The sequence below is a fragment of the Enterobacter sp. 18A13 genome (assembly GCF_007035975.1).
GTDB lineage: Bacteria > Pseudomonadota > Gammaproteobacteria > Enterobacterales > Enterobacteriaceae > Enterobacter > Enterobacter vonholyi.
Genome location: NZ_AP019634.1, coordinates 1,204,152 through 1,261,822, shown reverse-complemented (window position 1 = coordinate 1,261,822; position 57,671 = coordinate 1,204,152). Strand labels below are relative to the sequence as shown.

The window sequence follows — 57,671 nt, the reverse complement described above, 5'->3', positions numbered from 1 at the left end:
GCGGCGGGATCTCGGTGCGTTGTTCCACCTTCAGTGCCTGCGAGCCGGAAAAATAGCGTGCAGACTGCTGACGTGCCGGACGGGAAAAGGTCTGCCAGCGTTGGGGAATAAACAGAGAGGACGGCTTGCGGGTATCGAACGGGATAGCACCTACCATCACCGGATGAGCGATACCGCTGGCTTTCGCATTCAGGAAGGCCTGGGCTAATTTTTGCTGGAAGCGACCCGCCGGATCGTCACCGCCAACTGCGGGTTCACTGAAGCGGGCAAAGCAGCCGGACGTAGTAAAGCTGCGGTAAGGCGACATAAAGAAAAAACGGTCTGATTCCAGCGTGGTTGCGGCGTGCTGAACTTCCTCAGCCAGGGACGTATCCATATCATCCTCCTTAAAATGATAAAAGAAGCAATAATGATTATCATTTATATTTTCGTCGGCTAACCTAATCCCACATCGCTCCGCTGTCAACCGTCGGGCAAATAACTTGTGCGACAAAAGCTTGCATCCAGATGCTGCAACCATGAAAATGAGAAGCATTATCCTCAACAAAAACAGGATCCCGCGCTGTGAAATTCCCTGCCATTTTCCGTAATCCCCTGCTTTTATTGGCACTTTTTGTTTTAGGACTTACCTCAGCCGCTGCCGCCGACTGGCCGCGTCAGGTGACTGACAGCCGCGGCGTTCACACGCTAGAGAGCAAACCGACGCGCATTGTCTCTACCAGCGTGACCTTAACCGGCTCCCTGCTGGCGATTGACGCCCCGGTCGTCGCCAGCGGCGCGACCACGCCGAACAACCGCGTTGCCGATGCGCAGGGCTTTTTGCGCCAGTGGGGCGATATTGCGAAACAGCGTCAGGTTGCGCGGATGTATATTGGCGAACCGAGCGCTGAAGCGGTCGCCGCACAAATGCCGGATCTGATTTTGATCAGCGCCACCGGCGGTGATTCCGCGCTGGCACTGTACGATCAGCTCTCCGCCATTGCGCCGACGCTTATCATCAACTACGACGACAAGAGCTGGCAGGCACTGCTGACGCAACTGGGCACCATCACCGGGCAGGAAAAACAGGCCGAAGAGCGCATTGCCGCGTTTGATAAACAGCTCGCGCAGGTGAAACAGCAGATGAAGCTGCCGCCGGAGCCGGTGAACGCCATCGTCTACACCGCCGCCGCGCACAGCGCCAACCTGTGGACCGCAGAATCGGCGCAGGGCAAGCTGCTGCAACAGCTGGGCTTTACGCTGGCGGACCTGCCCGCCGGTTTGCAGACCTCAACAAGCCAGGGCAAGCGGCACGATATTATCCAGCTGGGCGGTGAAAACCTGGCAACGGGACTGAACGGCGAAGGGCTGTTCGTGTTTGCCGGCGACCAGAAAGATGTGGATGCGATTTACGCCAACCCGCTGCTTGCGCATCTGCCGTCGGTGAAAAACAAACGGGTTTGGGCATTGGGAACCGAGACGTTCCGCCTGGATTATTACAGCGCGATGCTGGTGTTAGACAGATTGAATACATTGTTTAAGTAGGCATTTTCCCACCCTCTCCCTGTGGGAGAGGGCCAGGGTGAGAGCATCAGGCCACACCGTCGTTCAACACAACCTCCTGCCTGAACCGCCGCAATTTCACCAACGCCACTAACAAAATCACGCCAACCATCGCTAACGCAAACCCGCTGCTGCTCGCCGACGCCGCCGGGGTCATTATCGCCCCCAGCCCGCCGAGGATCGCCGCGCCAATCGCATCGCCCGTGACGTTCTGCGCCGTCCACAGGCCGTTGATGCGCCCGAGCATCCCTTCCGGCGTCTGGGTCTGGATCAGGGTGTACTGCAGCAGCGAACTGATGGCGCTCAGCCAGCCGAAAATCACCAGGCACAACACCCCGAGCGCCCACGCCGGCATCAGGCTAAAGAAGCCGATGGCGATAAACGACGCCAGAGTGGCAAGCAGCATAATCAGCCCCGGACGCGCGCTCTGCGCCAGGTTGCCGCTGGTCAGCGCCCCGCACGCCGCGCCGAGCGGAATAGCCGCGTAGAGAATGCCAATCTCCGAGGCGCTCATCTGCCACTCTCCCGCTAATGCCGGATACAGCACGCGCACGGCGCTCGCCATGGTCAGCAGGCCGCCGAGCAGCGCAATGCCGCCAATCAGCGGGTTGCTGAACAGGAAACGAATCGCGGCCATCAGCGATTTCAGGGGATGCTCGCGCGGCTGCGGCGGAGGCGGCAGCCGCGGCAGGCGCAGCAGCGTCAGCGTGGTGATAAAGGTCCCTGCCGCCGCCAGCCCGTAGTTCCACGCCACGTTGCCGGTCGCCAGCAGCAGGCCGCCCACCATCGGTGAAATCACCGAGCCGAGGCGCACGGTGAGCATGGTGATCGCCCCCGCCTGCATCAGATTTTCTCGCCCGACCAGCGCGGGCGTGGCCGCCAGCAGCGCCGTCACGCCCAGCGAGGCGAAAAAGCCGTCCCACAGCCCCAGGGCATAAATGGCGATCAGCGACGGCTCAGGCAGCATGGCGTTCAGACACAGCCCGATAAAGCCCACGCCGCAGGTGCCGCGCGCCAGCAGGATCAGCTTCTTGCGCTCGTAGCGGTCCGCCAGCACGCCGCCAACCATCAGGCCGATAAACATCGCCCCGCCGGTTAAGGTAACCGATAACCCCACCAGCCAGCTGGAGTGCGTCATGGTCTGGATCTGGACCGGCACGGCCACGCCGAGCAGGCCGAGGGATAAAATGGAGATAAAGCGAGCGATAAACACGGCGCGATAGGCCGGGTGCGTTTTGAGCAGGCTGAGGTTAAGCAGCCAGGATTTTTGATTCATGACAAAGCCTTGAGTGTAATTCTACCCATTCCATGGGTGCACATGCTAACATAGCCAAATAAGATAGATAACGATAATCACTATCATTATCAAATCATGGATGTTGCTATGTCGTTTTCCTCTTCTTCGGTGCGCGCCATTGCCGTGCCCGTTTTATTGCTGCTGTTGATCCTTGCGACTGCACTCAGCCTGCTGGTCGGCGCGAAGCCGCTTCCCGCGTCCGTCATCGTTGATGCACTTACTGGCACCTGCCAAAGCGCTGACTGCACTATCGTGCTCGACGCCCGGCTGCCCCGCACCCTTGCCGGGCTGCTGGCCGGTGGCGCGCTCGGCCTTGCCGGTTCCCTGATGCAAACCCTCACCCGCAATCCGCTGGCGGACCCCGGCATTCTCGGCGTTAACTCTGGCGCCAGCTTTGCCATCGTCCTCGGCGCGGCGCTGTTTGGGTTTACTTCTCCCTCTGAACAGCTGGCGATGGCTTTCTGCGGCGCGCTGGCCGCCTCGCTGCTAGTGGCGTTTACCGGCAGCCAGGGCGGCGGCCAGCTGAGTCCGGTACGCCTGACGCTGGCGGGCGTGGCGCTCGCGGCGGTGCTGGAAGGCTTATCTAACGGCATCGCCCTGCTCAACCCGGACGTCTACGATCAGCTGCGCTTCTGGCAGGCCGGCTCGCTGGATATCCGCACCATTGAAACCCTGAAAGTGGTGGCGTTCCCGGTCATTATTGCTGCCGCCGTGGCGCTGTTTTTAAGCCGGGCGCTGAACAGCCTGAGCCTCGGCAGCGACACCGCTACCGCTCTAGGCAACCGCGTCGCGCGCACGCAGCTGATTGGCCTGCTGGCCATCACCGTCCTGTGCGGCAGCGCGACCGCCGTGGTCGGCCCGATTGCCTTTATCGGCCTGATGATGCCGCACATGTCGCGCTGGCTGATGGGGACGGATCACCGCTGGTCGCTGCCGGTCACGCTGCTGGCGACGCCTGCGCTGCTGCTGTTTGCCGACGTGCTGGGTCGCCTGCTGGTGCCGGGCGAACTGCGCGTCTCGGTGGTCAGCGCCTTTATCGGCGCGCCGGTGCTGATCTTCCTGGTACGACGTAGACGCGGAGGTGGCGCATGATGGCCCCGTCCCGTCGTTTACTCACCAGCGTCTCGCTGCTAAGTATCCTCATTCTGCTGCTGGCGGTCTGGAGCCTGCGCAGCGGCGCGGTGACGCTCGATTTTTCTCAGGTGCTTAACGCCCTGCTCGGCAGCGCGCCGCGCAATATCACCATGGTTGTCACCGAATGGCGCCTGCCGCGCGTGGCGATGGCGATTCTCGTAGGTGCGGCGCTCGGCGTCAGCGGTGCGATATTCCAGTCGCTGATGCGCAACCCGCTCGGTAGCCCGGACGTGATGGGACTCAACACCGGGGCCTGGAGCGGCGTGCTGGTAGCGATGGTGCTGTTCGGTCAGCACCTGACGGCCATTACCTTTACGGCAATGGCGGGCGGCATTCTGACGTCGCTGGTTATCTGGCTATTGGCCTGGCGCAACGGCATCGACACCTTCCGGCTGATTATTATCGGTATCGGCGTACGTGCGATGCTGATGGCCTTCAATACCTGGCTGCTGCTGCAGGCCTCGCTGGAAACGGCGCTTTCCGCCGGGCTGTGGTACGCAGGTTCCCTTAACGGCCTGACGTGGGGCAAAACCTGGCCCGCCGCGCCGCTGATTGTGCTGATGTTTATCGGCGCGCTGCTGCTGGTTCGCCGCATGCGGCTGCTGGAAATGGGCGACGACAGCGCCTGCGCGCTGGGCGTGAGTGTCGAGCGCTCGCGCCTGATGCTGATGCTGGTCGCCGTACTGCTGACCGCAGCCTCTACGGCGATCGCCGGGCCAATCTCGTTTATCGCCCTCGTGGCACCGCATATCGCGCGACGTCTTAGCGGGACGGCGCGCTGGGGATTAACCCAGGCGGCGCTGTGCGGCGCGCTGCTGCTGCTGGCCGCCGATCTCTGTGCCCAGCAGCTGTTTATGCCTTATCAGCTGCCGGTGGGCGTAGTGACCGTCAGCCTCGGCGGGATTTACCTCATCGTCTTGCTCGTTCAGGAGTCACGCAAGAAATGACAGACACAACCACCCGCTTGCGCGGCGAACATCTCACCCTCGGCTACGGCAAAAAAATCATTGCCCGAGACTTAACCGTTGCCATTCCGGACGGCCACTTCACCGCGATTATCGGCCCGAACGGCTGCGGCAAATCGACCCTGCTGCGCACGCTGAGCCGACTGATGACGCCCGTGGAGGGCAGCGTATTCCTCGACGGGGAGCAGATCCAGCGCTTCGCCAGCAAAGAGGTGGCACGCCGCATCGGGCTGCTGGCCCAAAACGCCACCACGCCGGGGGACATCACGGTGCAGGAGCTGGTCTCTCGCGGGCGCTACCCGCACCAGCCGCTGTTTACCCGCTGGCGTAAAGAGGACGACGAGGCGGTGAACCGCGCGATGCAGGCGACGGGGATCGCCGATCTCGCCCGGCAGAGCGTGGACACCCTCTCCGGCGGCCAGCGTCAGCGAGCGTGGATTGCGATGGTGCTGGCGCAGGAGACGTCGATCATGCTGCTGGACGAGCCGACAACGTGGCTGGACATCAGCCATCAGATTGACCTGCTGGAGCTGCTGAGCGAGCTGAACCGCACGCAGGGGTACACCCTGGCGGCGGTACTGCACGATTTAAACCAGGCATGCCGCTACGCCACGCACCTGATTGCCTTGCGGGACGGTGAGATTGTGGCCCAGGGTGCGCCGAAAGAGATTGTCACGCCGGAGCTTATAGAGCGGATCTACGGCATGCGCTGCATGATAATCGACGATCCGGTGGCGGGTACGCCGCTGGTGGTGCCGTTAGGTCGGCGGTAATAGCCGAGTGGCGGCTACGCCTTACCCGGCCTACATTTAGCTCCCGTAGGCCCGGTAAGCGCAGCGCCACCGGGGATTTGCACTATCCTAAAATTTCCTTCAGTACCGGCCCAATCTTTTCAAACGCCTGTGGTGAAATGATATCCACGTGGGCGCAGTCCTGGCTGTAGACCTCCAGCTCGCCCACCCACGGCACCCAGGCCGTATGCGGATCCATCGTTCGCGTACGTTCGGCAACAAACAGCGTCGCTTTACCGTCAAAGCGTGAACTGTGCGCCGTGGTGAGCAACCGCACCGCATCGGCGTAGTTGCCCTCAATGGCGTTAAACAGCTCGCTGGAGCCCTGCCCCTGCTGGGCGGCGATAAACGCATGACGCTCGCGTTCGATCTCCGCCAGCACCGCCGGGTCGAGACCGTTAGCCTCTTTTTCCGCCCAGTTCTGGGTTTCCGGCGGCCAGGTATCCAGCAGGCCGAGGAACGACACCTCTTCACCCTGCTCGCGCAGGCGGGCCGCAATACCCTGCGCCAGCGTGCCGCCGAGGGAATAACCGAACAGGTAATACGGCCCCTGCGGCTGCTGCTTACGCAACGTGTTCAGATGATGTTCGATCACCCCATTGAGATCCGCGCACTGCTGCATCGGGCCGTCCGGGCGCGGCGACTGAATGCCGACGATTGACCAGCGCGGGCTGAGATAGCGCGCCAGGACGCTAAACTGCCAGGCGAAGCCGGACGCCGGATGGAAGCAGAACAGCGTCGGGCCATCGCTCTCACGCAGCGGCAGAAGCGTTTCAAACCCCAGACGCTGCGCCTGCTCGTCGCTCATCGCCGAATCCAACAGCGCGCTAAGCTTGCTCACCGTGGAGGCGACCATAATTTGCCCCGGCGTCACCTTGCGGTTGAACGTGCGGCTAAGCTTCGCCGCTAGACGCATGGCCAGCAGCGAGTGGCCGCCGAGGGCAAAGAAATCCGCCTCGATGTCATTGATCTCGCAGCCCAGCAGCGCGGTAAAAGCCCGCGCGACGGCGATTTCGGTTTCGCTTTCCGGCGCCCGCCCGGAGGTATTGCGGGTCAGTTCCGGCAGCGGCAGCGCCTTGCGGTCAAGCTTGCCGTTGGCGCTCAGCGGCAGCGCGCTGATTTGCAGCAGCACAACCGGCACCATATGCGGCGGCAACTGGGCTTTGAGTGATTCCAGCAGCGCGTCACGATCCAGCGGTAAACCGGATCCAGAAACCACGTACCCCACCAGCTGACGGGCATCGCCACCCGTTGCAGCCGCCTGGTTGAAGACGCAGGCGTGCGCCACGGACTGGGCCACGTCCGGCAGCGACAGCATCGCCCGGTCGATTTCGCCCAGCTCAATGCGCTGACCGCGAATTTTTAGCTGATCGTCGCTGCGGCCGAGATATTCCACCGCGCCGTTATCCAGCCAGCGGGCAACGTCGCCGGTGCGGTACATGCGCTCGCCGGGAGCGAACGGGTCAGCAATAAAGCGGCTGGCGGTGAGGTCCGGACGGCCCAGATACCCCTGCGCCAGCTGAATACCGGTGAGATAAAGATCCCCCGCCACGCCGAACGGCACCGGGCGCATCATGGCATCCAGAATGCGCAGGCCCGTGTTCCACACCGGGAAGCCGATCGGCACGCTGTTGCCTGCAACTGCCGCCAGCTCAGGGCCATACGCCGGATACCAGCTGACGTCTACCGCCGCTTCCGTCGGGCCATAGAGGTTGTGCAGCGGCACGTGGGTCAGCTGTTCCCACTCGCGGCACAGTTCCGTCGGCAGCGCTTCGCCGCTACAGAACACCTGCTTAAGCGTTTTGCAGCAGTCGACGTTTTCCGGCGTCAGTGAGGCAACAAACGCCGCCAGCATCGACGGCACGAAGTGGGTGGTGGTCACGCCGTAGTGGGCGAAGAAGCTCTGCATCGCCTGCGGATCGCGGTGCGCGTCCGGCTCGGCCATCACCAGCTTCGCCCCGGCGATAAACGGCCACCAGAACTCCCACACCGACACGTCAAAGCTGCACGGCGTTTTCTGCGCCACCACGTCGCTCGCGTTCAGAGGGTAGCGATCCTGCATCCACTTCAGGCGGTTGACGATAGCGGTATGGCCGACCATGACCCCTTTCGGACGCCCGGTCGAACCGGAGGTAAAGATGATATACGCCGTCTGCTCCGGCTTCGCCAGCCGCAGCGGCTCAGCACCCGCGGTCGGTAATAGCGTGTTGTAACTAAACGTCTCGACGGAGAGATCGCTAAAGCGCGGAAGCTGTTCGTCAGTGGTAATGAGCAGCGACGGCTTCGCGTCCTCGAGCATCATCCGCAGGCGATCGTCCGGGTAGCCGGTGTCGAGCGGCAGCCACGCGGCGCCCGCCTCCACAATGCCGTGCAGTGCTAACGTCAGGAATACCGAACGCGGCAGGGCCACCGCCACGCTGTCGCCCGGCTTCACGCCGCGCTCGCGCAGCTGGTTTGCCAGCGCAACGACCTGCTCGCGCATCTGGCTATAGTTCAGCTCATTATGCGCATCCGCCAGCGCCGGGGCGTCCGGCGTTTTGCTCGCTTGTTCCGCCACCAGATCCGCGAGCGTGGTGGACGGCAGCGCCAGTCCGGTATCGTTGATGCGCGCAAGCTGCGCGTATTCCTGTTCAGAAACGGTTTCCACTTCACCACAGCGCAGGTCCGGGTTGGCCGCAAACTGAATCAGCATCGCGTTCAGGCGAGCGACGTGACGCTTCAGCGTCGCTTCATCGTAACGCTGCTTATTGGCGAGGATCTCAATGCTTAATCCGCCCTGCTCGTCCGGGAACAACGCCAGCTCCAGATCGTTCACCGGTCCGGTCGCCAGCGTGTGGGTGATGGCCTCCACGCCGTCGATATCAAGCTGATAATCAAACACCTTAACGTTCAGCACGGGACCAAACAGCGCTTCATCGCCCGCCGCTTTCCCGCTGTCTCGCACGATCTGCTCGGCGTCGTAGCGCTGGTGGCGGCGCATTTTTTTCAGCTGGTTCGCCAGGCGCAGCGCCAGCGCGGGCAGGCTCTCCTGCGCATTGATATTAACCGCCAGCGGCAGGACGTTAAGCACTGGGCCGGTCGCGGTCAGCGCGGCAGACCCCATGCGGCGCATAAAGATAAACCCGGCAGCGTAGTCCAGGCGTCCGGTAAGACGGCCCAGCCACAGCGCCACCAGCGCAAGCGCCAGTTCAGTACGCTGCGTCTGCACTGCCGACTGCGCAAACTGGCTAAAGGCGCGACCGTCGGCGTCAACCTTCAGGCGAAGAATATCGGTCGTGGCGGCGCGGCCCGGCAGCGGCGCGGAAGAGAGCGAGACCGGCGAAGGCAGCTGTTTGCGCTGCTCGGCCCAGAACGCGCCGTCGCGCCGGTACGCCTCGCTGTCGCGATAGCGCTGGTACTCGTCCACCACCTCTGCAAATGGGGTAAACGGGGATTCCGGCGTGGGTTCGCCCTTTTTCCACGCGGCATAAATTGCGGCGATCTGGCGGGTAATGGCCGGGAAGCTGAAGCCATCCACTACCAGATGATGATAGCGCTGATACCAGTACCAGTGGTTTTCACCGACCTGAATCAGCTGGTGAAACGCCAGCGGCTGGCCGCTGTCGACGCGCAGGTTCTGGTTAAGATCGGATTCCATGAGCGCCACGGCGGCGGCGTGGGAATCAACGCGAACAACGGGCGGTTCCGGCAGAATGAAGGTGTCATCCACCCACTGCCACACCTCACCGTTTTCTTCCGCAAAGCGCATGCGCAGGGTATCGGCCTGCATCATGCCTGCGGCAATGGCTTTTGCCAGCAGTGGCGCATCAATATCGCCTTTCAGCTCGGTGTAGTGCGCCACGCTCCAGGCGTTTGGCAGCGTGGACAGCTGTTCCGCCATCCAGATACCCGGCTGGGCAGCGACGAGAGGAAGACGGTTCATGCGTTCTCCCCCGCAAAGTGAGACGGCTCAAGCGTTTGCCAGTGTTCCGCCAGCCACTGCTGGCACGCCTCCTGAAACTGTGCTTCGCACACCACGCGCCACCCTGCCGGCAGTTCGCACTGCTGCGGCCACAGGCTGTACTGCCCCTGGTCATTTTGCAAAATAGCGAACTGTCCCTGCGGATTATCGAAAGGATTGCTGAATTCCATACAGACTCCGTTAGTGAATAAGCGGCTGCCAGAGGGTCATCAGCCCCTGCGTCAGCCCACCGCGCCAGCAAAGCGCGTCATGTCCGCCGTCAACCTGACGCCAGATAACCGGTTGGTGCGTCTGCATCGCGGCGTAAATCGCCTGATTCGCGCGGAAGATGAGCGGCTCGTTGCGCCCGGCTTCAAGAATGATGCGTAGCCCGCGAGGGGTTATTTCACCGGCTTTAAGTTGTTCGATTAACAGCCCTTCCTGCTGCCCGCCGCGGTGCGGCCACCAGTAGGAGCCGGACTGGCTGAGCACGCAGCCAAAACGCTGCGGCCAGTTGAGGCCTGCATAAAGAGACGCGAGCCCGCCAAAGCTTTGCCCTGCGACCACCGTACGGTCGGCGCGGTCGCTGAACGGCGCGCGTTTTTGGACAAGGGGGAGAAGTTCTTCCTGCACCGCCAGCCAGAAATCGGGATTGCACGGCAGCTCGCGGTTGCGATGCTGCATGTCGATAACATCGATTAAGACGTAGACCGCAGGCGGTAATTTGCGCTCGGCGGTGAGAGACGCCAGCGCAGGCCAGACCGGCATGCTTTCGGCCCAGAACTGCCCGTCGAGCAGCACCGCCAGCGGGCGTTCCAGGTTGTCGTCCCCGGTGGTGAAAATCCAGATGCGGCGGCGATTTTTCAGGCGCGCGCTTTCCCATTCAATGCAAATCGGAGGTTGATACGGCGTATCGGGATGATTCCAGCCCGGCTGAACCGGCGCTTCAGGCATCTCCAGCGCGGAGACGGCATGGCCGCGCCCGCCGCGCCAGCTCTGCGGATTCAGCGGGTCTGAAACCGCGTGCGGCAGCAGCCTGCGCCAGCCCTCGCGCAGCGCCAAGCGGTCTGGCAGTTCTCCTTCAAACACTGTATCGGCAAAATCGTTTTCATTTTCAGAAGGGATAAAACAGTAGCTTCCGCGCCACTCGGGGCTGAACTCACCCTGCCACTGCCAGACGTCGGTATCGGGAATGCGTTTGAGGGACTGCGGACGGGCATTTTGGTGATGATCGGTCACGCCGGTGACGTAGAGCCAGACGCGTTTGATCGGTGACGTTGTTTGCGTTCCTGCCGGGTCACGCCACCAGAACGTGACGCGATAGTTTCCCTTTTCCGGCTTCCATTCAGGCCCGTTTTTCGACTGCCACCACGCCTCACTTCCCGTTGTTAACGCCGTCACCCTTATAACCTCATGTTTAACAGTCTTTTTTGTTTCAGAGCAAATTTTATTGATAATATTATTGATAACTATTTGCATTTGCAATAGCGTAGTGCCCGCGCTGTGGGAAGCGCTCATAAAACAACCACAAAAGCAGGACGTACAATGAATAAGAAGATTCACTCTCTGGCCTTGCTGGTCAATTTAGGGATTTACGGCGTCGCGCTGCCCGCTCTGGCAGACGACAACACCGCCTCTGCGCAGCACGAAGACACGATGGTGATCACCGCCGCCGAGCAGAATCTGCAGGCGCCGGGGGTATCGACCATCACCGCCGATGAGATACGTAAAAACCCGCCCGCGCGGGACGTGGCGGAAATCATCCGCACCATGCCGGGCGTTAACCTGACCGGTAACTCCACCAGCGGCCAGCGCGGGAATAACCGTCAGATTGATATCCGCGGCATGGGGCCAGAAAACACCCTGATCCTGATCGACGGCAAGCCGGTGACCAGCCGTAACTCCATCCGTCTGGGCTGGCGCGGCGAGCGTGATACGCGCGGCGATACCGGCTGGGTGCCGCCGGAGATGATCGAGCGCATCGAAGTGATCCGCGGTCCGGCCGCCGCGCGCTATGGCAACGGCGCGGCAGGCGGCGTGGTGAACATCATCACCAAAAAATTCGATGACCAGTGGCACGGCTCCTGGAATACCTACCTGAATGCGCCTGAGCACAAGGATGAAGGTTCCACCAAACGCACCAACTTCAGCCTGAGCGGCCCGCTGGGCGGCGACTTCAGCTTCCGCATGTTCGGTAACCTGGACAAAACCCAGGCCGACGCGTGGGACATCAACCAGGGCCATCAGTCAGATCGTACAGGTGCCTACGCCGACACGCTGCCCGCGGGCCGTGAAGGGGTGGAAAATAAAGACATCAACGGCGTGGTGCGCTGGGACTTTGCGCCGATGCAGTCTCTGGAATTTGAGGCGGGCTACAGCCGTCAGAATAACCTCTACGCCGGTGATACCCAGAACACCAACAACGACAACAGCTCCAGCGGCCTGGTGAAGAAGAACTACGGCAAAGAGACCAACCGTATCTATCGCCAGAACTTCGCGGTGACCTGGAACGGCGGCTGGGATAACGGCATCACGACCAGCAACTGGGCACAGTACGAGCACACCCGCAACTCCCGTCTGGGCGAAGGGCTGGCGGGCGGTCTGGAAGGCCTGTTCAACAGTAATAAATTCACCGACACCGATCTGGCCGACGTGATGCTGCACAGCGAAATCAACCTGCCGATTGATTTCCTCGTTAACCAGAACCTGACGCTGGGCACCGAGTGGAACCAGCAGCGTATGAAGGACTCCACCTCCTTCACGCAAACCCAGCAGGGCGGCATCATTCCGGGCATGAGCAACGACCGCAGCCCGTACACCTCGGCAGAGATTTTCTCGCTGTTCGCCGAGAACAACATGGAGCTGACCGACAGCACCATGCTGACCCCTGCCCTGCGCTTCGACCATCACACCATCGTCGGCAACAACTGGAGCCCGTCACTTAACCTGTCGCAGGGTCTGGGGGATGACTTCACGCTGAAGATGGGGATCGCCCGCGCCTACAAAGCGCCGAGCCTGTACCAGACCAACCCGAACTACCTGCTCTACAGCAAAGGTCAGGGCTGCTACGCCAGCTCCGACGGCGTGGGCTGCTACATGATGGGTAACGACGACCTGAAGGCCGAAACCAGCATCAACAAAGAGATTGGCCTGGAGTGGAAACGCGACGGCTGGCTGGCGGGCGTGACCTGGTTCCGTAACGACTACCGCGACAAGATCGAAGCGGGCTACGCGCCGATCGGTCACACCTCGTCCGGTAAAGTGAAGACGGATATCTACCAGTGGGAAAACGTACCGAAGGCGGTGGTCGAGGGCCTGGAAGGCTCCCTGAACGTACCGGTCAGCGACACCATTAACTGGACCAACAATATTACATACATGCTGCAGAGCAAGAACAAGGAGACCGGCGATCGTCTGTCGATTATTCCAGAGTACACGCTGAACTCGACCCTGAGCTGGCAGGTGCATCAGGACGTGTCGCTCCAGTCGACCTTTACCTGGTACGGCAAGCAGCAGCCGAAGAAGTACAACTACAAAGGTCAGCCTGTGACAGGGTCTGAGAAAGACGAAGTCAGTCCGTACAGCATCGTTGGTCTGAGCGCAACCTGGGACATGACGAAAAACGTCAGCCTGACCGGTGGCGTGGATAACGTCTTCGACAAGCGCCAGTGGCGTGCGGGGAATGCCCAGACGACCGGGAACGCCACCACCGGCGCGTATATGTACGGTGCGGGGGCCTACACGTATAATGAACCGGGTCGAACCTGGTACATGAGCGTAAATACGCGTTTCTAAGGTAAAAACAAAACGGCAACCCAGTTGCCGTTTTTAGTGTTTGCTCCCTCTCCCCGTGGGAGAGGGCCGGGTTGAGGGCATCAGGCCGCACTATTTTTTGATAGAGGGGAAAACATGCGCACAACCCACACCACGTTCATTCTCGCCGGCCACACCGTCCACCACGTCACCTTCGACCCAACTACCTTCACCGACGCCGATCTTCTCTGGCTCCCCCATCACGCAGAGCTTTCAAACGCCGGACGCAAACGAAAAGCCGAGCATCTGGCAGGCCGCACTGCCGCCGCGCATGCCCTCAGTGCGATAAATGAACGCGTAATTCCCGGTATCGGCCCCAGCGGTGAACCCCTCTGGCCGGAAGGCGTCTCAGGGAGCATCACCCACAGCGGCACGCAGGCGATGGCGGTTGTCGTCAGTCATCCAGATGCGCTTGTGGGTATTGATTGCGAAGCCATTCTTCCAGACCGTGAAGCCCGCGAAATCCAGGACGGTATCATTGATGCACAGGAAGCGATGTGCCTGACGCACTCGGGCTACCCTTTTGCGCTGGCGCTGACGCTCACTTTTAGCGCCAAAGAAAGTTTGTTTAAGGCGTTCTTTCCGCAGGTGAAGACTTTTATGGGGTTTGAGTGGGCGAGAGTCACAGAGTTAACGGAAAAAACAATCACGCTGGCGCTTTCGCACCCGGCTGGAGACTATCCTGAGGGTAAATGCTTCCCCCTCATCTGGCAGAATAATGATACGAGCGTGTGGACACTGCTAAAAGCCTGATGGCGCAACGCTTATCAGGCCTACAGTAAAGCGGTTTGTAGGCCGGGTAAGCGCAGTGCCACCCGGCATGAGGACAGCGGCGATGTCTTTATACGTTCTTCAGATCAAGGCTCAAACATCCGGGAACATCACGCTATTACCCGGCGCTTCCCTGTGGAGATGGATAAAGTTCAGGTGCCGTTCATACTGATCCAGGATGTCAGTGATCACCTGCTCCTTGCTGTAGTCCATCAAATCATTCCCCTGGCTTCCTTCCAGCAGGAAGGTCTCCAGCCGGTAGTAGGTCGACTTCCCGCTGCGCGCCCGGTAGGTAAAACCGGGCACCGAGTACTGCTGCGGCCAGATCTGATAGACAAAGTTCTGCTCGTCGCCCATGTGCACCAGCAGGTCCAGGTGCCCCAGGGTCTCGCCCTCCTCCGGCGGCAGATTTTTGAGCTCCACGTAGGCGCCACGCAGCTTCAGCTCCTGCGCCACCTCTTCCATCGCAGGGAAGCAGACGGTCTCCATCATCTGTTTGGTGTAGCGCGTGCCCGGGTAATTCATCAGTCGCGACAGGCGTTTCTTCCAGCTCAGCCTGTCCTGCGCCCCCATCGGACGCGGCGCGGTGTCGCGGCTGGCGCTGACGCGGCGGTAGTCTTCCACCTTGAGCGATTTATACAGCCCGGCCATGACAAAGAAGATGACGAAGCTGAACGGCAGCCCCATGATCACCGTGGTGTTCTGCAGCGCCGAGATGCCGTTGGTCATCAGCATGCCGAGCGTCAGCAGGCCAATGGCGACGGACCAGAAGATGCGCAGCCAGTTCGGCGCGTCGCTGTTGATGTCTTTGAGCTTCGAGGTAAAGTTGCCCAGCACCAGCGCGCCGGAATCGGCCGAGGTGACGTAAAACAGCAGGCCGGTGATGGTCGCCACGGAGGCGCTAAAGGTGAACGCCGGATACTGTGCCAGCAGGCTATAGAAGCCGCGCTCCGGGTGCGCCATCGCTTCCTGCGCGAAGGTTGCATTGCCGTGGATGATCTCGTGCAGCGCGCTGTTGCCGAAAATCGACAGCCACAGCAGGGTAAAGGTGAACGGGATAATCAGCGTACCCATTACGAACTGACGAATAGTGCGGCCACGCGAAATGCGCGCGAGGAACAGGCCGACAAACGGCGACCACGCGACCCACCACGCCCAGAAGAACAGCGTCCAGTTGTTCATCCACTCCACCGGGCGGTCAAAGGCGAAGCTGTTCAGCGTCATGCCCATAAAGCGGTTCACGTAGTCTCCCACGTTCAGCACTAAGGCATTGAGCAGGAACGAGGTATCCCCCATAAACAGCACGAACAGGATCAGGCCCAGCGCCAGCGCCACGTTCAGCTCGGAGAGCACGCGGATGCCCTTATCGACACCCGACGTCACCGAAATAGTGGCGATAATGACGGAGAGCGCAATCAGCGCAGCTTTCGCCGCCATCGAGTCCGGAATATCAAACAGCACGCTCAGCCCGTAGTTGAGCTGCACCACGCCGATCCCGAGCGTTGTCGCGATGCCGAAGATGGTGCCGATCACCGCCGCAATGTCGACGCTGTGGCCAATCGGGCCGTTAATCTTTTTACCGAAGATCGGGTAGAGCGCAGAGCGAATGGTGAGGGGTAAATTATAACGATAGCTAAAGTATCCGAGCGCCATGCCCATCAGGGCGTACATCGACCAGCCCGTCAGTCCGTAGTGGAACAGCGTCCAGACCATCGCCTGGCGCGCGGCCTCCATCGTCTGCCCCGCCCCTTCCGGCGGCTGCATATACTGCGTGACCGGTTCCGCCACGGAGAAGAACATCAGGTCGATGCCGATGCCCGCGGCAAACAGCATTGCGGCCCAGCTCAGCAGGCTGAACTCGGGCTTGGACTGCTCAGGCCCGAGCTTTACCGAACCAAAGCGCGAGCAGGCAATGCAGACCACGAAGACAATATAGAGCGTCGCCGCCAGCAGGTAGTACCAGCCGAAGGTCTTCGACACCCAGTTCAGGGTGCGCCCAATCCACTCGGCAGAAAAATCACGAAAGAAGATCGTTGTCAGGGAAAACAACAAAATCAGCCCGGCGGACGTATAAAAAACGACCGGGTTGATTTTGTCTTTTTCTCTGTCCTGTGAAAGGTCTGTCATCCAGTATCCTCACTGTTTTTGTAACTATTAAAATCCAAATCCGCAACAATTAAGACACATTTTATATTGAACGTCCAATCAAAAACCGCTTTAATGTATAACCAACGCTGATGAATGGAGTGGCAACAATGCCCAAAGTGGGGATGCAGCCGATCCGGCGCAGGCAGCTTATCGACGCCACGCTGGAAGCAATAAATGAAGTGGGAATGCATGACGCGACGATCGCGCAGATCGCCCGTCGGGCGGGCGTTTCCACGGGGATCATCAGTCACTACTTCAAAGACAAAAACGGTCTGCTGGAAGCGACCATGCGCGACATCACCGGCCAGCTGCGCGACGCGGTTTTGAGCCGCCTGCACGCCCTGCCGAACGGCAGCGCGGAGCAGCGTCTGCAGGCGATTGTCGGCGGCAATTTTGATGAAACCCAGACCAGCGGCGCGGCAATGAAGGCCTGGCTGGCCTTCTGGGCGAGCAGCATGCACCAGCCGATGCTCTACCGCCTGCAGCAGGTGAGCAGCCGCCGCCTGCTGTCGAACCTGGTGTACGAGTTCCGCCGCGAGCTTCCGCGCGAACAGGCCCAGGAGGCGGGCTACGGGCTGGCGGCGCTGATCGACGGGCTGTGGCTGCGCGCCGCGCTGAGTGGCAAACCGCTGGATAAGACCCAGGCCCAGTCACTGACCAGCCACTTTATCAGCCAGCATTTACCGACCGAATAACCGAGGAGAATTTATGTCCCGAATGGCAGAACAGCAGCTTTATATCAATGGTGGTTATACATCGGCCACCAGCGGTCGCACCTTCGAGACCATCAACCCGGCCAACGGTGAAGTCCTGGCGACCGTACAGGCCGCCGGGCGCGAGGACGTCGATCGCGCCGTAGAAAGCGCAACGCGCGGGCAAAAAGTCTGGGCGGCGATGACCGCCATGGAGCGCTCGCGCATCCTGCGTCGCGCCGTCGACATCCTGCGCGAGCGCAACGACGAGCTGGCGAAGCTGGAAACCCTCGACACCGGTAAAGCGTATTCCGAAACCTCAACCGTCGACATCGTCACCGGCGCGGACGTGCTGGAGTACTACGCGGGGCTGATCCCGGCGCTGGAAGGCAGCCAGATCCCGCTGCGTGAGACCTCGTTCGTCTACACCCGCCGCGAGCCGCTGGGCGTGGTGGCGGGCATCGGCGCGTGGAACTACCCGATCCAGATAGCCCTGTGGAAATCCGCCCCGGCGCTGGCGGCGGGCAACGCAATGATCTTCAAGCCGAGCGAAGTGACCCCGCTCACCGCCCTGAAGCTTGCAGAGATCTACACCGAAGCAGGCCTGCCGGACGGCGTGTTTAACGTCCTGCCTGGCGTGGGCGCAGAGACCGGCCAGTACCTGACCGAGCATCCGGGCATCGCCAAAGTCTCCTTTACCGGCGGCGTCGCCAGCGGAAAAAAAGTGATGGCCAACTCGGCGGCCTCGTCCCTGAAAGAGGTGACGATGGAGCTGGGCGGCAAATCGCCGCTGATTATTTTTGACGATGCGGATCTCGATCTCGCGGCGGACATCGCCATGATGGCCAACTTCTTCAGCTCCGGCCAGGTGTGCACCAACGGCACCCGCGTGTTTGTTCCGGCTAAGTTCAAAGCCGCGTTTGAGCAGAAAATCGTTGAGCGCGTGGGCCGCATCCGCGCGGGCGATCTGTTCGATGAAACCACTAACTTTGGTCCGATGGTCAGCTTCCCGCACCGCGACAGCGTGCTGCGCTACATCGCCAAAGGCAAAGAGGAAGGCGCGCGCGTACTGTGCGGCGGCGACGTGCTGAAGGGCGAAGGCTTCGATAACGGCGCGTGGGTAGCCCCGACCGTGTTCACCGACTGCACTGACGAAATGACCATCGTGCGCGAAGAGATCTTCGGCCCGGTGATGTCCATCCTGACCTATGACACCGATGAAGAAGCGATTCGCCGCGCCAACGATACCGACTACGGTCTGGCGGCGGGCATCGTCACGACAGACCTGAACCGCGCCCACGGCGCCATTCATCAGCTCGAAGCGGGTATCTGCTGGATCAACACCTGGGGTGAATCCGCCGCAGAGATGCCGGTCGGCGGCTACAAGCACTCCGGCATTGGCCGCGAGAACGGCGTGATAACGCTGCAGAGCTACACCCAGGTGAAGTCCATCCAGGTTGAGATGGGTAAATTCCAGTCCATATTTTAACCGGGAGGTTTATTTGCAATTTGACTACATCATTATCGGGGCCGGATCTGCCGGCAACGTGCTGGCTACACGACTGACTGAAGATCCGAACACTACCGTCCTGCTGCTTGAGGCAGGCGGGCCGGACTACCGCTTTGACTTCCGAACCCAGATGCCCGCCGCGCTGGCGTTCCCGCTGCAGGGCAAGCGCTATAACTGGGCGTACGAAACCGAGCCAGAGCCGTACATGAACAACCGCCGCATGGAGTGCGGGCGCGGCAAAGGGCTGGGCGGCTCGTCGCTGATCAACGGCATGTGCTACATCCGCGGTAACGCGATGGACCTCGACCACTGGGCAAAAGAGCCGGGTCTGGAGCACTGGAGCTACCTCAACTGCCTGCCCTACTACCGCAAGGCAGAGACGCGCGACGTGGGGCCGAACGACTACCACGGCGGCGATGGTCCGGTGAGCGTCACCACCTCGAAGCCTGGCGTGAACCCGCTGTTTGAGGCGATGGTGGAAGCGGGCGTGCAGGCGGGCTATCCGCGCACCGACGATCTCAACGGCTATCAGCAGGAAGGCTTCGGCCCGATGGACCGCACGGTCACGCCGCAGGGCCGACGCGCCAGCACCGCGCGCGGCTATCTGGATCAGGCGAAACCCCGTCCGAATCTGACCATCCGCACCCACGCCATGACCGATCGCATTCTGTTTGACGGCAAGCGCGCCGTGGGCGTCGAGTGGCTGGAGGGCGAAAGCACCATTCCGTCCAAAGCAACGGCGAAGAAAGAAGTGCTGCTGAGCGCCGGGGCGATTGCCTCCCCGCAGATCCTCCAGCGCTCCGGCGTGGGCAATGCTGACCTGCTGAAGCAGTTTGATATCCCGCTGGTGCACGACCTGCCCGGCGTGGGGGAAAATCTGCAGGATCACCTGGAGATGTACCTCCAGTATGAATGCAAAGAGCCGGTCTCTCTCTACCCTGCCCTGCAGTGGTGGAACCAGCCGAAGATTGGCGCCGAGTGGCTGTTTGGCGGCACCGGCGTGGGCGCGAGCAACCACTTCGAAGCGGGCGGGTTTATCCGCAGCCGCGAGGAGTTCGAGTGGCCGAACATTCAGTACCACTTCCTGCCGGTGGCGATTAACTACAACGGCTCGAACGCGGTGAAAGAGCACGGCTTCCAGTGCCACGTTGGCTCCATGCGCTCCCCGAGCCGTGGGCACGTGCGCATTAAGTCGCGCGATCCGCACCAGCATCCGGCGATCCTGTTCAACTATATGTCCCACGAGCAGGACTGGCAGGAGTTCCGCGACGCGATCCGCATCACCCGCGAGATCATGCACCAGCCCGCGCTGGACAAGTACCGCGGTCGTGAAATCAGTCCGGGTATTGACTGCCAGACCGACGAGCAGCTGGACGAGTTCGTGCGTAACCACGCCGAAACCGCGTTCCACCCGTGCGGCACCTGCAAGATGGGTTACGACGAGATGGCGGTGGTCGACGGCGAAGGCCGCGTTCACGGGCTGGAAGGGCTGCGCGTGGTGGATGCGTCGATTATGCCGCAAATCATCACCGGCAACCTGAACGCCACCACTATTATGATCGGTGAAAAGATTGCCGACGCCATTCGCGGGCGCGAGCCGCTGGCAAAAAGTACGGCCGCGTATTATGTGGCCAACGGGGCGCCGGTTCGCCGCTGAGGATATTTCCCCTCACCCGAGCCCTCTCCCTCAAGGGAGAGGGCGTTTATCTTCCCACCCAAAATTTTTGTATTTTCCTGCATCCAGTTTCCCTCCTCCCCTCGTATATGCATATGTGAGCAACCCCTTTGCTCCCTAATCCGAGGAAAGATGATGAAAAAGCTAACCCATGTTGCATTCGTAACCAGCGCTTTACTCTTCTGTGCAGGCGCATCAGCAGCCATGACGTCAGGCTCCGTGATGGTGGGCGGAGCGGAAATGTACCCGAGCAAAAATATTGTTGAAAACGCCGTGAACTCGAAAGATCACACCACGCTGGTGGCCGCCGTCAAAGCGGCCGGGCTGGTGGATACGCTCCAGAGCAAAGGGCCATTCACCGTGTTTGCCCCAACCAATGCGGCGTTTGCGAAATTGCCTGCCGGCACCGTCGAGAACCTGGTCAAACCCGAAAACAAAGCCACGCTCACCAGCATCCTGACCTATCACGTGGTCGCCGGTAATTACGATATGAAAGCGCTGGAGCAGAAAATTAAACAGGGCGGCGGCCGCGCGGAGCTGAAGACCGTTAACGGTCAGCCGCTGTGGATCATGAGCAACGGCCCGCACAATATTCAGCTTAAGGATGGTAAAGGTAATGTGGCGAACATTAGCACCTATGACGTTCATCAAAAAAACGGCGTGATCAATGTGATTGATACCGTCCTGATGCCTAAGTAGTTGTCTATACTTCGGAAGTGTGACGTTGCCTTCCGGGAATAATATGGATAACGCGCTGGCTGAACAGCAGCTGAAATTAATGCAGGCGGTCGCAAACGGCGATCGCCGTGCATTTGAACAACTTTATCGACTCACATCGCCACACCTGTTTGCCGTCGCGCTGCGCATGCTGCACGACCGCGCATGGGCAGAAGAGATCCTTCACGACTGTTTTATCACCGTCTGGAGTAAAGCTGAAACCTACAACGCTGCACTGAGCTCCCCGATGACCTGGCTTACGCATATTGTGCGCAACCGGTGTATCGACTGGCTGCGCTGCGGGCAAACCCGGGCTGCCGACCGCGAGACGGCGTATAACGAAGCGCTTTTGCCTTGCGAGAACGATGAGCAGAATAACTGGCACGACGATGGGCAGGCAGCACGGCTCAGGCAGTGTCTCGAACATTTGAGCAGCGAGCAGCGCCAGAGCATTACGCTCGCCTACTATCAGGGAATGTCTCACAGCGACATTGCCGACTGGCTCCAGCAGCCTCTTGGCTCGGTGAAAAGCTGGATACGTCGGGCAATGGACCATCTTCGGGAGTGTGTCGGGCTATGAATGACGCAGAAAAACGCGACGACATGCTGGCAGCAGAGTATGCCCTCGGCACGCTGCGGGGAGGAGCGCGGCTTCAGTTCCAGAAACGGGTTGCCCATGAACCCGCCCTGGCCGCCCGCGTCGCGTACTGGCAGGAAATGTTCAGCACGCTGGATAGCCATATTGTGCCCGTCCCTCCACCCGAGACGGTGTGGAAAAGAATCACCCTCGATCTGCCGCCTAAAAAGCCTTTACGCAAAAGTCGGCCTTATGTCGGCTGGATGGTTGCAGCCTCACTCGCCGCCCTGGCGGTCGTTGCCTGGTATGCCACCCGAGCCCCGGAACTCGTTCCGCTGATGGTCCTCAACGATGCCCAACAGCACGGGGAGTGGGTCATCAGCGCGGATGCCAGCCGCCAGCACTTGAGCATTGCCCCACTTCGGCCGACGGCCGTCGCGGCGCAACACAGCCTGCAGCTTTGGCTGATCCCAGGCGGGCAGGCGCCGGTCTCCATGGGGCTGCTGCATAACGACATACCGACACGCGTCACCCTCAGGAACACAACTCTCCCTCCTGACGCCATGATAGCCATAAGCCTTGAACCAGAGGGCGGCTCGCCCACTGGCCTCCCGACAGGGCCGGTGCTTTACAGTGGCAAATTGTAATCCTCAGGCCCTGTTCGCAGGGCCGCTATCGTTAACCAATTTCATTTATATAACACCCTCGGTTACCTATAAGAATTAAATATTAGCCCTGCAATTAGTTTAATTATTAAAAAACGACATTGACAGACTCTTCCGCACTCCATTAGGTTTTACACGAACATCCTTTTATTCCTGATACACAATATATCAAAAAACGCGTTAATGAATTTGTCATTATTCATTAACGCTTCTCTGCCTTTTATTTTTTGCATCACTCAATAGCGAGATAAGATCATGAATAATAGTGCAAACAAAGTTGTTGTTATCACCGGCGCCAGCAGCGGTATTGGTGAGGCCATCGCCCTTCATCTGGCAGATAAACCTTTTTCACTGGTGCTTGTTGCCCGTCGTCTGGAGAAAATTAATGCCCTGGTGGACCGCATCATCCAGCAGGGTGGCCAGGCGATAGCCGTAAAGGCCGATGTCACCCGTCAGGAAGAGGTGCAGCGCGCCATTGACGCTGCCGTTGCCGCCTACCAGCGCGTGGATGTGCTGATCAATAACGCGGGCTTTATGGCTATCGCCCCGCTCAGCGAGCTGAAAACCGACGAATGGGACAAGATGATTGATACCAATCTGAAAGGGGTGCTGTACGGCATCGCCGCGGCTTTCCCGGTGTTCCAGCGTCAGGGCCGCGGGCATTTTATAAACGTTGCCTCCGTCGCGGGCATCAAAGTGCTGGCCCCTGGCGGCGTGGTGTATAGCGCCACGAAATTCGCCGTCCGCGCGCTGAGTGAAGGCTTACGTCAGGAGGCGGGTAAAACCATCCGCACGACGCTTATTTCTCCCGGTGCCGTCGAAAGCGAACTGCAGTTCGGCAGCTCTGATGCCCCAAGCAAACAGTTCCTGCATGAATTTTACAAGCAGGCTATTCCGGCTGACGCAATTGCCCGCGCGGTTTTATTTGCTATTGAACAGCCTGGCGACGTTGATATTAATGAAATTGTTGTTCGTCCGACGCAGGAAGAATTTTAGCCGGCGTTAAATAATGCTGAATGAGGTGTCATTATGATTAAATCATTAACGTCCTTATCAGATTTAAATATGCGATCGGGTTCCGACATTCTTCTTGAAGTGCTGGAGAGTGAAGGGGTGGAATATATTTTTGGCAACCCCGGAACAACCGAACTTCCGCTCATTGATGCCCTGCTTCGCCATGAAAATATTCACTATATTCTCGCGCTTCAGGAAAGCACCGTGGTGGCCATTGCCGACGGCTACGCAAAAGCCTCCGGCAAGACCGGATTTATCAATTTGCATACCGCCAGCGGTCTGGGGCACGGCATGGGGAATCTCATTAATTCGCGGATCATGAAAACCCCGCTGGTGGTCACCGTCGGACAGCAGGACACGCGGCACTACGTCCGCGACCCGCTGCTGTATGACGATATTGTTTCCATAGGCTCCCCGGTCATGAAATGGGCGCAGGAGGTTACCAGCGCCGATCAGCTCCCGGTTCTTGTGCGCCGTGCGTTTCACGCGGCCAGCTACCCTCCGGGTGGCCCGGTCCTGCTTTCACTCCCGATGAACGTCATGGAAGAGCTGAGCGACGCCGGGATACAGACGGCCTCAAAAGTGAACTACCACACCGTCGCGGGCTCGCTAGACGAGCTGGCGGAGGCGCTCAGCGAAGTCACCCCGGGCAGGATCATGATTGTGGCGGGAGATGAAGTTCACTCCAGCGGCTCGACGCAGGAGATTGTCCAGCTTGCTGAAGCGCTCAGCGCCCATGTCTACGGCTCCTCCTGGCCCCTGAATTTGCCCTTCCCTACGCAGCATGCGCTCTGGCGGGGCAATATGCCCACCACCGCCAGCGAAATCGCCAGCATCATCAACGCCTACGATGCCGTATTTATCATCGGCGGCAGAAGCCTGATCACCATTTTGTACAGCGAGGGCGAGGCCATTCCGGAAACCTGCGCGGTATATCAGCTTTCGGCGGATATGCACGAACTTGGCCGCACCTATGCCACTCGCCTTTCAGTGATGGGGGATATCAAACTGTCCCTGCATGAACTGCTGCCAAAGCTTAAGCAGCGACTGATCGCCAGCACGCTGGCCCACCAGCGGCTGCTGGTTGCGGCCCGCGACGAACGGGAGAAGGAGTGGCAGCAGCAGGAGGAACGTCTGGCCGCCGAGCGGCTACGCCCGGCGATCTCCCCGATGGTCGCAGCCTGGGAAGTCATCCGATCCATTCCGGCGGGTACCACCATCGTTGATGAGGCGATAGCGACCGCCAGGCATGTCCGCCGGTTCATCTCTGACCAGCAGCACCAGCGCTACTACTTTATGCGCGGCGGCGGACTGGGCTGGGGGATGCCGGCCTCAGTAGGGCATTCACTGGGACGCGGGCGTGAGCCGGTGGTCTGCCTGATAGGCGACGGGGCCTCTCTGTACTCGCCGCAGGCGCTCTGGACGGCGGCACACGAAAATCTGCCGGTCACCTTTATCGTCATGAATAACAGGGAGTACAACATCCTGAAAAACTTTATGAAGAGCCAGGCTGACTACAGCTCAACGCGGCTGGGGCGTTTTATCGGGATGGACCTGGTGAACCCGCATATTGATTTTCAGTCGCTTGCCACCGCCATGGGCGTCCACTGCTGCCGGGTAACCGAGGCTGCAGATATCGCCGAAGCGGTAACGCGCGGCCTGCAGTCAGGAAAAACCAACCTGATTGAAATCGCAATTTCCGCGGATTAGCCGCGCGCTTACGCTGTACCCTACATAAAAAACTTATAACCGAAACGCCTCAAGCCGCCCTGCGTTAGGCAACGTTCATCGAATCGCACTTCCACTCCAGCCGCACGTTCGGTGCGTAAGTCAATGACGGCAAATGGCGCCAGCTCATCGTCCATCACCTTCGCTATGACCCAGCACGCGGTGACTCCCTGAAAGGTAAGGCATTTGTTATAGCAGGTTAAAAAGCAGGCGAAAAGCAACGTGTTTTAATAGCCCGAGCGCATGCGATATTCCCGGAAGGCATAAGTAAAGCTGAATTTCGACTTTGCGGAATGTCACACTCGACCTAACGTAGCGGAGCATAAAACAATCACAATATATTCTTCTCAGGGATCGCTATGACGAAAAAACTGTTGCCGTTACTGGTGCTGGCTGCGCTCTCAGGCGCTGTCCACGCCGCTACTCCGCCCAACACGCTGGTGGTTGCCCAGGGGCTCGATGATATCGTGAGCCTCGACCCGGCCGAAGCCAACGAGCTCTCCAGCATCCAGACCGTGCCGAGCCTGTACCAGCGTCTGGTGCAGCCGGACCGCGATAATCCGGAAAAAATCACGCCGATTCTGGCAGAAAGCTGGGAAGCGGACGCGGCAGCAAAAACCCTGACCATCAAGCTCAAGCCCGATGCGAAATTCGCCTCCGGCAACCCGCTGCGCCCGGAAGACGTAATTTTCTCTTACACCCGCGCCGTGACGCTGAACAAATCCCCGGCCTTTATTCTCAACGTGCTGGGCTGGGACGCGAGCAACATCTCCAGCCAGCTGAAGAAGGTGGACGATCACACCCTCCAGCTTCACTGGACGGCGGACGTGAGCCCGTCGGTGGCGCTGAATATTCTCTCCACGCCGATTGCCTCTATCGTGGATGAAAAGCTCGTCGCGGCGAACGTGAAGGATAATGACTTCGGTAACGCGTGGCTAAAAATGCACTCGGCGGGCAGCGGCGCGTTCAAAATGCGCGTCTATCAGCCGCATCAGGCCATCGTGCTGGAAGCCAACGACTCCGCCCCCGGCGGCGCGCCGAAGCTGAAAAGCATCATCATTAAAAACGTCCCCGATCCGGCTTCGCGCCGCCTGCTGATCCAGCAGGGTGATGCGGACGTGGCGCGCGATCTCGGTGCAGATCAGATAAGCGCCCTGGACGGCAAGCCGGGCGTGAAGGTGCTGAGCATCCCGTCTGCGGAGCAGAATTACCTGGTGTTTAACACAGGCAACAGCGCCAACCCGCTTCTGAACAACCCGGCGTTCTGGGAAGCCTCGCGCTGGCTGGTCGATTATGAAGGCATCACCAAAAATCTGCTGAAAGGCCAGTATTTTGTTCATCAGAGCTTCCTGCCGGTCGGGCTGCCGGGCGCGCTGGAAGACAACCCGTTTAAGTTTGACCCGGCAAAAGCGAAAGCCATTCTCGCCAAAGCGGGCATTAAGGACGCGCACTTCACGCTGGACGTGGAGAACAAGCCGCCGTTTATTACCATCGCCCAGTCGATGCAGGCGAGCTTTGCGCAGGGTGGCGTGAAGGTGGATCTGCTGCCTGCAGCCGGGAGCCAGGTCTATGCCCGCGTGCGCGCTAAGCAGCATCAGGCGGCGATTCGTCTGTGGATCCCGGACTACTTCGACGCGCACTCAAACGCCAGCGCCTTCGCGTGGAACGACGGGAAGTCCAGCACCGTGGCCGGTCTGAACGGCTGGAAAATCCCGGAGCTGAACAAGGCCACGCTGGCGGCGGTTGCCGAGCCGGATCCGGCGAAGCGTCTGGACCTGTACAAGAAAATGCAGGAACAGCTTCAGCAGAGCTCGCCGTACGTGTTCGTCGATCAGGGCAAAACCCAGATCGTGGTGCGCGATAACGTGAAGGGGTATCAGCAGGGGCTGAACGCGGATATGGTCTGGTACGATCGCGTCACGAAATAGCCCTTGTTGCCGGGTGGCGCTGCGCTGACCCGGCCTGTGTTCTCGGTTTTTGTAGGCCGGGTAAGGCGAAGCCGCACCCGGCATGAAGAGATTTCCCATGCCACATCTTTCCACCCGCGTGCTTCAGGGTCTGCTGACCCTGCTGCTCACGCTCTTCGGGCTGCTGCTCGTCACGTTTGCGCTCTCGGCGTTTTCACCGGTCGATCGCGTGCTGCAGATCGTCGGCGATCACGCCAGCCAGTCGACGTACGATCAGGTTCGCCACCAGCTTGGGCTGGATCGTCCCCTGCCCGTGCAGTTCTGGCACTACCTGCAAAACCTCGCCCACGGGGATTTAGGCACCGCCAGCGCCACCGGACAGCCGGTGCTGCAGGATCTGCTGCACGCCTTCCCCGCCACGCTGGAGCTGGCAACGCTGGCGTTAATCATCGGCGCCGTGCTCGGCGTGACTGCCGGAGTGCTGTGCGCTCGCTACGCCGGTTCGCCGCTCGATTTAGCCATCAGAACCCTCACCCTGCTCGGCAACTCGGTGCCGATCTTCTGGCTCGGCCTGCTGATGCTGGCCCTGTTCTACGCGAAGCTGCAGTGGAGCGCAGGCCCCGGCAGGCTGGACGATATCTGGCAGTTCACCGTCGAGCAGCGCACCGGCTTTGCGCTGATAGATACCTGGCTTTCCGGCGATCGCGAGGCGTTCCGCAACACCCTCAGCCACCTGGTGCTGCCGGTGCTGCTGCTGGCCTATTACTCGCTGGCAAGCATTACCCGCCTGACGCGCTCGGCCTGCCTGAGCGAGATGAACAAAGAGTACATCCTGCTTGCCCGCGCAAAAGGTGCCGGGGAGATGGCCATCCTGCTGCGACACGTGCTGCCGAACATTCGCGGCACCCTGCTGACGGTGATCGCGCTGGCCTACACCAGCATGCTGGAGGGCGCGGTATTAACCGAAACCGTCTTCTCATGGCCGGGGATCGGGCGCTATCTCACCACCGCCCTGTTCGCCGGAGACACCACCGCGGTCATGGGCGGCACGCTGCTGATTGGCGTCTGCTTTGTCCTGATCAATAACCTTATCGACCTGCTCGTGCGGGCAACCGATCCCAGGGTGCGCTGATGCCGTTTTATCTCTTCTTACGCCGGCTACGCCGCTCCCCTGCCGCATTTTGCGGGCTGGTAGCCATCGCGCTGCTGGGGGTTATTGCCCTGTTCGCGCCGTGGCTGGCCCCGGTTGACCCGAACTGGCAGGACGCCGCCGCGCGCCTGCAGGCACCGAACGGCCAGCACTGGCTGGGCACAGACAGCTACGGTCGCGATCTTCTTTCGCGCCTGATTTACGGCACCCGTCCGGCGCTCGGGCTGGTGGCGTTAGTCACCGTTATTACCCTGCCCGCCGGGCTGCTGGTGGGAATTTTGTCCGGCTACTACGACGGCTGGCTGGAGCGCATCCTGATGCGTTTTACCGACGTGGTGATGTCGATGCCTCGCCTGATCCTCGCCTTCGCGTTTGTGGCGATGCTTGGCCCGGGGCTGGTCAACGGCGCGCTGGCGCTGGCCTTAACCACCTGGCCCGCATACGCGCGTCAGGCGCGGAGTGAAATTCAGCGTCTGCGCCACAGCGATTACCTGGCCGCCGCGGAGATGATGGGCATTCGCGGCCTGCGCCTGCTGGTCGGGCATATTCTGCCCCTGTGTTTGCCGTCCGCGATTGTGCGGCTGGCGCTGGATCTGGCAGGCATTATTCTGGCCGCCGCCGGTCTCGGCTTCCTCGGCCTTGGCGCACGTCCGCCCATGGCCGAATGGGGAGCGATGATTGCCGACGGCATGCAGGTGATTTTCGACCAGTGGTGGATTGCCGCCATTCCGGGCGGGGCCATCCTGTTTGCCAGCCTGGCGTTTAACCTGCTGGGCGATGGCCTGCGCGACGTACTGGAGCCACAGCATGACTGAACCCCGCGTCATCGTCGATGCGCTGAATATCGACTACCCCGCCGCGCGCGTGGTCAACAACCTGAGCTTTACGCTTGGCAACGAGCGGCTGGCGCTGGTGGGGGAATCCGGCTCCGGCAAGTCCATGTCCGCCCGCGCGCTGATGGGTCTGGTGCGAAAACCCGGTATCGTGAGCGCCAACCGGCTTAACGTGCTTGGCAACGACCTGCTGACCCTGAACGCCCGCCGCTGGCAGGCGCTGCGCGGTAACGGGATTGCGATGGTCCTGCAGGACCCGCGCTACGCGCTGAATCCGGCGAAAAACGTCGCCGCTCAGCTTGATGAGGCGCTGACCCTGCATCAGCGCCTGCCCCGCGCTGAACGCCTGGCGCGCATTCACGACATCCTCCGCGCCGTCGGACTCAACGAACATGTCCTCCAGCGCTATCCCGGCGAACTCTCCGGGGGCATGGGCCAGCGGGTGATGATTGCGATTGCGCTGATCAACAACCCGCAGGTGCTGATTGCCGATGAACCCACCTCCGCGCTGGACGCCCGCCTGCGCAACCAGATCCTCGAGCTGCTGGTGCAGCAGTGCGAAGAACGCCAGATGGCGATGCTGTTAATCAGCCACGATCTGCCGCTGGTGGCGGAGCACTGCGACCGCGTGCTGGTGATGTATCAGGGCGAAAAGGTCGATGAGATGGCGGCAAGCCATCTCCCGCAGGCGACGCATCCGTACACGCGAACCCTGTGGACCTGTCGTCCAGACGCCAATACCTATGGACAGATGCTGCCGACGCTCGACCGTTCGCAGCCGTGGAAGGAGGCCAGCGATGGCGCTCGTTGAGGTTAACCAGGTGCAGGTCACCTTTGGGGAAAAAACGGCGGTTTCGGCCGCCAGCTTTAGCATTGAGAGAGGCGAGACGTTCAGCCTGATCGGTGAATCCGGCTGCGGCAAATCGACCCTTCTGCGCGTGCTGGCTGGGCTGCAGCGCGAGTGGCGCGGCAGTATTGCGCTACTGGGAGAAGCGTTAACGCCAGGACGACGTTTTGAAGGCGAGCTTCGCCGCAACGTGCAGATGGTATTTCAGGATCCGTGGGCGTCGCTGCACCCGAACCACACCATTGCGCGCACCCTGTCGGAGCCGTTAAAAATCCGCGGCGAAACGCAGATTGCCGAAAAGGTGGCGGATGCGCTGCAGCAGGTGGGGCTTTCCGCCGACGCGGACAGGCGCTACCCGCACCAGCTTTCCGGCGGCCAGCGCCAGCGCGTGGCTATTGCCCGCGCGCTGCTGCTGCGCCCGCAGCTTCTGCTGCTGGACGAGCCGACCTCGGCGCTGGATATGTCGGTGCAGGCAGAGATCCTGAACCTGCTCAACCGTCTTAAGGCCGAGCACGAGATGACCTATCTGCTGGTGAGCCACGACGCGGACGTGATTGCCCATATGTCCGACCGGGCGGCGTTTATGGCGCACGGGGCGATCCAGAAGGTGTTTGACCGTGAGACTATGTTAAGAGGCGAGCACAGGATGGGGTAAACCGTGCGGCGGCGCGGGTTTTCCAGGCCGGGTAAGGCATCGCCGCCACCCGGCCTACAATTACTTCAGCAGCTTCACCGTGGCATCAATGTCGATCTCATCTTCGGTGAAGATCAGCGTCGTGTTCTGGAAGGTGGTGATCGCCAGCTTCTTCACCGTGCGCATTTCGCCCGGCTTTTTATCAGATTTCGGCTTGATGCTGTTCATCAGCAGCCCCACCGACAGCACCGCATTCTCTTTGTCGATTTTGGTATCGGCAGGCTCTTCTTCGCTGAACACCACGAAGGACTTGATCGAGCTGAGCTTCACGCGCTCGCCTGCGATATAGAGATGTTTGCTTTCGGGGATCACCTTCACCGCGTAGGCGGAAAGGCCTTTGTTGTTGGTCGTTGGCTCGAAGGTCACCGCGGCATCTTTCTTAATCAGATCGGGGTTCGCGACCTTAATCACATGAAAATAGCGGTTGTCGCCGTTTTCATCTTTGATAAATCCAAAGCCTTTATCTTTAAACCACGTTGTGATTGTACCGTTCATCGCTGTTACCGCCTGTCAGATCGTAATGACTAAAGTTTTGCAGCGCGCAGTGTAATGCACAATGGATGAGGAGACAAAAAAAAGCCCCTGCACGGGTGCAGGGGAAAACTCATGTCAGAGCTTATTAGAATTTAGTTGAACACCATCCCGCCATCGATGAGCAGAGACTGGCCGGTCATGTAGTCGGAATCCGGTCCCGCCAGGTATGAAACGCAGGCGGCGACATCTTCCGGTTCGGACAGGCGGCCAAGCGTGATGCGTTTGGCAAAGGTTTCGGTACCGTAGCCGAGCGGTTTACCCGCCGCCTCGGAAACCTGACGGTCAATCTCTGCCCACATGGGCGTTTTAACGATGCCCGGGCAGTAGGCGTTAACGGTGATCCCCAGCGGAGCAAGATCCCGCGCGGCGGTCTGGGTTAGGCCGCGCACCGCGAATTTACTGGAACTGTAGACGGCCAGCTCCGGGTTACCGGTGTGGCCCGCCTGGGAGCAGGCGTTGATGATCTTGCCGCCGTGCCCCTCTTTGCGGAACGCGTCAATCGCCGCCTGGATCCCCCAAATCACCCCTTTCACGTTGATGTTGTAGACCTTGTCGACAATCTCCGGCGTGATGGATTCGATTGGCGTGGACGGCGCAACCCCGGCGTTGTTAACGATAACGTGGAAACCGCCCAGCGCAGTGCGGGCTTTCTCTACCGCCGCAAATACCTGCTCGCGGTCAGAGACGTCCACCTTCACGGCGACGGCGTTACCGCCGTTACGGATGATTTCATCGGCCACGGCTCTGGCCGTTTCCGCGTTATAGTCGGCGATGGCGACGGCAAAGCCATCTTTCACCAGGCGAAGCGCAATCGCTTTACCAATCCCCTGGCCTGAGCCTGTTACGAGAGCAACTTTTTGCATTTCTCTGTCCTTATGTTGAGTCACAAAATCTGGCTGAGATGGAGCTGGCCCATCAGCAGCGGGTTATCGCTGTAGTCAACGGGAATGGCCACCACGGCCGGGCCATCCACATCCATCGCCGCACGCAGCGTGGGTTCGAGCGCGTCGGCGCTCTCCACGGCAAAGCCTTTCGCGCCAAAGGCGTCGGCATAGACTTTGAAATCGACCGGGCCGAACTCGACGCCGGAAAGACGCTGGTATTTTTTCTCTTCCTGAATGGCAACCATGTTGTAGCCGTTATCCACCCAGATGATGTGCAGCACGTTAGCGTTGAGGCGCACCGCGGTTTCCAGCTCCATGCTTGACTGCAGGAAGCCGCCGTCACCGGAGACCGACACCACCTTGCGGCCCGGGTTGACCAGCCACGCGCCAATGGCCCACGGCAGCGCGACGCCCATGGTCTGCTGGCCGTTGGAGATCATCACCTGACGCGCCCGGAAGCTGTAGAGGTAGCGGGCGATCCAGATGTGGAAGCTGCCCATGTCGACGGTCAGGGTCACGTCGTTATTCACGATGTCCTGCATGGCCCGCACGATGCGCAGCGGATGCAGGGCGAACTGATTAAGCGAGGCGCCGCGACGATCGAGCAGATCGCGCTGATGCTGGCGGTCGACCAGAATTTCGGAGGCCCGCTGGCTCAGCTCAAGCTTATGGTCGATCCGGTTCGCGAGCTGATTCAGCGTTTCGGCGATGTCCCCCACCAGCTCCAGATCCGGCACGTAGTTACGTTCTTCATAGGCAGGCAGCACGTCGATGTGCACCAGCGTGGCGTCGCCGCTGTTCCACATGGACGGCTCGTACTCCACCGGGCTGTAGCCGATGCAGATAATCAGGTCCGCCAGATGGAGCAGCCTGTCGCCCGCCTGGTTATTGAACAGACCGACGCGTCCGGCGAAGCGGGTGAAGTGCTCCTGATTCACCGCCCCGGCGGCCTGATAGGTGCTGGTGACCGGAATACGGCTTTTCTCCAGCAGCGTGCGCAGCGCCGCGCTGTTGGCGGGCTGGCTCGCCATCAGCCCCAGCAGGATGACCGGGTTTTTGGCCTTTTCGATAAGCTTCGCCACATCGTTGATAGCGGATTCCGGCGCCGGGCCCATCAGCGCGGGACCGCTAGCAGGCAAAATTGCTCCCGTGGCGGGCTGGTCGACGATATCCTGCGGCAGGCTGACGAACGCGCCCCCCGGCCTGCCGTGCTCGGCGGCGCGAAACGCGTTGGAAACCACCTCGGCAATCGCGTCCGGCGCACTCACCTCCACGGCGTATTTGGTGACCGGGCTGAACATGGCGACGGTGTCCATGCTCTGATGCACCAGCTTGGCTTTATCCGCCCGCTTCACCGCCCCGCCCAGCGCCACCACCGGGTCGCCTTCGCTGTTGGCGGTAGCAATGCCGGTGATCAGGTTCGAGCAGCCCGGCCCGGAAGTGACCAGCGCCACCCCGGCCTTGCCGGTCAACCGCCCTACCGCCGCCGCCATAAACGCCGCGTTCGCCTCGTGACGCACCGGGATGATCTCGATGGAGGAGTCCAGCAGAGAGTCAAAGACCTTGTCGATTTTTGCGCCCGGGATCCCGAACACCTGCTTCACGCCCTGCGCTTCCAGCTGGCCGACAACCAAATCGGCGCCGTGCGCCCACTGACGTGACTGTTTCTCACTGTTCACGGTAGTTCTCCTGTTAGTTTTCGACGGCACGGATAGCCGCATCCAGATTGCTGGGGTGAAGGTTGGCCTGTAAAAAGGCGCTGTCGGCGGGCAGGTCAATCATCAGCTTGTGAATTTCACCGAAGGTGAGCACGCCGCTCTCCAGCTGGTAGTCAAGCAGATGGCCCCCGCCCTGACGGTCGTCGGTAATGAAGTGTTCGTGGTAGCCCGCCACGTTGATCCCCTGCATATGCTGCGGCGTGCGGAACCCGACCAGCACCCCTTCGCGCTGGTTAAAGCGGAACACCGGCTGGTCGTCCAGCACGTCGGTCATCGCGCGGTACGGCGGCTTCTGGCGCGGTACGGTGCGGGTGTGGGCATGGCGGAAGTTGCCGTCAATGCGCAGCGCGCAGAACAGGTTATCGGAGGGGATCTGCTGGTCGATGACGTCGTGGATCTGCTGACGGCTGACCGGCGCGTCGAAGGTTTTACGGTACTGCGGCTGGAACCAGGTCATCACCGCGAACGGCGTTTTCTGCTCCGGCTTCGCCGCCCGGGCGCTGCCGTCGGCGCGCAGCTGGTACACCTGGCTGCTGAAGGCAATCATTTCGCCGTCCAGCTCGTTAAAGGTGCCCAGACCAAAATCACCGTGTGCCAGCAGATCGGCGATGGTGGTCTCTCCTTCATACACGCCGCTTAACAGGGCGCTCATTAGCGATGTCTGATAGATCACACTGTCAGGATGCTGGGCGGAGAACCCGCGCAGGGTCTCGCACAAGCTGGCTTCACAGTCGCAGGCAGATGAATGCACCATCATGCTCGTCCTCTTCAACTTTATTTAGAAAGGTTAAATAAATGTTGACCCGATTCAGCAGAGAGTTCCAATATAGAAACCATGCTGGTTTGAGACGTTTTAGATATGGAACTTCGTTATCTGCGGTATTTTGTCGCGGTAGCACGCGAGCGACACTTCACCAGGGCGGCCGAAGCGCTGGGTATTTCACAGCCTCCTCTGAGTCAGCAGATCAAACGGCTCGAAGAGGAAGTGGGCACGCCGCTGTTCAGGCGCCTGACGCGGGGCGTGGAGCTGACCGAAGCGGGAGAAGCCTTCTATGAGGACGCCTGCAAGATCCTGGCGCTGAGCGATGCCGCGCTGGAGAAAGCCCGCGGCATCGCGCGCGGGCTGAACGGAAACCTGTCGATTGGCATCACCAGCTCCGACGCTTTTCATCCCAAAATTTTCGCGCTGATTCGCCAGTTTCAGGTGCAGAATATGGCGGTGCAGGTTCACCAGGTGGAAGCCAATATGTCGTCGCTGACGACGATGCTGGCGGAGGGTGAACTGGATATCGCCTTCGTGCGCCTGCCGTGCGAGAGCAGCAAGGCGTTCGAGTTAAAAATCCTCGACCGGGAGCCGATGGTGGTGGCGCTGCATCGCGATCATCCGCTGGCTGGAAGCGGCGATCTGGCGCTGGATCAACTCCGGGATACGCCGGTGGTGCTCTTCCCGCAGGAGGTCGCGCCCGGCCTGTACGACCGGGTTCACGGCTGCTGCGAGCGGGCCGGGATCGACGTGCAGCACGCGCTGCAGTCGTCGCAGCTTTCCTCCTCCCTGAGCATGGTTTCCGCGGGCGGCGGGTTCGCGCTGGTGCCCAAATCCATGGCGGCCATTTCACCGCCGAATGTCACCTACCACGCGCTGCGCTCGCCGGAGCTTTATACCGATATCGCGCTCTGCTGGCGGCGCTTCGAACGTTCGCGGACGGTGAAGCGGTTTCTGGCGATGATGAGCGAGGGGTGACGGCAAAATAGGGGTTTTGGTTTTTTGTGGGCCGGGTAAAGCGCAGCCGCCACCCGGCAATGCCAGCCTCTGTCGTTCTTAGAACGGTAAAGGTCATGTTGATGCACGCTTCGGTACTACGTTTTCCTGGTAATTGTCTGCCGCAAACCATCTGTTACTCTGGCTACACTAAAGGGATGACAAGGAAGAGAGATGCTGAATCCAGGCTGGCAAGATGCCTTGAAATACCCTGAACAATGGAGGTTTTGATGACTACACGAGTTATTGCATTTTTGCTCATACTCGGCGCATTCGCTGTAAATGCTGCCGATGGCGGTAATGGTGGGGATGGCGGAAACGGTTCTGATGGAGGAAACGGTTCGAATGGCACCGTCTCAGCTCCGGGCCGTGCGGGTTGTCCGGGCGGAACAGATCCGGACGCGTCGGGAAAATTTTATCTTCCAGGAACGAAACAGCAATGCAAGCCGGGGAAGCAGGATGCCGTGAAAAGCGCCAGGCAATCAGATGCAGAGTGACAGTATGCTAACCCATCCTGACTCCACATCCTCATTTGCCTCCTGCTTCAGGCATGAATACCTGCGCCGGAATACGCAGAACTAGACTTTCGCCTCCGCACGTAATGCAGCCTGCACCGCGGGCCGGGCACTGATTTTTTCCCTGTACGCCAGTAGCGCTGGCCTGTCGTTGAGTTCAATTGAGAAGAACGTGCACCATCCCAGCACGGTGAAAAGATAGGCATCCGCCACGCTGAAAGATGCTCCCGTCAGATAAGCGCTTGCGGAGAGCGTTTCCTGAAGAAAATCGAACCGCCTGAACAGCTTCTCACGAAAAATCGATTTGGCCTCTTCGGGCAGCGCACGATTAAAAAGAGGTGCCGATCCCGCGTGTATTTCGCTGGTGATAAAGTTTAGCCATTCCTGAAGCCGCACCCGCTCCCAGCTGTCTGCTCGCGGTGCCAGCCCACTTTCTGGCTTGAGGTCTGCCAGGTACTGCAAAATGGCTGGCCCCTCGGTCAGGATTTTCCCGTCATCCAGTTCAAGCGCAGCGACGTACCCTTTAGGGTTAATGGTCAGGAAGTCGCGCCCGTCAGCGGTAAGCTTGCTCCTGTTGTCCACTTTAATCAGTTCAAACTCAATCGCCAGTTCGCGAAGCACAATATGGGGTGAGAGTGAACAAGTGTCCGGGGCGTAATAGAGTTTCATAATCTCTCCGTTAAAGCGGTTGTGTGATTTACATACACTGTGCTTAAAGCCATTCTCACTGTAAAATTAATGATTCATAAAATAGCTATTAGCTGAGCTACTGATATCCATGATGAATCTTTTACACTGGCGCTTGCTGGTTGCAGTGGCCGATGCCAGTAATATTTCCCGTGCCGCTGAAGAGGTCGGTATGACGCAGTCGGGTGCCAGCCAGGCGATCGCTCAGTTAGAGGCCTCATTAGGATTTGCTGTATTCACGCGTGAGCGACGCCACATCGGCGTGACGGCCTTGGGCGAGCGGGTTGTTAAAGAGGCAAGAAGTATGCTGGCGCGGCTAGACGCCATCCGCCTACTGGCGGATGAGAGCCGGGGGCTGAGTGGCGGACGCATTCGTCTTGCCAGTTTTCCATCGGTGACATCCACATTTTTGCCAGGACTGCTGCGGGACTTTAAGCGCCTGCATCCTGAAATCGAGGTGGTTGTACTGGAAGGGACGGACCGGGAAGTCGAGGAGTGGATTGCGGCAGATACGGTTGATCTGGGGGTGGTAATGAACCCTACTCCCGGACGCGCGGATGCAATCCTGGGACAAGATGCGTGGGTCGGGGTGCTACCGGCCAGTCACCACCAGGCTCGTTATGCACGCGCGCGCGGCATTACGCTTGAGGAACTGGCAGACCAGCCTTTTGTACTCGCTACAGGCGGTTGTGCCGTCAATGGAAAAAGCCTGATGGAACAGGCTGGCTTGCAGCTGTCTGAAGTGCGGGTGACCGTCCGGGACTGGATCAGCGCCTGCCTGCTGGTGCGCGAAGGCATGGGCGTTGCGCTGATACCTGAATCCGCTCTGCCGGATGAATTACGCGGTTTGTGCGTCGTGCCCGTGACGCCTTCGCTGTACCGTGAGTTTGGGGTGGTTTGTTCGGCGGCGAGCAAATCCTCCCGAGCAACTCAGACGTTATTGGAAGTGTTGCTCAAAATGAAAAGGTCTACGTAAGGAGTTACGGCGGTGCAAACTGTGCCCGGCGGCGCTGCGCTTGCGCGGGCCTACGGTTCGTGTCGCGGGGAGGTTTGGTGTTTGGTTTTGTAGGCCAGGTAAGGCGTAACCGCCATCCGGCAATGCCCTTCTGGAAGCCGCCTCGCAAACCTGCAAGCAACCTTATGTAATTCATGGGCATCCCTTCCCTTCCTTTTTTCGCCGCCGTAAAGTGCCTGCGTTGCGGCACATCCGTAACCGGGCGTAGGAACCCGTTAGCATAAAGCGATATTTTTTGTCGCGACAGCGCATATCCCGTTAGAATCACGGTGGCGCTGACGGAGCAGTCGAAAGGCTGGCCGTTTTTCTTTATGCACGGTATTCCTACCTCCGTCAGCGCTACCCCCTCTGAGCGTAGGAACTCATCGGGCGGTTAATATTTTTTGCATAAAGAGGATGCCTTATGGCTACTATCCCTGGATTTTCTTACGCGCTTACTGAAGAAAACGCTGTTTACCACCTTCTCCACCTGCAACTTCCCGATTCTGCGGATCTCTTCGAACTGGCTGACGCGTGCACTGCGTATATTAGCGTGCTGGTGGAAACTGACGACGCGGTGACGTTTGCCACGCTCTGCAAGCGATTGCTGGCTGTGCTGAAGCGGCTGCGTGAATGCTGCGATGCCGAACTGCCTTCGTATCTTGTTGAACAATTGATCGCAGGGGAAAAGATTACCTCCTGCGTGCCGGACTGCTGGCAGGAGACGACGCTGCAAGTGGACTATGCCGTGGCGTTAACGCTGGCGGTGATGGGCGAAACATTGTCTGCGAACGTGGCGAAAGAACTCGTCGGGCTATTGCATGATATGGTCTGGCTACTGGCGGAGTTTGTGAAGGAACCTTATATAACGGCGCACTGAGGCGGGTGATGGGAGGCCGGGGTTCTGCTGGGTAAAAGCAGGATTTCGGCCATACGCAAAGTACAATGCTGTCTGTTGAATGTCCGTTAAGAGCGAGAAGCGGAAGTACATAATCTTTATCAGTTGATTGAGAGTTTACTAACCCGGCATTAAAATCAGCTATACAAACAGAACAGGCACTTTAAGTGTGCTTTGAATTTTTAAGGATAACTATGATTCCAGCATGTAGGTCAGCCGATCATGAATATGAAGCGATCAAAGGTGATCGTATTGATTGTGGCCATGCAAGATGTGTATTTGAGGTCAAGGGGAGCAGTGATTTAGTATTAAAAGAAGCCAAGCCCGGGATGAATAGTCATAATGAAAATGAAGCAACTTTTTACTCTACTAGCATTATAAACGGACTTTCTAGGGTGACCGACTGTATCGCAAAGGTTCTAAGTATTAGTAAGTCAGGGAAATTTCTAATTATGGAAAAATTATGTACACAATTAGATCCCGCCCTGAAATCCTGTGCTCAGGTGCCAGTTGAGATAGACGATCCGCATGCAAGAAACTATGGTATGACGTCTGATAAAAAAACCATTAAGTGTATTGACTATGGTACTTGGGATACAACGAAAGAAATTTCTGGAATGCTAAAACCCGTACCATTTCAGTCAGAGGAGCGCATTTCTGAAATGAGAAAAAACATAGACGACTTAAATGATATTTTGGATTAGACTGCAAGCTACTAGTACATTATTCCCATTGCTGTTATTGCGATTTAAAAAGATTGACATCAGTGAAGTTCAGCCTCTCAAATTTAATAAAAATACATGGGATCAACTTTATCATATATTAGAAAGATGAGCTGTATATGATTGGAGTATGCGAGTCTGCTACGTTGAGTAAATGAATATAATCATGAAAATCCAATCTGAACAATTTAACAATAAGGCCCAGTAAACTGGGCCTGAAAAGCAACATTGTTTAATGTGTTTGAAATAATTACAACGACTTATGCTTTCAAACGGTTAAATGACATACGGCCTTTCGGCTTCACGATCAAACAAATTTTTAAAAAAATCAAAGTTGATATTTCTATCTATTCCAACCTTTATCGAGGACGTGTTCTTATAATAGAAGTCAAAATGATATCTTGGATGAACTCGACCATTTTCATTTGCTTCATCATCATCGAATCTAAAATACCCATGATCTTCAGTTATCAAAGTCGTGAATATATCACAATAATTTACAGCCGCCCTGATGTCTGTATTATAATTCACCATGATATTTTCTAAAATATCCTCATGTGAATATCCGTAATCACGGCAAGCTTCGACACAACTTCTCATTATAGAGATAAAAAGAGAAGTTACTGGCATGTTACATTCATCATAATTGAAACTAATATTTCCCCCATAGTCGATTATCTGAAACGGCAGAAACATAGTATAATAACCAAATTCTTTTTTAATTAAAATGCGAGTAGTGTTGCCTGTAAATATTGCAAACTGCGAATCAGCTTCGTTTTCTATGCGGCAATGTCCACAACTACTGACTGTCTCTATAAAAGTCAGCACATTAAGAAAATTGTCATAAGAATCTCTTACCGGCACAAAGCCAGCAAGATGATAATTAGGTATGTTAGCGAATAAATAAACACTCATAGTTTTTTATTCCTAATATATTCAGCCTCAATTATTGATAATAAATATTCTTCTGAATAATCATCTATCCCTTCTAACATTGAAGATACCGTGCTGATAATTTTAGCAACCAATCGAGGCGTGGCTTTCCGTGACTCGCAGTAAAGTTTAACAGATTTCTCAATAGAAATCCCCTCTGCTAGAATAAACAGATCTTTCTGTTTTTCAATTTCTTCAGCTGTTGGTATTCTGACATTTAATTCGTTATCTGATATCAACTTTTCTAAACCTGTTGATACAGCATTAAATACATTTGAATCTGTATCATTGCTAAGTAGTAAATGGCTTTCTAAAAATGACCTAGCCATCATTGTGTAAAGAGCATTTCTGAAACCAGGATAACATTGTAATTGTTTTGCAAAACAAATAACGAAAGGAAATTCCAGTCCTTTAGCATTATTTATATTCGATATAAATAGCTTGTCAGTTAGTCTGTTTTTTGTCTCAAAAGATACATTGGAGTCCCAGCCGTATTGTTTTTTTATTTTAAATCTTAATGTTGATATCTCATCGTAAATATAATTAGCCTTATCGATAAAAATAACGGCGATGTCACCTTGCTCGGTTGTAGGATATCTATCCCTGATGCTTTGAATCATAGAAATAATTTCATCAGAGATTTCAGTGTCACCCTCTAATAAATGCATTGAAGTACTTGGGTAGTTATTTGGTATATCCTCAAATCGTCGTAAGGGATCACGTGTCAGATGTGCTCTTCCATCATTATCATTATCATTATAATTATAACCACAAGCATCCCATTCTTCGGGCTTCAGCCATCTCAGTACAGGTTTTTCAAATAATCCCATACCTAATGCATGGGAGAACATTAAATTTTTAGGATCAGTTCTATAGCACTTTTTTAACACCATATTGGCTGTACTGACGTCATCATCAATCGGCCTGAATATATTCTGAAACACATCACCTGCGATAAATACCTTTTTGGCGGTTACCAGTTCACATAGTTGTAAAAAACTAGCAGGGAAATCCTGACTTTCATCTATGAAGACATAATCAAATGCTTTATCAATCACATCTTGTTTCGATAGAAAATCAACTGCTTTTTGACTGTGATAATCTAAAGATCCTGAGCCATAAGTTCCAAATGGTATGTTATAAAAATGACAAATATACCGATACATTCCTGAGTATGGATCCTTTCCACTCCCCCAAGACTGGAAACAGAAAAGTTTCGTATTCCACTCAATTTGCCGTTCAACCCTCATGAAATCGAAAAATTCAGGAATTCTGCTTTTCATGGTGGATGCTAGAATTTTGTTAAAACAAGTAAATGCTATTCTTGATTCTGAATCATTTGCAAAAATCTCTTTGATTTTATGTAGTAATAACTCGGTTTTTCCTGAACCAGCTAAACCTTGGATTACGTATTTTTTCTCAGCGCCTGTTTTAAATACAAAACTAGTTTGATCTGTATCGAAGAGGATGATTTTAGATTTGACACTATCAAGTAGGTTATCTGTTTCTAACTTTATCTTAGATACATCATTAATACTACCAACAATTAATGATGTAATAAGATCAACACGTCTCGCTAGCACTTTATCAACTAGGTATGAAGATAAATCTAAATTTTCAGGTTCAACTATCTGGAAATATTTTTCCCAGTCTCTTTTCCTTCCTATTTTTTCCCTATACTTGAATTTTTCGGCTAGAAATGACACATCTTCCAAAAAATCATCAAGGTAATAATTAAATTTATCTTCATCATGCCCTGCATTTATTAAACATGGTTTCATTCCACTGGCGAAAATAGCTAAGGCATCATTGTATTCATATGATGCATCTTCTTTTGATAAAGGCTTGCACAAAACATAAGTCTGCTTTTTGTACCTTTCAGCGAAATCATCGATTAGTTCTTTTATGTTTACTCGTTCTGCTAAAGCTAAGGCGTCATGTGTATAGAAACAATAGTCAGACATTTCACTACCTCAATTATTTCTTCGATTATATTAAATAAGCATAAAAATGATCTTTCATGCGAGTTTATCTTTGGAACATTCGAGTTCTAGATGTTTTATCACATCCAAGGATTTTTTTGAACGATAATAGGTATCTAATCTTGCTATCAGAATTGTTTAAGAAACACCCCAAAAAAACATAACTTATTGATTTTTAAATTTTTAATGTGGGGCGGAGCTTAGCATAAAGTGGATAATAGGCAGTTAGACTACATATAGCATTTGTTTTGACCTGCCCCGTCGATATGCATACTGTCCGCTCCTGGCACGGAACGGACCAACCAATTGGTTGTCAGGTCAGCATTGAGAGCAGGCTGTGTGAAAACTGTCTTAGTCGCTTAATCTGCGGAAAACAGGGCTGAAAACTGCGCTCATACGTAAATTTTCCCTCAGATAACAGTCGAGTAATTCCAGATTTTGCGTAGATGCGCGCACTTCAGTTCTGGGGAGGAGTTTTCACACAGCCTGAGCGAATTGTGGACAGGCACAATTTGGAACGCAGAGAAAATTTTGTCCCAGTGCCTGCGCTTGTTAAATGCTTTATTGCGCTAGAGTAAGTTTAGATTGCCACATGTATTCATCTAAAGTGCCTAATGAGTCAAATATCTGGGCATATTTATAGTCTAAAGGAAGTACTTCAGTAATTTGTCCAGAAACTCCCTTTTGCCTTGGAATAGGTAGGGTTGCTCGGGCACCATCAACTGAAACCAGTATACTTCTCATCGATATTATGTGACTTACACCGTAGTAGATATCTACCCAATAACCCGATGCTCGACTGTCTGGGTAACAATTTGCCCATGGCTCTCTAAAGTCTTCACATTGTGTCCCCTCTTCAGACCAATCAACTTCAATCCGCAAATTTACATCATTTCTATAAACGGCAACTGTTTTAGATTGAACTGAACTTACATCCCACCCCTGTGCCGGGTCAGAGTTTGTTATGCATTTTTCGATATATGAGAGCGAAGGAGTATCACCTCTTTTAGGTTGTTCAGAATCAACTGTTCTAATGTCAATTATGATTTTAATAAATTCGTAAAGTTCTTTGGTTAGCCTTTCTTTTACTTTTTCTTTTTTTTCTTTGTCAGCATAAATTTCATTGGTTAGTTCGTACTGAATCGGCCATCTCTTATGCTTTAAATCAAACGGAAGATTATCTGGCTTACCGTAAGCTGTGTTCATAACATTAAGAACACCGATGTCACTAATTTTTGCTAGTGCGTACCCTAATTCAATCATTACATTAGAGTTGGGGAATTTTTTACCCGTAGCATCATCGCTAGCACAGTAACTTATGTCTGCGACAAAGACTGAGCTGTTATCTATTTTCTCAAAAATGGTTGAAGCTATGTCAGGAGTTCCAGGGACACCGGATGTATCACTGTCAAGTCGAACCGACTCACCATACTCAGGCTCATGTCTCAACATTTTTAATGCAGCTTTAAGGCTGTCTCGGATAAAAAAGCGATTTAGCTTTGCATCTAGATCACTTTGCCATGAATAGAATATCGTTGTACTCATGTTTACCTCACATTTAACAATTTGATAGAAGGCAAAACGCTCGCAAGAGGAATTCTTATTGCCTTCTTTCCTGATTTTCACGCACTTCAACTTAATGCCGAGGTGCCTTTTTTTCAAGCAGTTATACTGATGCTTCAAAAACACTCACGGAAAAAACCTGGTCTCTTTGTTCGCTAGTTGTCAGAAATTTAACTCATGTTCTCTACGGGATGTTTTGGCAGTAATTTTTACTTTTATTGGGAAGACTAAAGGCTAGACCGGCCGTCACTGGTCCGCTTTTGGCACTCAGCAGATAAACACGTGACGTTGAAGTTCCGCTGTGAGCGAAAAGCAGACGTTATTGTATGTCAATCAAACAAGAGGAAGTGACCTGCTCCCCGTTGTTGGTATGAACCTCAGGGGGCATTCAACCTTTCAGTGCTTCAATCGTGTTATTAAGTCGACGCAACAGGTCGTCGTACGTCAGTATGTCTATCATGTTGGCGTACTTACGTTTGATTATCTCAAAATCAAGCAACTGGCCGTCGGTCATGTTACCGTTGGCTATCTGATCGCGCCCGACAATGATGATGGCTTTTGGGTTAGATATACGAATACACATTCCCGCTGGAAGAGAATTCTTGTAGGCATTCGTAAGTTCTTTTTCGCCCTTAACACCCCATTTAGATAAATGAAAAATATACTTTTCAGCCTGCATGATACCGCCGCTAAGTTCTGATGTAGGAATATAGTTGTCGCGGTAGGGTGTCTTGCGAAGGATCTTATCATCAAACGGCTTTTTCACTTCGATGATATCAAGGTTGCCGTTTGCATCCACCAGTGCAATGTCTATAAACCGATTTGTTTTAGCCGGAGGATTAGAGTAGTAGTCGAAAATTTTAACCTTCTCGAGGACCTTGATATATTTTGGAAAAAGTAATGTGATGAAGGGTATCATCAGGCTCTGCCAGTCATCTTCAGACAAATTAGTTTTGTTATTCAACGCATCGTGGATGACGTCTCGTATGAGTACATATTTTTCAATTTCGAGCTTATTTAAAACGTCTAAATCCAGTTTGTCGGTTTTTCTGATCACTGTTTTTCTGTTTAAGTAATTTTCATACCGTTCGCGAGCATCTTTCATACCATCAAGATAACCTGCGAGAATAGCGTGAACCCTTGCATTAGCATAGCGATCCAGTTCCACTGTGTTGGGGAATTTACTTTGCAACTCCTGGAATACGCTTGTTGGTATAGCCTCCGGCTTGTCTCCGCCGATGATGATGGGATTAGTGTGATCGAGTAGTTTTGAAAGCCGGCCAAAAATGGAGACGTTGCGTTCTGACGCAAATACTTTCCTCTCAAGTTTGATGGACTTATGTATAAGGATATCCCGATTAATGCTTAAAATCCGTCCCGGAACTGTTATGTATTCATTATTAAGTGTGCCAAAATTAAAGGAATATTCGTAATTATTAAAATCCTGAACGGTTGACGGTGGGTTTCTCAAGTCCTGGGGTTGGAAGTTAAAAATGCGTGAAATGCATACTGTTTGAAAATCATTCAGACTCTCCCAAACCCAAATTATTTGTTCTCCTTTATCACCGCCGTAAGTCATAACAACATCATTTGATACAAAACTGAATTGTGGCATATTTCCTCTGATTGAAAATTGTCCCAATATTTGACTGATAATTGCATTAGAAATAGATTATCCTCTTTTGGCACTGTGATAAAGCATTTTTTCTGATGAAATTTTCTTTGAGAATGAAAATCTACTCTGATTGTTGAGATTGAAGAATAATTGATGGCTATGTTTTTTTCACCATAAAAATATCTGAAGACATGTCCGCTTCTGGCACAAAGCAGACGTATCTTACACAATCACCTCTTATTGTGTTCGCATTCATTAAATGAGCGCCGTTATCTCGAGCATATGCAAACTGCGGTCCATGACAGTTTCCACATTCTCAACCCGCCAACCACCATATATAATGTTTCCAATCTGGAGAATGAATTATACAGCAACCATCAAAGCGGCAAACGAGTTGACAATCGAGTTCCCTTTCTTGGGCTCTAGCCCGTAGCATCAAGTTTACGGGGATGCTCTTGGGTTGGTGGAGTATCTGATTGAGCATGGCCCCGATATCCCGTTGGTAGAAGAGCTAACTCATCTAATGTAGTTAGAAATATCCAAGCGGATCATCTACTAGACGATCAGTATAATCATTACCTCATATTTTTCCATCAAATAACATGTATCCTAGCCATAAAAATAATCATAGAATGCATTGAAATTTTCATAACCGATAAGAGGCACAATTCTTTTCCGCAACTCATAAATAAAATAATCGTTTACTTCGTCATTATCATCTGCTATATCAAAGATATCGTAGTGACCATATACCAAATCAATAAGCTCAGCCAATGAAAATATAAATCCAGAGAGACTACCAGCTATTTTAAATGGTTCAATTACATCATAACTTGCATAAATAGGGGTATTCCCTTCATCGACAACCGCAATTATAGGTTTACCTCCACCTAAATCATCACCAATAACAAGGTAATTTTTTAGTAAGTACTCATAACCATTTTGAGCCTTCGAGAGCTCACTGACAGAGTGAATTTTAATTGGCGTGAAGCCTGTTTCAATTTTTAACTTTTCAGGATTATAATTTTTATATAAAAATTCCACCTCTGTCGAACGAGGTAAATTGGACGGAAAGGCATTGTCCAGATCATTGACGGTGCTGAAACTCCCTGACAGCGAGTATTTATTGCAAATGACAATAAGTTGTTTTAATGCTTTTTCAATCTCATTCACAATAGTATCAGACGCATCCATAAATACAGGCCTCAGTAATAACTAATTAAATTAGAAAAATTTTATAAAAGCAATTAAAAAATAAGGAAGTAAATGCATTCCGAATAAAAACATCATCTGTATTATATAAGCCGAAATAATTAATATTAATCCGGCTTTTATTAATCACTTATCTTTACGAGTACTGCCAAAAACCAGCTACGATATTCCCGCCAGATATGTTTTTATACAAATACAAAGCACCGTAACCAAAGATGTAATCACCATCAAGCAATGCATCTGGATAATAATCTTCATCTATCTGCATGAAAAATGCATAACCATCTTTTTGCAAAGCATCAAAATAATAATCTTCCGATTGTATTAACCTTGCATCTTCGGTTTTAGTGATAAAGTCAAACTCTTCACTTTCAACCTTATCATACCCAACAATAACTGCCTTATTAATGTGTTTTATCGTAAATGCATCATTATTGCTTTCATCAGAAAACGTATGTGTAAAAACTTTTACTGAACAATTTGGGTAAATATTGTTATCAATCATATCATCATATTCTTCAGGAATAAGTATCGTAATATACTCATGTCCATCATCAGGATTCTGAACTGTCAAATAAAATTTATGCCCCTGAATATCACCTAGTTTATCTAAAAAGAATTCAGGGATATTTCCACCAATCCGCCCAATGACATTAGCATCAGGCAGGGTACTTATTTTAGCGATAAGATTAGATTTTAACATTTTGTCAACCCATTTTTTCTGGCAAACCCAATAGACTCTTCTCTAAGTTTCATTGCCGTTTCAGTGGCAAATTTCTTAGCGTTTTGACGTTCCCAACCTCTGTTATTCACCAAGTCTTCGTAAATACCTCTTCGAGTAATTGCAGTATTCCTGTTGATATTCTGCAATGCGGACTGGTTTTTTAGTACATTAGGATTATGCAATCCATATTTGGCCTGTAATTTGGATATGGTTTTATGCATAGCGTTTTCTTGCAAAGCTATCGCTGGGTTGGTAGTTGCAATACCAGACATTCTACCTTTTATTATGCCATTATTTCTTAGCCAAGCATTTTGTAATAACTCATGTGCAGTTAAACCGTCTTTTGCATGGACGGGACTTCCATAGCCTGCGATTCCAAATTCGTTTATTAAACCCAGCGGATCAATCCACCCCAACGGATTCGGCGCATATTGATAAAGGTTCCACCCACCATTCAGCCCAATCGGATCCTGCACAATAAACCGCCCGACCTGCGGGTCGTAGTAGCGGAACAGGTTATAGTGCAGTCCCGTTTCACCGTCAGCGTACTGCCCGGCATAGCGAAGCGGCTGGTGTGCCATTGCCGAGCGATTCACAAGCCGTGAGAACCCTTCGCTCTGATGGCGCACTTCGCCAAAGCTGCCGTACTGGCCGCTCCAGCGCACCGCGCCGCGCTCGTCGGTTATTTCCAGCGGCGCGCCGTTCAGGTCGGTGTTGAACCAGTAAATCTCACCGCTGCGCTGGTCTCGAAGGTGATCCACCCGCGCCAGCGGGCTCCAGGCCTCATTCGGATCGTAAACATAGGTGCTGCACAGCCCGCTCTCCTGCAGCTCCTGCAGCAGGCGGTAGCCCTGCCACAGGAAGCGCGTTTCTGTGGTGCCGTGCGTCGTAGTGACGATTTTGCGGGTACGGCGGCCCAGCGCGTCGTAGTGATAGCGCGCCTCAAACCGTCCTTCCGGCCCGGTTCCCCGGGCTGACACCAGACGGTTCTCGGCGTCATACGCATAATGCTGTTCATACAGCCCGGTGCGGCGGCTGACCAGGTTGCCCCAGTGGTCGTATTTCATAAACAGCGCCTGCCAGTGCTGCAGGCGGTTATCCGTGACCGGTACCGCATCGTCATTGGCGGCGAGGTTATCCGCAGCGTCGTAGCTGAACTGCGCGCGGCTGTGCCCCTGTCGGGCCTCGTAGTGCTTCAGCAGACGCCCTTCGGCGTCGTAGCCGTAATCCACCTCACCGCGCAGGGTGTCGCTGACGCCAGAAAGCTCACCGCGTGCGGTGTAGCGATACAGGCGTTCCAGTATCGCCTGCTCCGGCAGGGTCACGTCCGTACTTAGCTCACTGCGCTGCAGGGTACGTCTGCCAAGGCTGTCATACTGGCGGAGCTGCTCGCGCGCGCCCTGGGTGCGGCGCACCTCGCGGTGCAGGCGGTCGCGGGTGAACTCGGTCACCAGCTGCTGCCCGAAGCGGATGGCACTGACGTGGCCGGAGCCGTAGTGTAGCCAGGCTAGCTTTTGCTCGCCGGGCAGCGTCAGGCCGGTCAGGTTGCTCAGGGCATCCCACTCGTAGCCCACCGCGCCGTTAATGCCGGACTCGCTCAGCACGCGCCCGGCGGCATCGTGGCGGTAAGCAATCTCATCGCTTTCGATACCCAGGGCAACGCCTTCGGCGGTTGGCGTGCGGCGGATGCGGGTGATCTGGCCGCTCAGGTCGCGGACGTAGCGGTACTCCGCGTGGCGCTGAGTGCGCCCGATCAGCAGCCCGCTGTCGTCATAGCTGAACTGCTGGACGCGGCGGGCAATACCGCCGTCGGCGGCAGGTCGGCCGTTTTCTTCGAGCGCGCAGAGGAACCCTCGCGCATCCCATTCCATATGGCGCACGGTCTCGTCAGGGCGCGTTTCGCTGAGCGGGCGGCCCACGGCGTCGTAGGTGAAGCGGTATTCCGCCCCGTTGCCATTATCAAGGCGCAGCAGGTTACCGCGCGGGTCGTAGCGCCACTGGCGCACGCGGCCAATACGGTCGGTAAGGCTGACCGGGAGGCCGAGCGCGTTATAGGCCCAGCTCACCTCGCTTTCCAGCGGGTCGCGCCAGCCCGTGAGCTGGCCGCGTTCGTTCCACACCAGCGACTCTCGGCTGCCGTCCGGATGGATCACGGCGCTCAGCAGCCCGGCGTTGTTCCACTCCCGGCGCGTGATGTTCCCTTCCGCATCCTCACTGGCAACCAGCTGCCCGAATCGGTCGTAGGTAAAGCGGGTCACGCTGCCGGAGCAGTCGGTGCGCTGCGTCAGCAGCCCCTGGTGGTTCCAGACCAGGCGCACCACGCCGCCGATGGCGTCGGTGATGCTCTCCGGCAGGTTTTCTTCATCATCGGGATAGCGATACGCGGTAGTGCTACCGGCCGGGTCGGTTTCCGACAGCAGGCGACCGCGAAGGTCGTACATGGCCTGCGATGAGGTACCGTCCGGGTAGACCGTGCGGGTGATGCGGTCGGTCAGGCGATGCCAGTGATACTCCGTGCGGCGGCCCGCCGGGTCCGTCTCGCTGGTCATGCGGCCGTATTTGTCCCACGTGCTGCGGCGCATTGCGCCGCCCGGCAGAATGACGTCGCAGAGCTCGCCGTCGCGGTAAACAAACGTCGTCTGGCGGCCGTCGTAATCCGTGAAGCGCGCGACGTTGTCGTCGTCATCCACCAGCCAGTGCGCCTGCGCGCCGTCTTCGCGGGTCGCGCGGCGGGTGCCGTTATCAAAATCGTATTCGAACGTCAGCTGTTCGCCGCCGCTGTGGCGAAAACCGACCACACGCGGCAGGCCGTCAATCTCCCGCCAGCGGTATTCGCTCAGCAGGCCGTTGGCGTCCTCGTGGGCGCTCATCAGCCCGTCCTGCCAGCGGAAGCGTCGGCGCACGCTACCGCCCCGGCCGGTCACGGAGACCAGCTGGCGCTGTTCATCATAAGCGTAACTGACCAGGCAGATCTCGTCATCCAGCCAGGCGCCGGTGAGCCTGTCGCGGTCGTAGCGGCAGACCACGCGCTGGCCCGCGCTGTCGGTCAGGGCATGCAGGGTATTATCCGCGTTCCACTCGAAGAGGATATCGTTGCCGCAGGGTTCTGAGATGCGCTGGAGCAGCGACGGGGCATCCTCCCGCAGCGGCGCATAGTGCCAGCGCTCGCCGCTGACGTCATACACCGACCAGCTGTCGTCCTGGTGATGTTCAAGCCAGTTTTTTTCGCTTTCGCAGTAGCTGCGCAGACCTTTCGGGACCTTCGGGAAGGCGACGTAATCGCCGGACGGCGCGCGCCACACCAGGCCGTCCTGATACGGCTCCAGGCGGCTTTCCCAGAACAGGCTCCAGCCGCGGCCCAGCACGCTGTCGCCGGGGTTGCCGCTGCGCCAGTAGCGCTGCCAGCGCACCGGCAAGCGTGACGGCAGAACGAAATCGAGCTCATCATCCCCGCTGAGAAACTTCTGTCCGCTGACGATATCCACCGGACGGGCGATGATCCCCGCGGCCGCTACGCCGGTCATCAGCGTGCCGGCGCGGCAGGCGATACGGGCCAGCTTGTTGATACCGGGGATTTTGCCCAGCAGCTTAGAGAGCGCCCCGACTTTGCCAGCGGCGCCGCCCCAGCCGCCGAGAAGCCCGGCGAACAGCAGGGTAAGATCGGAGACTTTATAGAGCCACTCGGGCACTTCAGACTGAATGGGCAGGGTTTGCTGCGGATCGCCGCCGATGAAGACGTTGTCCGAGCCGGTCATCACCTTCGCGTCGCAGGTGGTGCGATCCCCGATGCGGGACGCAGGCTGGCTGTTAATGGAGACGCGCTTAGAGCCTTCGGCCATCTGCTGCGAGCCATCGTCAGAACAGTCGACGATGCTATCGGTGGCAAGCGCGGCGGGTTTACCGTTGATAAACACGTTCGGCGAGCCGGAGGTGATGACGCCTTTCTTCGTCATGCTGGATGCCCCGGCGTCCGCGATGCTGTCCCGGGCGGCGGTCGCCAGCTCCCCGGTATAATACCCCACGGCCAGGCTGGCGCCGACGAGCAGGACGCCCACGCCAAGACAGGATGCGCCGAGACCGGCAATAAACATGGCCCCCGCCAGAATGCCCCCGGCGGCGGCAATCAGGCCACCGACAATCGTTCCGGCAATCATCCCGGCCAGCGCACCGGAGTGGCCGATATCATCACCAACGCGTGCTGCTTCAAACATAACAACGGTCCCTGGTGTTAATGGTGGAAGCGGAAGCTCCTGAGAAGTTCGCCAAACAGCGCGCCGTCAGCATCGCCCGGCGCGCGGGTGCAGGTCATGGTGAAGACCAGGACTTTATCGCTGTTGGTATTAAAGACGGCCTGCTGCTGCCAGATGCGTTTCCCGTCGCGCAGGTAGCTGGCATGGACAATTTCACCCTGTGAAAGGTTGTCGCCAAGCGTAGCGGCGCTGCGCTCACCCTGCTTCCAGGCCTTGATGTGTTTTGCCATCAGGGCGAGCTGGCGATCGATATACGCGGCAAGCGCTTCGCCGGGATTGAGGGCATCGCGGGAGATGTTGAACGCCGGCGAATCCGCTGCAGGCGGCGCGAATACGTTGACGGTACGATCCTGATAACCCTCAGGAAAGGTGATCTGTCCTTCACTGAACAGGCACTGCGAATGTTGTTCTGACATTGAGCGGGTCCCACCACATTTTTTCAGAAGCGGTAAGTTTCGCATATGTGTTTAAGGCTGACTATCCCCAGATTATTGCCCCACCGCCACGCTCGCCGACAGCCCCGCCACCAGCTCAACGCCCTCCGGCAGCCTGTCGATATGAATGCGCACCGGTACGCGCTGCGCCAGCCGCACCCAGCTAAAGGTGGGCTCGACGTCGGGCAGGCCCAGCCCGCCCGCCTCATCGTTGCTGTCCCCGATCCCATGCCCGATGCTCTCCACGTGACCCGTGATGACCGGCTCGTAGCCCATCAGCACCACCTGCGCGGCATCCCCGACGCGAATATGGCGCAGCTTGGTCTCCTCAAAGTACCCCACCACCCAGAAGCTGTGCGCATCGACGATGGCGACCTTCGTCTCCCCCGCCGTCGCGTAGTCGCCGGGGCGAAGCCGCAGGTGCGTGACGTACCCCGAGACCGGCGCACGCACTGTGGCGTGCGCCAGATTCAGCTCTGCCAGATCCAGCGCGGCCAGCGCGCCGTGATAATTGGCCGCCGCGACGTTCGCCGCGCTGCCGGTTTGCTGCAAATCCTCGCTCGAGATGGCGTTTTTAATCAGGGTGCGGCGATGGGCCGCGTCCTGGCGCATCAGCATCTCATGGCGTTTCGATTCCACATCAGCCTGCGCGCTGACCACCGCCAGCTTAAGCCAGCGCGGATCGATGACGTAAAGCACATCGCCCCGGTTCACCCACTGATTGTCCCGCACGGCCACGCTGATGACGGGCCCGGAGACGTCCGGCGCAATCTGCACCACGTCCGCCCGCACGCGGCCGTCGCGGGTCCACGGCGTTTGCGCGTAGTGTTTCCACATCATAAAGGCCAGAAGCGTGGCCGCCGCGACGACGTTCAACGTCAGCGCATAGCGAGCCAGTAAAGAGAGCAGTGATTTCATGACAATAACCCCAACGCGGTCAGGCCCTGCATCAGCAGGAAAAAGGTGACAATCCAGGTTGAAACATCCATCAGCGGGCGAAACGGCAAGCGCCGGTAGAGCCTGCTGAGCGAGAAAAGCGCGACGAGGCTAAGCGTGCAGACCAGCGCCGCGAGGGCGACCATCAGCAGCCCCGGAATAAAAACCCCGCCGATATTGAGATCGTTAACCATGGTCTGGCCCCCGTAATGCACAGTGCAGATCCACCAGTCTGAAGACAAACTGGCGCGAGTGTTCATCTGCCGCAGGCAGATGGCGCTCGATAAGGGCGGCAATGCGTTCGCGCAAGGCGTTGCGGTCCGCGGCGTTTAACCGATGAAAAAGCGCGTCAACCTCCCTGCCGGACGGTGTGTTACTGCGGCGTAAATGCATGACCGACAGCCCCAGACGCAGCGCGTGTAATAGCCGATCGAGCGCCTGCTCCGGCGCGCGCGCGCTGCGCTGCAGGCGCGGCAGCAACAGGGCGGTTCGGTCCATCATCAGGTTGATCCAGTGCGTTTCATCAACCCGCAGCGTGCCCTTCACGCTGCGCCGAATGTCGCGCTGGCAGAGGTTCAGCAGACGCGTGATGGCGCCATCCGCCTGCACGGTTTGCAGCAGGCTCATGCTGATGACGGCAAAACCGGTCGCGGCAAAGAGCGCGATGGCGGTGTTGACCGCAACGGCGAAGTCTCCGCTGTAGTGCGCCCCCAGCTCGCACAGAATGGGCAGCGTCAGGGTGATCCCCATCGCCATAAACGTGGTGGGCGGGCGCGCCTGAAGCGACCCGGCCAGCAGATACGCCGGGGCAAGCACCGCCACCAGCACCGGGAAATCGCTTACCAGCGGCAGCAGCGCAAAGCTGTAGAACAGGCTAATGACCACGCCCCAGAACGAGCCAATGATGTATTTCACGATGTGCGGCGCCGGGGTATCGAAGCTGCCAAACAGCGTGCAGCAGACCCCCAGAATAGACACCGCCGTGCCGCCATCCGGCCACGCCGAGAAGATCCAGACCAGACAGCCGCTCAGGATGATGGCAAAAGCCCCCATCGCCGTGCGGGCGGCGGTAAGAGGATCGCGGTGGAAAACGTAGCCTTTCGCCGCGCGGGTTTGCATCTCCCCAAATACGGGTTTTGCATGGTGGATTGCCCCGGAAAGACGTTCGCACTGCTGCAGAAGCGCGACCGCCTCCGAGAGGTAGCGGATAAAGCTGACCTGCAGCGCGTCGTCAAACGCCTGCGCCTGCGCGGCATACCGATCGATGAGAAGCGCACAGCGGAGCCGCAGCGACTCTGCCGTACTGCTGGCATCAGCGCCTTCAGCGTCCAGCCAGGCCTGAACGTCGCCCAGCAATGCCAGCACGTCGGCGGGCAGGGTTTCGAGCGCTGGCAGGCTATCGTGCAGTTCACAGTTGACGATAACCAGCCGCGCCAGCCGGTCGTGGATCGCTTTTCTGACCTGCCGCACCGGAGCTGAAAGGGCAAAATCATAGGGAATATGGTGGCTGATGCCCTGCAGGAACTGCAGCGCCAGGGCCAGATGCAGGGGGCCGGAAGCCGCGTCGGGTTTGCCCGCTAAGGTATCCGCCACCCGCCCGCGCGCGGCCTGTAGCGTCTGGGATAATTTAGCGTTGAACTGGCCTGATACGCGCGCGGGCAGCACGTAGCGGTGGATCAGCGCGGCGCAGAAAATCCCAATCGCGATCTCCTGCACGCGGACGATGGCGACGTTAAAAATGCCGCCGGGATCGGACACCGCCGGAAAACCAATCAGGCTCGCGGTGTAGCCTGCCAGCACAAACGCGTAAGCCCGGGGCGTGCGTTCCAGCAGGGATAGCCACAGGCAGAATACGATCCAGCCCGTCAGCACCACGCTGCACAGGACTGGCGTATTCGCGAAGGCAGGCACAATCACAACGGTCGCGCTGGCACCCGCCACGGTACCGGCCAGCCGGTAGAGGCTTCTGCTCAGCGATGCTCCGACCGACGTCTGCGACACGATGTAAACCGTAATAATGGCCCACGAGGGGCGCTCAAGACCGATCGACAGCGCGAGGTAATAAGCCAGCATCGCCGCGGCAAAACTCTTCGCGGAATAGATCAGCGCGCCCGCATCGTTTCGCAGCGCGGCGGGGATGTGCACGTGAAGTGAGAAGATTTTATTCATGCCGGGATTATTACCGGCTTGCAGACCCGCTTAAATACTCTATTCTGTCAAAAAATACCTAAATGTTGCCATAATCGTGAAGCCTCAACCTGCTACTACGCTGTATGACCCCGACTCTACCGCCAGCCCGGCGGTGGCGCGTCATCTGGACTTCATGGACTACGCCGCGGAAGTGCCGGTGCATACCCACCGCAAGGGGCAGCTGATTATTGCCCGATACGGTGCGGTCAGCTGTTACGCGGAGAATGATATCTGGATTGTGCCGCCGGACTGCGCCGTCTGGATCCCCGGCGGGATCCCGCACAGCGCCAAAGCAACCTGGAACGCGCATCTCAACTATCTGTTTATTGAGCCCGGCGCGGCGGCGCTGCCGGAAAAATGCTGCACGCTGGCGATCTCGCCGCTGATTAAGGAGCTGGTCGATCGTCTGACGCGCGAAAGCGTGGATTATCCCGCCGACGGCCACGTCGCGAGGCTGACCCGGGTCACTCTTGACGAGCTCGCCAGCATGCCGCAGCAGAAGCTAAGCCTGCCGGTCTCAACCGATCCGAAAATTCGCGCCATGGCGGACGCGCTGGTCAGCCGTCCTGAGGACAGAAGCACCCTGAAGGAGTGGGCGAAACGGCTCGCCCTCAGCGAGCGCTCGTTTGCCCGCCTGATGCAGCGCGAAACCGGGCTGAGCTTCGGGCGATGGCGCCAGCAGCTGCATTTGATTATTGCCCTGCGTGAGCTGGCAAGCGGCGTGCCCGTCCAGAACGTGGCGACAACGCTCGGGTACGAATCCGTGAATGCGTTTATCACCATGTTCCGAAAAGCGATGGGCAGCACGCCCGCCCACTACTTTTCCGAACGGAAAAACAGCGGCCGTTAGCCCGGCCCCTCGCTCCCTGCCGCCAGCAGCGGCACCACCACGTCGCTGATGGGCACCGCAATCCCGTGTTTGCGGCCGTAGCGCTGGATCACGCCGTTGCGGATATCCCACTCCATCGGACGATCCGCCTGACGGTCAGCGAGAATCGACGTGCCGAGGTCCTCAGGCGCGCGCTGGAAGTTCGCCAGGATCTCCTGCGCTACGTCATCGTTCAGCTTCGCCCCTTCGGCGCGGGCGACGCTCAGCCCCTCGCGCAGGTAGGCCAGCGCAAGCTCGCTGATATCCTCGCGCCTGAACATCCCGGCGCGGCGGTTAGAAAGCACCATCAGCCCGGCGACCGCGTTTTGCAGCAGCTTGCGCCACGCGACGGTGGCGAAATCAGCCGAAAGCTCAACCGCACATCGCGTACCGCGAAGCGCCTCCACCAGCCGCTGCGCCTGCGGCACGTCCGGCAGCGTCAGGCGCGGTTTGGCGCGCAGCCAGACGGAGGCATCCGGCTCGCGCTGGGCCGGGAACCAGACCACCGACGGCAGCACCGTCGCGCCGTTAACGCACGGCTCAAGCTGGGCTTTTTGCTCCACGCCGTTTTGCAGGGCGCAGACCACGGTGTTTTCATCGCACAGCGCGCGCAGCCAACCGGCGCTGTCGGCATTTTGCGTCGTTTTCACCGCGATAAACACGAGGTCAACGGGGCGCGTAATGGCCGTCGGATCGGTTAATACCGGGCCAGGCACCACCGTTTCACCCTCATCGTGACGCAGGCGTAATTCCGGATGCGCGGTGCGTCCGCAGAGTAGCGGCGTGCGGCCAGCGTCATGCAGTACCGCGGCAATGGTGGTGCCAATCGCACCGGGTCCTATCAGCGCAATGGTTGGATAGTCAGACATGAGTCACTCCCCTTTTGCTAAGCCTGCTATCAGTTATACCACCCTGAGACGAGCGCGCCACACCCGTTGTCTATACTCAACATTCACAGACAACGGAGTGCGCCATGCCTTTACCCGATTTCAAATCCTCTGAACCGTTCACCCTTGGCATCGAGCTCGAACTGCAGGTGGTTAACCCGCCGGGCTACGATCTCAGCCAGGACTCCTCCGCGCTCATCGCCGCCGTCAAAGACGACATCAAAGGCGGTGAAGTCAAACACGATATCACCGAAAGCATGCTCGAAATCGCCACCGGCGTGTGTCAGACCATCGACCAGGCAGCGGCGCAGTTCTCGGTGATGCAGCAGAGCATCCTGCTCGCGGCGGCGGAGCAGCATATCCAGATCTGCGGCGGCGGGACGCACCCGTTCCAGAAATGGCAGCGCCAGGAGGTGTGCGACGACGAGCGTTATAACGTCACGCTGGAGCGCTTTGGCTATCTGATTTTGCAGGCGACGGTATTCGGTCAGCACGTTCACGTCGGCTGCCGGACCGGGGATGACGCCATTTACCTCCTGCACGGCCTGTCGCGCTTTGTGCCGCACTTTATTGCCCTGGCGGCCGCCTCGCCGTACATGCAAGGCACCGACACGAAGTTCTCCTCGTCGCGGCTCAATATCTTCTCCGGGTTCCCGGATAACGGACAGATGCCGTGGGTCAACAGCTGGCAGGAGTTCGAGGGGCTGTTCCGCCGCCTGAGCTCCACCAGCATGATCGACAGCATCAAAGATCTGCACTGGGATATTCGCCCCAGCCCGCATTTTGGCACCGTGGAGGTGCGGGTGATGGATACGCCGCTGACGCTCGGCCACGCGATTAACATCGCCGGGCTGATTCAGGCCACGTCCCACTGGCTGCTGACCGCGCGGCCGTATAAGCATCAGGAACGGGATTTTCTGCTCTACCGCTTTAACCGTTTTCAGGCGTGTCGCTAC

At 56.9% G+C, this 57,671-nt stretch carries 50 protein-coding genes and 1 pseudogene (2 of these 51 cut by a window edge); 27 read left to right on the top strand and 24 right to left on the bottom strand.

Annotation, left to right across the window (positions count from 1 at the left end):
* On the bottom strand, positions 1-376 hold the beginning of the coding sequence (entC, locus tag FOY93_RS06115; protein ID WP_143344813.1) for an isochorismate synthase EntC. Its footprint begins 800 nt before the window's first position; 376 of the gene's 1,176 nt are visible here — the first part of the coding sequence; it begins with the start codon at positions 374-376; its stop codon lies beyond the left edge, outside the window.
* Between the two features lie 188 nt (positions 377-564).
* Here entC and fepB point away from each other — a divergent pair, with 188 nt between their 5' ends.
* Positions 565-1,524 carry a Fe2+-enterobactin ABC transporter substrate-binding protein gene (fepB, locus tag FOY93_RS06110; RefSeq protein WP_143344812.1) on the top strand — a complete coding sequence of 320 codons (960 nt, stop codon included), beginning with the start codon at positions 565-567 and terminating at the stop codon, positions 1,522-1,524.
* 46 nt (positions 1,525-1,570) lie between these two features.
* On the opposite strand, the gene entS is transcribed toward fepB, so the two are convergent.
* The gene (gene entS, locus FOY93_RS06105) at positions 1,571-2,818 is read right to left on the bottom strand and encodes an enterobactin transporter EntS (protein WP_143344811.1); all 1,248 of its coding nucleotides are present in this window, start codon (positions 2,816-2,818) and stop codon (positions 1,571-1,573) included.
* Positions 2,819-2,926: 108 nt separating this feature from the next.
* Between entS and fepD the strand changes: the two genes are divergently transcribed.
* From fepD to fepC, 3 genes are read left to right on the top strand one after another with little or no spacing between them, the layout of a single operon-like run.
* Complete coding sequence (gene fepD / locus FOY93_RS06100) at positions 2,927-3,931, top strand: Fe(3+)-siderophore ABC transporter permease (RefSeq protein ID WP_143344810.1); 1,005 nt, start codon at positions 2,927-2,929, stop codon at positions 3,929-3,931.
* Complete coding sequence (fepG, locus tag FOY93_RS06095; RefSeq protein WP_127732739.1) at positions 3,931-4,920, top strand: iron-enterobactin ABC transporter permease; 990 nt, start codon at positions 3,931-3,933, stop codon at positions 4,918-4,920. Before fepD ends, fepG begins: the two co-directional genes overlap by 1 nt.
* On the top strand, positions 4,917-5,711 hold the full coding sequence (gene fepC, locus FOY93_RS06090) for an iron-enterobactin ABC transporter ATP-binding protein (protein WP_143344809.1): 795 nt from the start codon (positions 4,917-4,919) through the stop codon (positions 5,709-5,711). Before fepG ends, fepC begins: the two co-directional genes overlap by 4 nt.
* 82 nt (positions 5,712-5,793) lie before the next feature.
* On the opposite strand, the gene entF is transcribed toward fepC, so the two are convergent.
* From entF to fes, 3 genes are read right to left on the bottom strand one after another with little or no spacing between them, the layout of a single operon-like run.
* The gene (entF, locus tag FOY93_RS06085; protein WP_143344808.1) at positions 5,794-9,651 is read right to left on the bottom strand and encodes an enterobactin non-ribosomal peptide synthetase EntF; all 3,858 of its coding nucleotides are present in this window, start codon (positions 9,649-9,651) and stop codon (positions 5,794-5,796) included.
* Positions 9,648-9,860 carry an MbtH family protein gene (locus tag FOY93_RS06080; protein WP_133293965.1) on the bottom strand — a complete coding sequence of 71 codons (213 nt, stop codon included), beginning with the start codon at positions 9,858-9,860 and terminating at the stop codon, positions 9,648-9,650. Before FOY93_RS06080 ends, entF begins: the two co-directional genes overlap by 4 nt.
* 10 nt (positions 9,861-9,870) lie before the next feature.
* Positions 9,871-11,070, bottom strand: a complete 1,200-nt coding sequence (gene fes, locus FOY93_RS06075) for an enterochelin esterase (protein WP_133293964.1) — start codon at positions 11,068-11,070, stop codon at positions 9,871-9,873.
* 144 nt (positions 11,071-11,214) lie between these two features.
* Between fes and FOY93_RS06070 the strand changes: the two genes are divergently transcribed.
* Together FOY93_RS06070 and entD are read left to right on the top strand one after the other, a co-directional pair.
* Positions 11,215-13,464 carry a TonB-dependent siderophore receptor gene (locus FOY93_RS06070; protein ID WP_115874453.1) on the top strand — a complete coding sequence of 750 codons (2,250 nt, stop codon included), beginning with the start codon at positions 11,215-11,217 and terminating at the stop codon, positions 13,462-13,464.
* A 114-nt stretch (positions 13,465-13,578) separates the two neighbouring features.
* The gene (entD, locus tag FOY93_RS06065) at positions 13,579-14,235 is read left to right on the top strand and encodes an enterobactin synthase subunit EntD (RefSeq protein ID WP_133293962.1); all 657 of its coding nucleotides are present in this window, start codon (positions 13,579-13,581) and stop codon (positions 14,233-14,235) included.
* A 111-nt stretch (positions 14,236-14,346) separates the two neighbouring features.
* Here the strand turns inward: entD and betT are convergent, their stop codons facing one another.
* Positions 14,347-16,380, bottom strand: coding sequence for a choline BCCT transporter BetT (betT, locus tag FOY93_RS06060; RefSeq protein ID WP_029741651.1), 2,034 nt, complete (start codon positions 16,378-16,380; stop codon positions 14,347-14,349).
* Between the two features lie 128 nt (positions 16,381-16,508).
* Here betT and betI point away from each other — a divergent pair, with 128 nt between their 5' ends.
* The 8 genes from betI to FOY93_RS06020 all read left to right on the top strand — a co-directional run bounded on the left by betI (position 16,509) and on the right by FOY93_RS06020 (position 24,961).
* Positions 16,509-17,096, top strand: coding sequence for a transcriptional regulator BetI (betI, locus tag FOY93_RS06055; protein WP_111964437.1), 588 nt, complete (start codon positions 16,509-16,511; stop codon positions 17,094-17,096).
* 13 nt (positions 17,097-17,109) lie between these two features.
* Positions 17,110-18,582, top strand: coding sequence for a betaine-aldehyde dehydrogenase (gene betB / locus FOY93_RS06050; RefSeq protein WP_133293961.1), 1,473 nt, complete (start codon positions 17,110-17,112; stop codon positions 18,580-18,582).
* Positions 18,583-18,595: 13 nt separating this feature from the next.
* The gene (betA, locus tag FOY93_RS06045; RefSeq protein ID WP_127729938.1) at positions 18,596-20,260 is read left to right on the top strand and encodes a choline dehydrogenase; all 1,665 of its coding nucleotides are present in this window, start codon (positions 18,596-18,598) and stop codon (positions 20,258-20,260) included.
* A 153-nt stretch (positions 20,261-20,413) separates the two neighbouring features.
* Positions 20,414-20,977 carry a fasciclin domain-containing protein gene (locus FOY93_RS06040; protein ID WP_143345707.1) on the top strand — a complete coding sequence of 188 codons (564 nt, stop codon included), beginning with the start codon at positions 20,414-20,416 and terminating at the stop codon, positions 20,975-20,977.
* Positions 20,978-21,020: 43 nt separating this feature from the next.
* Complete coding sequence (locus FOY93_RS06035) at positions 21,021-21,575, top strand: RNA polymerase sigma factor (RefSeq protein WP_143344807.1); 555 nt, start codon at positions 21,021-21,023, stop codon at positions 21,573-21,575.
* Positions 21,572-22,219, top strand: a complete 648-nt coding sequence (locus FOY93_RS06030; RefSeq protein ID WP_143344806.1) for an anti-sigma factor — start codon at positions 21,572-21,574, stop codon at positions 22,217-22,219. Before FOY93_RS06035 ends, FOY93_RS06030 begins: the two co-directional genes overlap by 4 nt.
* Positions 22,220-22,492: 273 nt before the next feature.
* Positions 22,493-23,233, top strand: coding sequence for an SDR family oxidoreductase (locus FOY93_RS06025; protein WP_111964443.1), 741 nt, complete (start codon positions 22,493-22,495; stop codon positions 23,231-23,233).
* A gap of 33 nt (positions 23,234-23,266) precedes the next feature.
* Positions 23,267-24,961 carry a thiamine pyrophosphate-binding protein gene (locus tag FOY93_RS06020; RefSeq protein WP_133293958.1) on the top strand — a complete coding sequence of 565 codons (1,695 nt, stop codon included), beginning with the start codon at positions 23,267-23,269 and terminating at the stop codon, positions 24,959-24,961.
* Positions 24,962-25,028: 67 nt separating this feature from the next.
* Here the strand turns inward: FOY93_RS06020 and FOY93_RS24030 are convergent.
* Positions 25,029-25,143 (bottom strand): annotated as a pseudogene (locus FOY93_RS24030) (hypothetical protein); the annotation flags it as partial.
* Between the two features lie 195 nt (positions 25,144-25,338).
* On the opposite strand from FOY93_RS24030, the gene FOY93_RS06010 reads away from it, so the two are divergent.
* The 5 genes from FOY93_RS06010 (at position 25,339) to FOY93_RS05990 (ending at position 30,371) form a co-directional block, all read left to right on the top strand.
* Positions 25,339-26,907 carry an ABC transporter substrate-binding protein gene (locus FOY93_RS06010; protein WP_143344805.1) on the top strand — a complete coding sequence of 523 codons (1,569 nt, stop codon included), beginning with the start codon at positions 25,339-25,341 and terminating at the stop codon, positions 26,905-26,907.
* 97 nt (positions 26,908-27,004) lie between these two features.
* On the top strand, positions 27,005-28,018 hold the full coding sequence (locus FOY93_RS06005; RefSeq protein WP_143344804.1) for an ABC transporter permease: 1,014 nt from the start codon (positions 27,005-27,007) through the stop codon (positions 28,016-28,018).
* Positions 28,018-28,851: an ABC transporter permease gene (locus FOY93_RS06000; protein ID WP_143344803.1), complete on the top strand. Its 834-nt coding sequence runs from the start codon at positions 28,018-28,020 to the stop codon at positions 28,849-28,851. The genes FOY93_RS06005 and FOY93_RS06000 overlap by 1 nt, the downstream gene beginning before the upstream one ends.
* Positions 28,844-29,680 carry an ABC transporter ATP-binding protein gene (locus FOY93_RS05995; protein ID WP_143344802.1) on the top strand — a complete coding sequence of 279 codons (837 nt, stop codon included), beginning with the start codon at positions 28,844-28,846 and terminating at the stop codon, positions 29,678-29,680. The genes FOY93_RS06000 and FOY93_RS05995 overlap by 8 nt, the downstream gene beginning before the upstream one ends.
* On the top strand, positions 29,667-30,371 hold the full coding sequence (locus FOY93_RS05990) for an ABC transporter ATP-binding protein (RefSeq protein ID WP_136195320.1): 705 nt from the start codon (positions 29,667-29,669) through the stop codon (positions 30,369-30,371). The genes FOY93_RS05995 and FOY93_RS05990 overlap by 14 nt, the downstream gene beginning before the upstream one ends.
* A 60-nt stretch (positions 30,372-30,431) precedes the next feature.
* Here FOY93_RS05990 and FOY93_RS05985 read toward each other — a convergent pair whose 3' ends face one another.
* The 4 genes from FOY93_RS05985 to budA form a co-directional block, all read right to left on the bottom strand.
* On the bottom strand, positions 30,432-30,905 hold the full coding sequence (locus FOY93_RS05985) for a cold-shock protein (protein WP_111964451.1): 474 nt from the start codon (positions 30,903-30,905) through the stop codon (positions 30,432-30,434).
* A 131-nt stretch (positions 30,906-31,036) separates the two neighbouring features.
* A complete protein-coding gene (locus tag FOY93_RS05980; RefSeq protein ID WP_008499406.1) occupies positions 31,037-31,807 on the bottom strand; it encodes a (S)-acetoin forming diacetyl reductase in 771 nt (256 codons plus the stop codon).
* A gap of 20 nt (positions 31,808-31,827) precedes the next feature.
* Positions 31,828-33,549, bottom strand: coding sequence for an acetolactate synthase AlsS (alsS, locus tag FOY93_RS05975; RefSeq protein WP_191091709.1), 1,722 nt, complete (start codon positions 33,547-33,549; stop codon positions 31,828-31,830).
* Positions 33,521-34,300 carry an acetolactate decarboxylase gene (budA, locus tag FOY93_RS05970; protein WP_028015981.1) on the bottom strand — a complete coding sequence of 260 codons (780 nt, stop codon included), beginning with the start codon at positions 34,298-34,300 and terminating at the stop codon, positions 33,521-33,523. The genes alsS and budA overlap by 29 nt, the downstream gene beginning before the upstream one ends.
* Before the next feature lie 105 nt (positions 34,301-34,405).
* Here budA and FOY93_RS05965 point away from each other — a divergent pair, with 105 nt between their 5' ends.
* Together FOY93_RS05965 and FOY93_RS05960 are read left to right on the top strand one after the other, a co-directional pair.
* Positions 34,406-35,287, top strand: coding sequence for a LysR family transcriptional regulator (locus FOY93_RS05965; RefSeq protein WP_143344801.1), 882 nt, complete (start codon positions 34,406-34,408; stop codon positions 35,285-35,287).
* Between the two features lie 248 nt (positions 35,288-35,535).
* Entirely contained in the window at positions 35,536-35,802 is a 267-nt protein-coding gene (locus FOY93_RS05960) for a hypothetical protein (protein WP_143344800.1), read from the top strand.
* Between the two features lie 81 nt (positions 35,803-35,883).
* On the opposite strand, the gene gstA is transcribed toward FOY93_RS05960, so the two are convergent.
* A complete protein-coding gene (gstA, locus tag FOY93_RS05955) occupies positions 35,884-36,489 on the bottom strand; it encodes a glutathione transferase GstA (protein WP_143344799.1) in 606 nt (201 codons plus the stop codon).
* Positions 36,490-36,598: 109 nt separating this feature from the next.
* Here gstA and FOY93_RS05950 point away from each other — a divergent pair, with 109 nt between their 5' ends.
* The 4 genes from FOY93_RS05950 to FOY93_RS05935 all read left to right on the top strand — a co-directional run bounded on the left by FOY93_RS05950 (position 36,599) and on the right by FOY93_RS05935 (position 39,103).
* On the top strand, positions 36,599-37,483 hold the full coding sequence (locus FOY93_RS05950; protein WP_143344798.1) for a LysR family transcriptional regulator: 885 nt from the start codon (positions 36,599-36,601) through the stop codon (positions 37,481-37,483).
* Positions 37,484-37,791: 308 nt separating this feature from the next.
* Positions 37,792-37,899, top strand: a complete 108-nt coding sequence (locus tag FOY93_RS24025; RefSeq protein ID WP_157843337.1) for an ash family protein — start codon at positions 37,792-37,794, stop codon at positions 37,897-37,899.
* Positions 37,900-37,925: 26 nt separating this feature from the next.
* A complete protein-coding gene (locus FOY93_RS05940) occupies positions 37,926-38,381 on the top strand; it encodes a hypothetical protein (RefSeq protein WP_143344797.1) in 456 nt (151 codons plus the stop codon).
* Between the two features lie 212 nt (positions 38,382-38,593).
* On the top strand, positions 38,594-39,103 hold the full coding sequence (locus FOY93_RS05935; protein ID WP_143344796.1) for a hypothetical protein: 510 nt from the start codon (positions 38,594-38,596) through the stop codon (positions 39,101-39,103).
* 294 nt (positions 39,104-39,397) lie between these two features.
* Here the strand turns inward: FOY93_RS05935 and FOY93_RS05930 are convergent, their stop codons facing one another.
* The 11 genes from FOY93_RS05930 to FOY93_RS05880 all read right to left on the bottom strand — a co-directional run bounded on the left by FOY93_RS05930 (position 39,398) and on the right by FOY93_RS05880 (position 54,939).
* Positions 39,398-40,036 (bottom strand): STM2766 family helicase-associated protein, encoded by a 639-nt coding sequence (locus FOY93_RS05930; protein WP_143344795.1) that lies wholly within the window; start codon positions 40,034-40,036, stop codon positions 39,398-39,400.
* Complete coding sequence (locus FOY93_RS05925; RefSeq protein ID WP_143344794.1) at positions 40,033-42,018, bottom strand: STM2767 family DEAD/DEAH box helicase; 1,986 nt, start codon at positions 42,016-42,018, stop codon at positions 40,033-40,035. The genes FOY93_RS05930 and FOY93_RS05925 overlap by 4 nt, the downstream gene beginning before the upstream one ends.
* Before the next feature lie 579 nt (positions 42,019-42,597).
* A complete protein-coding gene (locus FOY93_RS05920) occupies positions 42,598-43,662 on the bottom strand; it encodes a hypothetical protein (protein WP_143344793.1) in 1,065 nt (354 codons plus the stop codon).
* 325 nt (positions 43,663-43,987) lie between these two features.
* Positions 43,988-45,214 (bottom strand): Shedu immune nuclease family protein, encoded by a 1,227-nt coding sequence (locus tag FOY93_RS05915; protein WP_143344792.1) that lies wholly within the window; start codon positions 45,212-45,214, stop codon positions 43,988-43,990.
* A 609-nt stretch (positions 45,215-45,823) separates the two neighbouring features.
* On the bottom strand, positions 45,824-46,408 hold the full coding sequence (locus tag FOY93_RS05910; RefSeq protein ID WP_143344791.1) for a hypothetical protein: 585 nt from the start codon (positions 46,406-46,408) through the stop codon (positions 45,824-45,826).
* A gap of 154 nt (positions 46,409-46,562) precedes the next feature.
* On the bottom strand, positions 46,563-47,129 hold the full coding sequence (locus FOY93_RS05905) for a hypothetical protein (protein ID WP_143344790.1): 567 nt from the start codon (positions 47,127-47,129) through the stop codon (positions 46,563-46,565).
* Entirely contained in the window at positions 47,123-51,361 is a 4,239-nt protein-coding gene (locus tag FOY93_RS05900) for an RHS repeat-associated core domain-containing protein (protein WP_232057378.1), read from the bottom strand. The genes FOY93_RS05905 and FOY93_RS05900 overlap by 7 nt, the downstream gene beginning before the upstream one ends.
* A gap of 17 nt (positions 51,362-51,378) precedes the next feature.
* Positions 51,379-51,816: a DcrB-related protein gene (locus FOY93_RS05895; protein ID WP_023619098.1), complete on the bottom strand. Its 438-nt coding sequence runs from the start codon at positions 51,814-51,816 to the stop codon at positions 51,379-51,381.
* A 72-nt stretch (positions 51,817-51,888) separates the two neighbouring features.
* The gene (locus FOY93_RS05890) at positions 51,889-52,752 is read right to left on the bottom strand and encodes an efflux RND transporter periplasmic adaptor subunit (RefSeq protein ID WP_143344789.1); all 864 of its coding nucleotides are present in this window, start codon (positions 52,750-52,752) and stop codon (positions 51,889-51,891) included.
* A complete protein-coding gene (locus tag FOY93_RS05885; protein WP_109844937.1) occupies positions 52,749-52,964 on the bottom strand; it encodes a DUF1656 domain-containing protein in 216 nt (71 codons plus the stop codon). Before FOY93_RS05885 ends, FOY93_RS05890 begins: the two co-directional genes overlap by 4 nt.
* Positions 52,957-54,939: an FUSC family protein gene (locus FOY93_RS05880; RefSeq protein ID WP_136195318.1), complete on the bottom strand. Its 1,983-nt coding sequence runs from the start codon at positions 54,937-54,939 to the stop codon at positions 52,957-52,959. Before FOY93_RS05880 ends, FOY93_RS05885 begins: the two co-directional genes overlap by 8 nt.
* Before the next feature lie 76 nt (positions 54,940-55,015).
* Between FOY93_RS05880 and FOY93_RS05875 the strand changes: the two genes are divergently transcribed.
* Entirely contained in the window at positions 55,016-55,810 is a 795-nt protein-coding gene (locus tag FOY93_RS05875) for an AraC family transcriptional regulator (RefSeq protein ID WP_133293944.1), read from the top strand.
* Here the strand turns inward: FOY93_RS05875 and FOY93_RS05870 are convergent.
* A complete protein-coding gene (locus FOY93_RS05870) occupies positions 55,807-56,697 on the bottom strand; it encodes an oxidoreductase (RefSeq protein ID WP_143344788.1) in 891 nt (296 codons plus the stop codon). The two genes, FOY93_RS05875 and FOY93_RS05870, sit on opposite strands and share 4 nt — an antisense overlap.
* A gap of 104 nt (positions 56,698-56,801) precedes the next feature.
* On the opposite strand from FOY93_RS05870, the gene FOY93_RS05865 reads away from it, so the two are divergent.
* A protein-coding gene (locus tag FOY93_RS05865) for a YbdK family carboxylate-amine ligase (protein WP_143344787.1) crosses the window boundary here: on the top strand, positions 56,802-57,671 show its 5' portion. It continues 252 nt past the right edge of the window; the window shows 870 of its 1,122 coding nt (coding positions 1-870); it begins with the start codon at positions 56,802-56,804; the stop codon falls past the right edge of the window.

Coding starts and splice junctions, on each gene's coding strand:
- FOY93_RS05995 (WP_143344802.1), top strand. CDS start 28,844: ATGACTGAACCCCGCGTCATCGTCGATGCGCTGAATATCGACTACCCC.
- gstA (WP_143344799.1), bottom strand. CDS start 36,489: ATGAAACTCTATTACGCCCCGGACACTTGTTCACTCTCACCCCATATT.
- entF (WP_143344808.1), bottom strand. CDS start 9,651: ATGAACCGTCTTCCTCTCGTCGCTGCCCAGCCGGGTATCTGGATGGCG.
- FOY93_RS06020 (WP_133293958.1), top strand. CDS start 23,267: ATGATTAAATCATTAACGTCCTTATCAGATTTAAATATGCGATCGGGT.
- FOY93_RS05895 (WP_023619098.1), bottom strand. CDS start 51,816: ATGTCAGAACAACATTCGCAGTGCCTGTTCAGTGAAGGACAGATCACC.
- FOY93_RS06005 (WP_143344804.1), top strand. CDS start 27,005: ATGCCACATCTTTCCACCCGCGTGCTTCAGGGTCTGCTGACCCTGCTG.
- FOY93_RS05965 (WP_143344801.1), top strand. CDS start 34,406: ATGGAACTTCGTTATCTGCGGTATTTTGTCGCGGTAGCACGCGAGCGA.
- FOY93_RS05935 (WP_143344796.1), top strand. CDS start 38,594: ATGATTCCAGCATGTAGGTCAGCCGATCATGAATATGAAGCGATCAAA.
- fepG (WP_127732739.1), top strand. CDS start 3,931: ATGGCCCCGTCCCGTCGTTTACTCACCAGCGTCTCGCTGCTAAGTATC.
- FOY93_RS05990 (WP_136195320.1), top strand. CDS start 29,667: ATGGCGCTCGTTGAGGTTAACCAGGTGCAGGTCACCTTTGGGGAAAAA.
- FOY93_RS06035 (WP_143344807.1), top strand. CDS start 21,021: ATGGATAACGCGCTGGCTGAACAGCAGCTGAAATTAATGCAGGCGGTC.
- FOY93_RS06010 (WP_143344805.1), top strand. CDS start 25,339: ATGACGAAAAAACTGTTGCCGTTACTGGTGCTGGCTGCGCTCTCAGGC.
- FOY93_RS05925 (WP_143344794.1), bottom strand. CDS start 42,018: ATGTCTGACTATTGTTTCTATACACATGACGCCTTAGCTTTAGCAGAA.
- FOY93_RS05985 (WP_111964451.1), bottom strand. CDS start 30,905: ATGAACGGTACAATCACAACGTGGTTTAAAGATAAAGGCTTTGGATTT.
- fepC (WP_143344809.1), top strand. CDS start 4,917: ATGACAGACACAACCACCCGCTTGCGCGGCGAACATCTCACCCTCGGC.
- FOY93_RS06030 (WP_143344806.1), top strand. CDS start 21,572: ATGAATGACGCAGAAAAACGCGACGACATGCTGGCAGCAGAGTATGCC.
- betB (WP_133293961.1), top strand. CDS start 17,110: ATGTCCCGAATGGCAGAACAGCAGCTTTATATCAATGGTGGTTATACA.
- FOY93_RS05910 (WP_143344791.1), bottom strand. CDS start 46,408: ATGGATGCGTCTGATACTATTGTGAATGAGATTGAAAAAGCATTAAAA.
- FOY93_RS06000 (WP_143344803.1), top strand. CDS start 28,018: ATGCCGTTTTATCTCTTCTTACGCCGGCTACGCCGCTCCCCTGCCGCA.
- FOY93_RS05900 (WP_232057378.1), bottom strand. CDS start 51,361: ATGTTTGAAGCAGCACGCGTTGGTGATGATATCGGCCACTCCGGTGCG.
- budA (WP_028015981.1), bottom strand. CDS start 34,300: ATGGTGCATTCATCTGCCTGCGACTGTGAAGCCAGCTTGTGCGAGACC.
- FOY93_RS05980 (WP_008499406.1), bottom strand. CDS start 31,807: ATGCAAAAAGTTGCTCTCGTAACAGGCTCAGGCCAGGGGATTGGTAAA.
- betT (WP_029741651.1), bottom strand. CDS start 16,380: ATGACAGACCTTTCACAGGACAGAGAAAAAGACAAAATCAACCCGGTC.
- FOY93_RS05930 (WP_143344795.1), bottom strand. CDS start 40,036: ATGAGTGTTTATTTATTCGCTAACATACCTAATTATCATCTTGCTGGC.
- FOY93_RS05950 (WP_143344798.1), top strand. CDS start 36,599: ATGATGAATCTTTTACACTGGCGCTTGCTGGTTGCAGTGGCCGATGCC.
- entS (WP_143344811.1), bottom strand. CDS start 2,818: ATGAATCAAAAATCCTGGCTGCTTAACCTCAGCCTGCTCAAAACGCAC.
- FOY93_RS05890 (WP_143344789.1), bottom strand. CDS start 52,752: ATGAAATCACTGCTCTCTTTACTGGCTCGCTATGCGCTGACGTTGAAC.
- FOY93_RS05870 (WP_143344788.1), bottom strand. CDS start 56,697: ATGTCTGACTATCCAACCATTGCGCTGATAGGACCCGGTGCGATTGGC.
- betI (WP_111964437.1), top strand. CDS start 16,509: ATGCCCAAAGTGGGGATGCAGCCGATCCGGCGCAGGCAGCTTATCGAC.
- FOY93_RS06040 (WP_143345707.1), top strand. CDS start 20,414: ATGAAAAAGCTAACCCATGTTGCATTCGTAACCAGCGCTTTACTCTTC.
- FOY93_RS05960 (WP_143344800.1), top strand. CDS start 35,536: ATGACTACACGAGTTATTGCATTTTTGCTCATACTCGGCGCATTCGCT.
- FOY93_RS05885 (WP_109844937.1), bottom strand. CDS start 52,964: ATGGTTAACGATCTCAATATCGGCGGGGTTTTTATTCCGGGGCTGCTG.
- alsS (WP_191091709.1), bottom strand. CDS start 33,549: ATGCGGCTATCCGTGCCGTCGAAAACTAACAGGAGAACTACCGTGAAC.
- fepD (WP_143344810.1), top strand. CDS start 2,927: ATGTCGTTTTCCTCTTCTTCGGTGCGCGCCATTGCCGTGCCCGTTTTA.
- FOY93_RS06080 (WP_133293965.1), bottom strand. CDS start 9,860: ATGGAATTCAGCAATCCTTTCGATAATCCGCAGGGACAGTTCGCTATT.
- FOY93_RS05905 (WP_143344790.1), bottom strand. CDS start 47,129: ATGTTAAAATCTAATCTTATCGCTAAAATAAGTACCCTGCCTGATGCT.
- FOY93_RS05940 (WP_143344797.1), top strand. CDS start 37,926: ATGGCTACTATCCCTGGATTTTCTTACGCGCTTACTGAAGAAAACGCT.
- FOY93_RS05880 (WP_136195318.1), bottom strand. CDS start 54,939: ATGAATAAAATCTTCTCACTTCACGTGCACATCCCCGCCGCGCTGCGA.
- FOY93_RS05915 (WP_143344792.1), bottom strand. CDS start 45,214: ATGCCACAATTCAGTTTTGTATCAAATGATGTTGTTATGACTTACGGC.
- FOY93_RS06070 (WP_115874453.1), top strand. CDS start 11,215: ATGAATAAGAAGATTCACTCTCTGGCCTTGCTGGTCAATTTAGGGATT.
- entD (WP_133293962.1), top strand. CDS start 13,579: ATGCGCACAACCCACACCACGTTCATTCTCGCCGGCCACACCGTCCAC.
- FOY93_RS06025 (WP_111964443.1), top strand. CDS start 22,493: ATGAATAATAGTGCAAACAAAGTTGTTGTTATCACCGGCGCCAGCAGC.